This is a genomic window from Arsukibacterium ikkense (genome assembly GCF_000987775.1).
In the GTDB taxonomy this organism is placed as follows: Bacteria; Pseudomonadota; Gammaproteobacteria; order Enterobacterales; family Alteromonadaceae; genus Alishewanella; species Alishewanella ikkense.
Map to the genome: position 1 here is coordinate 57,672 of NZ_LAHO01000015.1, position 57,053 is coordinate 114,724.

General features: G+C 50.3%; 56 protein-coding genes (2 of these 56 cut by a window edge). 42 read left to right on the forward strand and 14 right to left on the reverse strand.

Going from position 1 to position 57,053, the window contains the following annotated elements:
• Positions 1–516, forward strand: partial view of a DUF885 domain-containing protein gene (locus WG68_RS14805; RefSeq protein WP_046558492.1) — the 3' portion only. 1,218 nt of this gene lie to the left of the window's left edge; the window shows 516 of its 1,734 coding nt (coding positions 1,219–1,734); its start codon lies off the left edge, out of view; the stop codon is at positions 514–516.
• A 155-nt stretch (positions 517–671) separates the two neighbouring features.
• On the opposite strand, the gene WG68_RS14810 is transcribed toward WG68_RS14805, so the two are convergent.
• Positions 672–902, reverse strand: a complete 231-nt coding sequence (locus tag WG68_RS14810; RefSeq protein WP_046558493.1) for a hypothetical protein — start codon at positions 900–902, stop codon at positions 672–674.
• A gap of 49 nt (positions 903–951) precedes the next feature.
• The gene (locus WG68_RS14815; protein ID WP_046558494.1) at positions 952–1,410 is read right to left on the reverse strand and encodes an EVE domain-containing protein; all 459 of its coding nucleotides are present in this window, start codon (positions 1,408–1,410) and stop codon (positions 952–954) included.
• A gap of 64 nt (positions 1,411–1,474) precedes the next feature.
• Here WG68_RS14815 and tesB point away from each other — a divergent pair, with 64 nt between their 5' ends.
• The gene (tesB, locus tag WG68_RS14820; RefSeq protein ID WP_046558495.1) at positions 1,475–2,344 is read left to right on the forward strand and encodes an acyl-CoA thioesterase II; all 870 of its coding nucleotides are present in this window, start codon (positions 1,475–1,477) and stop codon (positions 2,342–2,344) included.
• Here the strand turns inward: tesB and plsB are convergent.
• Complete coding sequence (plsB, locus tag WG68_RS14825; protein WP_046558496.1) at positions 2,341–4,785, reverse strand: glycerol-3-phosphate 1-O-acyltransferase PlsB; 2,445 nt, start codon at positions 4,783–4,785, stop codon at positions 2,341–2,343. The genes tesB and plsB overlap by 4 nt on opposite strands.
• 139 nt (positions 4,786–4,924) lie before the next feature.
• Here plsB and lexA point away from each other — a divergent pair, with 139 nt between their 5' ends.
• The 5 genes from lexA to WG68_RS14850 all read left to right on the forward strand — a co-directional run bounded on the left by lexA (position 4,925) and on the right by WG68_RS14850 (position 10,077).
• Positions 4,925–5,545, forward strand: coding sequence for a transcriptional repressor LexA (gene lexA, locus WG68_RS14830; RefSeq protein WP_046558497.1), 621 nt, complete (start codon positions 4,925–4,927; stop codon positions 5,543–5,545).
• A gap of 397 nt (positions 5,546–5,942) precedes the next feature.
• Positions 5,943–7,013 carry a cytochrome c oxidase subunit II gene (gene coxB / locus WG68_RS14835; RefSeq protein WP_046558498.1) on the forward strand — a complete coding sequence of 357 codons (1,071 nt, stop codon included), beginning with the start codon at positions 5,943–5,945 and terminating at the stop codon, positions 7,011–7,013.
• A 2-nt stretch (positions 7,014–7,015) separates the two neighbouring features.
• On the forward strand, positions 7,016–8,626 hold the full coding sequence (ctaD, locus tag WG68_RS14840; RefSeq protein WP_046558499.1) for a cytochrome c oxidase subunit I: 1,611 nt from the start codon (positions 7,016–7,018) through the stop codon (positions 8,624–8,626).
• Between the two features lie 10 nt (positions 8,627–8,636).
• Positions 8,637–9,194 carry a cytochrome c oxidase assembly protein gene (locus WG68_RS14845; RefSeq protein WP_046558500.1) on the forward strand — a complete coding sequence of 186 codons (558 nt, stop codon included), beginning with the start codon at positions 8,637–8,639 and terminating at the stop codon, positions 9,192–9,194.
• A 1-nt stretch (position 9,195) separates the two neighbouring features.
• Positions 9,196–10,077 (forward strand): cytochrome c oxidase subunit 3, encoded by an 882-nt coding sequence (locus WG68_RS14850; RefSeq protein WP_046558501.1) that lies wholly within the window; start codon positions 9,196–9,198, stop codon positions 10,075–10,077.
• A gap of 9 nt (positions 10,078–10,086) precedes the next feature.
• Here WG68_RS14850 and WG68_RS14855 read toward each other — a convergent pair whose 3' ends face one another.
• Positions 10,087–10,323, reverse strand: a complete 237-nt coding sequence (locus tag WG68_RS14855) for a DUF2909 domain-containing protein (protein ID WP_268753178.1) — start codon at positions 10,321–10,323, stop codon at positions 10,087–10,089.
• On the opposite strand from WG68_RS14855, the gene WG68_RS14860 reads away from it, so the two are divergent.
• From WG68_RS14860 to WG68_RS14880, 5 genes are read left to right on the forward strand one after another with little or no spacing between them, the layout of a single operon-like run.
• The gene (locus tag WG68_RS14860; RefSeq protein WP_046558503.1) at positions 10,323–11,048 is read left to right on the forward strand and encodes an SURF1 family protein; all 726 of its coding nucleotides are present in this window, start codon (positions 10,323–10,325) and stop codon (positions 11,046–11,048) included. The two genes, WG68_RS14855 and WG68_RS14860, sit on opposite strands and share 1 nt — an antisense overlap.
• The gene (locus tag WG68_RS14865; protein ID WP_046558504.1) at positions 11,041–11,556 is read left to right on the forward strand and encodes a hypothetical protein; all 516 of its coding nucleotides are present in this window, start codon (positions 11,041–11,043) and stop codon (positions 11,554–11,556) included. Before WG68_RS14860 ends, WG68_RS14865 begins: the two co-directional genes overlap by 8 nt.
• Positions 11,553–12,548: a COX15/CtaA family protein gene (locus WG68_RS14870; RefSeq protein WP_046558505.1), complete on the forward strand. Its 996-nt coding sequence runs from the start codon at positions 11,553–11,555 to the stop codon at positions 12,546–12,548. The genes WG68_RS14865 and WG68_RS14870 overlap by 4 nt, the downstream gene beginning before the upstream one ends.
• Positions 12,549–13,460: a heme o synthase gene (gene cyoE, locus WG68_RS14875; protein WP_046558506.1), complete on the forward strand. Its 912-nt coding sequence runs from the start codon at positions 12,549–12,551 to the stop codon at positions 13,458–13,460. It abuts the gene before it with no gap.
• A complete protein-coding gene (locus WG68_RS14880) occupies positions 13,450–14,091 on the forward strand; it encodes an SCO family protein (protein ID WP_046558507.1) in 642 nt (213 codons plus the stop codon). Before cyoE ends, WG68_RS14880 begins: the two co-directional genes overlap by 11 nt.
• On the opposite strand, the gene WG68_RS14885 is transcribed toward WG68_RS14880, so the two are convergent.
• Both WG68_RS14885 and nfuA read right to left on the reverse strand, forming a co-directional pair.
• Positions 14,088–15,098, reverse strand: a complete 1,011-nt coding sequence (locus tag WG68_RS14885) for a polysaccharide deacetylase family protein (protein WP_046558571.1) — start codon at positions 15,096–15,098, stop codon at positions 14,088–14,090. The two genes, WG68_RS14880 and WG68_RS14885, sit on opposite strands and share 4 nt — an antisense overlap.
• 55 nt (positions 15,099–15,153) lie before the next feature.
• The gene (gene nfuA / locus WG68_RS14890) at positions 15,154–15,732 is read right to left on the reverse strand and encodes a Fe-S biogenesis protein NfuA (RefSeq protein WP_046558508.1); all 579 of its coding nucleotides are present in this window, start codon (positions 15,730–15,732) and stop codon (positions 15,154–15,156) included.
• A gap of 128 nt (positions 15,733–15,860) precedes the next feature.
• Between nfuA and WG68_RS14895 the strand changes: the two genes are divergently transcribed.
• Positions 15,861–18,401, forward strand: coding sequence for a M14 family zinc carboxypeptidase (locus WG68_RS14895; protein WP_046558572.1), 2,541 nt, complete (start codon positions 15,861–15,863; stop codon positions 18,399–18,401).
• Here WG68_RS14895 and WG68_RS14900 read toward each other — a convergent pair.
• The gene (locus WG68_RS14900; protein ID WP_046558573.1) at positions 18,389–19,114 is read right to left on the reverse strand and encodes a ComF family protein; all 726 of its coding nucleotides are present in this window, start codon (positions 19,112–19,114) and stop codon (positions 18,389–18,391) included. The genes WG68_RS14895 and WG68_RS14900 overlap by 13 nt on opposite strands.
• 31 nt (positions 19,115–19,145) lie before the next feature.
• Between WG68_RS14900 and bioH the strand changes: the two genes are divergently transcribed.
• From bioH to WG68_RS14915, 3 genes are all read left to right on the forward strand, one after another.
• Positions 19,146–19,922 carry a pimeloyl-ACP methyl ester esterase BioH gene (gene bioH, locus WG68_RS14905; RefSeq protein WP_046558509.1) on the forward strand — a complete coding sequence of 259 codons (777 nt, stop codon included), beginning with the start codon at positions 19,146–19,148 and terminating at the stop codon, positions 19,920–19,922.
• Positions 19,923–19,983: 61 nt separating this feature from the next.
• Positions 19,984–20,286 (forward strand): excinuclease ATPase subunit, encoded by a 303-nt coding sequence (locus WG68_RS14910; protein WP_235357749.1) that lies wholly within the window; start codon positions 19,984–19,986, stop codon positions 20,284–20,286.
• Between the two features lie 5 nt (positions 20,287–20,291).
• A complete protein-coding gene (locus WG68_RS14915) occupies positions 20,292–21,191 on the forward strand; it encodes a putative metalloprotease CJM1_0395 family protein (RefSeq protein ID WP_046558511.1) in 900 nt (299 codons plus the stop codon).
• A gap of 13 nt (positions 21,192–21,204) precedes the next feature.
• Here WG68_RS14915 and WG68_RS14920 read toward each other — a convergent pair whose 3' ends face one another.
• Positions 21,205–23,517 carry a Tex family protein gene (locus tag WG68_RS14920; RefSeq protein ID WP_046558512.1) on the reverse strand — a complete coding sequence of 771 codons (2,313 nt, stop codon included), beginning with the start codon at positions 23,515–23,517 and terminating at the stop codon, positions 21,205–21,207.
• 73 nt (positions 23,518–23,590) lie between these two features.
• Here WG68_RS14920 and greB point away from each other — a divergent pair, with 73 nt between their 5' ends.
• The 5 genes from greB to WG68_RS14950 all read left to right on the forward strand — a co-directional run bounded on the left by greB (position 23,591) and on the right by WG68_RS14950 (position 30,558).
• Entirely contained in the window at positions 23,591–24,097 is a 507-nt protein-coding gene (greB, locus tag WG68_RS14925) for a transcription elongation factor GreB (protein ID WP_200897611.1), read from the forward strand.
• Between the two features lie 61 nt (positions 24,098–24,158).
• Complete coding sequence (locus WG68_RS14930; protein ID WP_046558513.1) at positions 24,159–24,368, forward strand: hypothetical protein; 210 nt, start codon at positions 24,159–24,161, stop codon at positions 24,366–24,368.
• Positions 24,369–24,456: 88 nt separating this feature from the next.
• Positions 24,457–25,182, forward strand: coding sequence for an osmolarity response regulator transcription factor OmpR (gene ompR, locus WG68_RS14935; RefSeq protein ID WP_046558514.1), 726 nt, complete (start codon positions 24,457–24,459; stop codon positions 25,180–25,182).
• Positions 25,182–26,489 (forward strand): two-component system sensor histidine kinase EnvZ, encoded by a 1,308-nt coding sequence (envZ, locus tag WG68_RS14940; RefSeq protein ID WP_046558515.1) that lies wholly within the window; start codon positions 25,182–25,184, stop codon positions 26,487–26,489. Before ompR ends, envZ begins: the two co-directional genes overlap by 1 nt.
• A gap of 355 nt (positions 26,490–26,844) precedes the next feature.
• The gene (locus tag WG68_RS14950) at positions 26,845–30,558 is read left to right on the forward strand and encodes a S8 family serine peptidase (RefSeq protein WP_046558517.1); all 3,714 of its coding nucleotides are present in this window, start codon (positions 26,845–26,847) and stop codon (positions 30,556–30,558) included.
• A gap of 64 nt (positions 30,559–30,622) precedes the next feature.
• Here the strand turns inward: WG68_RS14950 and hslO are convergent, their stop codons facing one another.
• Positions 30,623–31,468, reverse strand: a complete 846-nt coding sequence (gene hslO, locus WG68_RS14955; protein ID WP_046558518.1) for an Hsp33 family molecular chaperone HslO — start codon at positions 31,466–31,468, stop codon at positions 30,623–30,625.
• 10 nt (positions 31,469–31,478) lie between these two features.
• Positions 31,479–31,889, reverse strand: coding sequence for a ribosome-associated heat shock protein Hsp15 (hslR, locus tag WG68_RS14960; protein ID WP_046558519.1), 411 nt, complete (start codon positions 31,887–31,889; stop codon positions 31,479–31,481).
• 168 nt (positions 31,890–32,057) lie between these two features.
• On the opposite strand from hslR, the gene gspC reads away from it, so the two are divergent.
• From gspC to WG68_RS15020, 12 genes are read left to right on the forward strand one after another with little or no spacing between them, the layout of a single operon-like run.
• Entirely contained in the window at positions 32,058–32,993 is a 936-nt protein-coding gene (gene gspC, locus WG68_RS14965) for a type II secretion system protein GspC (RefSeq protein ID WP_235357750.1), read from the forward strand.
• A 30-nt stretch (positions 32,994–33,023) separates the two neighbouring features.
• Positions 33,024–35,141 (forward strand): type II secretion system secretin GspD, encoded by a 2,118-nt coding sequence (gene gspD / locus WG68_RS14970; protein ID WP_052749125.1) that lies wholly within the window; start codon positions 33,024–33,026, stop codon positions 35,139–35,141.
• Complete coding sequence (gene gspE / locus WG68_RS14975) at positions 35,141–36,652, forward strand: type II secretion system ATPase GspE (protein WP_046558521.1); 1,512 nt, start codon at positions 35,141–35,143, stop codon at positions 36,650–36,652. Before gspD ends, gspE begins: the two co-directional genes overlap by 1 nt.
• Positions 36,652–37,872, forward strand: a complete 1,221-nt coding sequence (gene gspF, locus WG68_RS14980) for a type II secretion system inner membrane protein GspF (RefSeq protein WP_046558522.1) — start codon at positions 36,652–36,654, stop codon at positions 37,870–37,872. Before gspE ends, gspF begins: the two co-directional genes overlap by 1 nt.
• Position 37,873: 1 nt before the next feature.
• Positions 37,874–38,317 carry a type II secretion system major pseudopilin GspG gene (gene gspG, locus WG68_RS14985; RefSeq protein ID WP_046558523.1) on the forward strand — a complete coding sequence of 148 codons (444 nt, stop codon included), beginning with the start codon at positions 37,874–37,876 and terminating at the stop codon, positions 38,315–38,317.
• The gene (gspH, locus tag WG68_RS14990; RefSeq protein WP_046558524.1) at positions 38,317–38,901 is read left to right on the forward strand and encodes a type II secretion system minor pseudopilin GspH; all 585 of its coding nucleotides are present in this window, start codon (positions 38,317–38,319) and stop codon (positions 38,899–38,901) included. Before gspG ends, gspH begins: the two co-directional genes overlap by 1 nt.
• Positions 38,901–39,269: a type II secretion system minor pseudopilin GspI gene (gene gspI / locus WG68_RS14995; protein ID WP_046558525.1), complete on the forward strand. Its 369-nt coding sequence runs from the start codon at positions 38,901–38,903 to the stop codon at positions 39,267–39,269. The genes gspH and gspI overlap by 1 nt, the downstream gene beginning before the upstream one ends.
• The gene (gene gspJ, locus WG68_RS15000; RefSeq protein ID WP_046558526.1) at positions 39,262–39,984 is read left to right on the forward strand and encodes a type II secretion system minor pseudopilin GspJ; all 723 of its coding nucleotides are present in this window, start codon (positions 39,262–39,264) and stop codon (positions 39,982–39,984) included. Before gspI ends, gspJ begins: the two co-directional genes overlap by 8 nt.
• The gene (gene gspK, locus WG68_RS15005; protein WP_046558527.1) at positions 39,984–40,970 is read left to right on the forward strand and encodes a type II secretion system minor pseudopilin GspK; all 987 of its coding nucleotides are present in this window, start codon (positions 39,984–39,986) and stop codon (positions 40,968–40,970) included. The genes gspJ and gspK overlap by 1 nt, the downstream gene beginning before the upstream one ends.
• Positions 40,967–42,157: a type II secretion system protein GspL gene (gspL, locus tag WG68_RS15010; protein WP_046558528.1), complete on the forward strand. Its 1,191-nt coding sequence runs from the start codon at positions 40,967–40,969 to the stop codon at positions 42,155–42,157. Before gspK ends, gspL begins: the two co-directional genes overlap by 4 nt.
• Positions 42,154–42,624, forward strand: coding sequence for a type II secretion system protein GspM (gene gspM / locus WG68_RS15015; RefSeq protein ID WP_046558529.1), 471 nt, complete (start codon positions 42,154–42,156; stop codon positions 42,622–42,624). Before gspL ends, gspM begins: the two co-directional genes overlap by 4 nt.
• Before the next feature lies 1 nt (position 42,625).
• Positions 42,626–43,369 (forward strand): type II secretion system protein N, encoded by a 744-nt coding sequence (locus tag WG68_RS15020; protein ID WP_046558530.1) that lies wholly within the window; start codon positions 42,626–42,628, stop codon positions 43,367–43,369.
• Positions 43,370–43,387: 18 nt separating this feature from the next.
• Here the strand turns inward: WG68_RS15020 and yrfG are convergent, their stop codons facing one another.
• A complete protein-coding gene (gene yrfG, locus WG68_RS15025; protein WP_046558531.1) occupies positions 43,388–44,077 on the reverse strand; it encodes a GMP/IMP nucleotidase in 690 nt (229 codons plus the stop codon).
• Between the two features lie 59 nt (positions 44,078–44,136).
• On the opposite strand from yrfG, the gene nudE reads away from it, so the two are divergent.
• The 6 genes from nudE to WG68_RS15055 all read left to right on the forward strand — a co-directional run bounded on the left by nudE (position 44,137) and on the right by WG68_RS15055 (position 51,541).
• Positions 44,137–44,724 carry an ADP compounds hydrolase NudE gene (gene nudE / locus WG68_RS15030; RefSeq protein ID WP_046558532.1) on the forward strand — a complete coding sequence of 196 codons (588 nt, stop codon included), beginning with the start codon at positions 44,137–44,139 and terminating at the stop codon, positions 44,722–44,724.
• The gene (cysQ, locus tag WG68_RS15035; protein WP_046558533.1) at positions 44,702–45,532 is read left to right on the forward strand and encodes a 3'(2'),5'-bisphosphate nucleotidase CysQ; all 831 of its coding nucleotides are present in this window, start codon (positions 44,702–44,704) and stop codon (positions 45,530–45,532) included. The genes nudE and cysQ overlap by 23 nt, the downstream gene beginning before the upstream one ends.
• A 213-nt stretch (positions 45,533–45,745) precedes the next feature.
• Complete coding sequence (pckA, locus tag WG68_RS15040; protein ID WP_046558534.1) at positions 45,746–47,344, forward strand: phosphoenolpyruvate carboxykinase (ATP); 1,599 nt, start codon at positions 45,746–45,748, stop codon at positions 47,342–47,344.
• A 153-nt stretch (positions 47,345–47,497) separates the two neighbouring features.
• A complete protein-coding gene (locus WG68_RS15045) occupies positions 47,498–48,511 on the forward strand; it encodes a flotillin domain-containing protein (protein ID WP_083981911.1) in 1,014 nt (337 codons plus the stop codon).
• 157 nt (positions 48,512–48,668) lie between these two features.
• A complete protein-coding gene (locus tag WG68_RS15050; protein WP_046558535.1) occupies positions 48,669–50,288 on the forward strand; it encodes a methyl-accepting chemotaxis protein in 1,620 nt (539 codons plus the stop codon).
• A gap of 113 nt (positions 50,289–50,401) precedes the next feature.
• Complete coding sequence (locus WG68_RS15055) at positions 50,402–51,541, forward strand: Kelch repeat-containing protein (RefSeq protein WP_046558536.1); 1,140 nt, start codon at positions 50,402–50,404, stop codon at positions 51,539–51,541.
• 54 nt (positions 51,542–51,595) lie between these two features.
• On the opposite strand, the gene WG68_RS15060 is transcribed toward WG68_RS15055, so the two are convergent.
• Complete coding sequence (locus tag WG68_RS15060; RefSeq protein WP_046558537.1) at positions 51,596–53,449, reverse strand: choice-of-anchor I family protein; 1,854 nt, start codon at positions 53,447–53,449, stop codon at positions 51,596–51,598.
• Between the two features lie 193 nt (positions 53,450–53,642).
• Between WG68_RS15060 and WG68_RS19220 the strand changes: the two genes are divergently transcribed.
• Positions 53,643–54,410, forward strand: a complete 768-nt coding sequence (locus WG68_RS19220; protein ID WP_052749126.1) for a M15 family metallopeptidase — start codon at positions 53,643–53,645, stop codon at positions 54,408–54,410.
• A 25-nt stretch (positions 54,411–54,435) separates the two neighbouring features.
• Here the strand turns inward: WG68_RS19220 and WG68_RS15070 are convergent, their stop codons facing one another.
• Entirely contained in the window at positions 54,436–54,675 is a 240-nt protein-coding gene (locus tag WG68_RS15070) for a YheU family protein (RefSeq protein WP_046558538.1), read from the reverse strand.
• Complete coding sequence (locus WG68_RS15075; RefSeq protein ID WP_046558539.1) at positions 54,672–55,673, reverse strand: hydrolase; 1,002 nt, start codon at positions 55,671–55,673, stop codon at positions 54,672–54,674. Before WG68_RS15075 ends, WG68_RS15070 begins: the two co-directional genes overlap by 4 nt.
• A gap of 52 nt (positions 55,674–55,725) precedes the next feature.
• On the opposite strand from WG68_RS15075, the gene WG68_RS15080 reads away from it, so the two are divergent.
• Both WG68_RS15080 and WG68_RS15085 read left to right on the forward strand, forming a co-directional pair.
• Positions 55,726–56,229 carry a hypothetical protein gene (locus tag WG68_RS15080; RefSeq protein WP_046558540.1) on the forward strand — a complete coding sequence of 168 codons (504 nt, stop codon included), beginning with the start codon at positions 55,726–55,728 and terminating at the stop codon, positions 56,227–56,229.
• Positions 56,229–57,053, forward strand: the 5' portion of a protein-coding gene (locus WG68_RS15085; RefSeq protein WP_046558541.1) for a GMC family oxidoreductase. It continues 726 nt past the right edge of the window; 825 of the gene's 1,551 nt are visible here — the first part of the coding sequence; the start codon lies at positions 56,229–56,231; its stop codon lies off the right edge, out of view. The genes WG68_RS15080 and WG68_RS15085 overlap by 1 nt, the downstream gene beginning before the upstream one ends.

Here is a 57,053-nt window from a genome sequence, read left to right on the forward strand (position 1 = left end):
GTGCCGGGCCACCATTTGCAAATCTCTTTAGCGCGTGAACAAGCCAGCCTGCCGGATTACCGCCGCAGCTTTTACACCTCGGCTTTTGGTGAAGGCTGGGGCTTGTATGCCGAGTATTTGGGCCTGGAAATGGGTTTTTACGATGACCCTTACGCCAATTTTGGCCGGCTAACTTATGAAATGTGGCGGGCCGCCCGCTTAGTGGTAGATACCGGTATGCATAGCATGGGTTGGAGCAGGCAGCAGGCTATTGATTTTCTGGCCGACAATACGGCGTTGTCGATGCACAATGTCACCACCGAGATTGATCGTTATATCAGCTGGCCGGCGCAGGCGTTATCCTACAAGCTGGGGGAGTTAACCATCAGACGGCTGCGCTCTGAAGCTGAGCAACAGCTGGGCGTCAAGTTTGATATTCGCCATTTTCATGATGTGGTGTTAAGCAACGGCAGCGTGCCGCTGGCGGTGCTGGAGCAGCAAGTTAACCGCTATATTGCTACAGAATTGAAAAACTAAATTGCAAAATTAAATAAAAAAAGCCGGCGAGTGCCGGCTATTTGTTATCTGCTATCTGCTATCTGCTATCTGCTATCTGCTATCTGCTATCTGCTATCTGCTACGGTGCAGTGTTCAGTGCGCTGCCCTGGTTTGCCGGCAGCCTGAACGCAGCCTCAATGTCTGAGTATCACGTTGGGCTCGGTATCTATCTGCCCTTCGTTATCTATGGCTGCCATTTTATTACCTGCGATCAACACGGCCATTTTCTGCTCATGTTGCTGCCTTACAAACCATAATTCATAGCCGAATCGCTGCAACTCTGCGACAGAAAATTTCTGCGCTAAATTCAGTTCTTCCCAGAAATAATGCATATCCTTATCCGTCTGGCGCCGCTCTTGAATCATACTTGGCTCCAACTACAGGGATCTTGTGTTGTGGATTCTGTCAGGCCGGTTAAGTTAACGCCAAAATGGTTTGCCACTCTGCGCGGGTAACAGGCATTACAGAAAGTCTGTTGCCTTTGCGAATTAAGGGCAACTCTATCAGAGTAGCTAAGCTTTTCAGTTTGTCCAGTCGGATCAGTTGCGGCAATTTGCGTACAAAAGTTAAATCAACGGCAACCCAGCGTGGGTTATCTGCGCTGGCCTTGGGATCAAAATAGCTGCTAGTTACATCAAACTGGCTGGGATCAGGGTAGGCGGCTCTGGTTACCTGAGCAATACCGGCAATACCAATATCTTTGCAACTTGAGTGGTAAATAAATACCTGGTCACCCACTGCCAGTTGATCACGCAGAAAATTACGAGCCTGATAATTGCGCACCCCTTCCCACACTATCGGTGTGCTGGCTGCCCGGACAAAATCATCCATACTGCATTCGGCCGGTTCAGTTTTAAATAACCAGTAGTTCATCTTTGCCAGGCTCCTTGCTTTGCGGCAGTATATGGACAGCAAAGTGTAGCAAAAGGACCGGTAAATGAGTCAGGTATTAGATAATTTGTTGTCGTTGTTAAAATTGGAAACCATCGAGCTGGGGCTATACCGCGGGCAAAGTCAGGATTTGGGGTTTAAAGCGGTATTCGGTGGTCAGGTAATGGGCCAGGCGTTATCCGCAGCCAAGGAAACACTGACCGAGGAGCGTAAGGTGCATTCTTTTCACTCCTATTTTTTACGGCCTGGTGATGCCAGTAAGCCGATAGTGTATGAAGTGGATACCATTCGGGATGGTAAGAGTTTCAGTACCCGGCGGGTCAGCGCTATTCAGTATGGTAAACCTATTTTCTATATGACAGCGTCGTTTCAGACCGAAGAGCAGGGCTTTAGCCATTATGACCCCATGCCTGATGTGCCAGGGCCGGAAGCGCTGGTATCTGATCTGGCGTTTTATCAGCAACATGCCGCCTTAATTCCGGAAAGTTTACGCAGTAAGTTTATTTGTGAAAAACCGATAGAAATGCGACCAGTAGATTTTCAGAACCCTTTTCAGCCGCAAATCAGTGCACCTAAGCGCTATGTCTGGTTCAAAGCCAACGGCAATATGCCCGACGATGTGCGGGTGCATAAGTATTTGCTGGCATATGCTTCAGACTTTAACTTTTTACCGACAGCTTTGCAGCCGCACGGCGCATCTTTTATGGCTGCCAATATGCAAGTGGCGACCATTGATCATGCCATGTGGTTTCATCAGGACTTTCGTTTTGACGACTGGTTGCTATATGCAGTAGACAGCCCAAGAGCCAGCGGTGGCCGCGGCCTGGTGCGCGGCCAGTTTTTCAATCGCGCTGGTGAACTGGTGGCGTCCACGATGCAGGAGGGGGTTATCCGCCAATACGCCAGCGCCCGTTAAGGCGCTGGGTGTTGAGGCATTATTCGTTGTAAGCTTTGCAGAATATCGTTGCGTAATAAGGTGTTGACCATGTCAGCCAGCTGTTCCAGCCTGGCTGTGCTGCACACCTGATTGCTGGCATTAGTATGGCTGATACCGGCTTCTTTCAGCGCATTCACCAATGTGCTAAACAGCCCTTTGTCGTAATATTCAGGGGCCACTATGCCATGCAGGCTCAGTAGTCGTTGCGCTAACTGATGGGCGCTAACTTCAAGATCTGTCCGACTCACCGGCTGCTGGCGTCTGATTAGATTTAACACGATAGCATAACGCTGTAGCGTGTCCTGAGCATTATGAGCCAACAGGCTTAACATAAAATACTGCTGGCTTTGCTGCGCCGGCGCGCAATAATTATCGCCATCGCGGACAAGCAAACCCTGCTCAGTCAGATATTGTAATAAGGCCTGGCAGTAGGTTTGAACTGAGCTGACATAAAGAAACAACTCTGCTTTTAACAATGGATATAAGCACTCTGCATAACGAAGTAGTTGTTGGCTGTTGATACTGCGCTGGTGTAAAACTGCGGTGGCCAGCAACGATGGCAGCATAAATAAATGCAGAATATTGTTCCGGTAATAACTGGCTAACACCCCATGCTCTGCATTCAGGCTGATTAGCTCGCCAAAATCATCGGTGTTGCTTTGTACTTTCTGCAGACTTAATGCATGCTTAATCAGACTTTCCGCATCACCTTCCGGCAAGCTGACATGCTGATGATACGGCACCTGTGTTTGCAAGCTAAGATAAAAATTGAGTTGCTGGGTTAGTTCTTCCCGGGTCATGGTGTGCTTGTCAGTCGCCAGTAGGCTCAGGGCGATCAAATTCGTGGCATTGAGCGCCGCGGCCTGATTAATATGTTGCATAACCTGATTAGCCAGTTTAGCGACCACTGGATTAAGCCAGTTCGGCTTTTGTACTTCCAACGGGTGAATGGTACTTTTCCAGTCACTGACCTGCTGGTTCAGGTACTGGTTTAATGGAATGGGTTCGCCAAAGTTCACATAACCATAACCGTAATCACGCAAATTACGGATGGCCTTGAGCACGCCGCCGATAGATTCTTTCTTTTTGCCGGAGCCCTGCAGTTCATTGATATAGGTACTGACTTCCATCACATGTTCATAGCCCAGATACACCGGTACCAATGTTACCGGACGGTCAATGCCGCGTAGCATAGATTGCACCGTCATCGCCAGCATGCCGGTTTTGGGTTGCAGTAAGCGGCCGGTGCGGCTACGGCCACCTTCCGAGTAATACTTAACCGCATAACCTTTGCTAAACAGTTGGCTCAGGTATTCACGAAACACCGCTGAATAGAGTTTGTTACCGCTAAAACTGCGCCTGATAAAGAATGCGCCGCCACGGCGAAAGATAGTACCGGCGGGCCAGAAATTTAAATTAATACCTGCGGCAATATGCGGTGGAACCAGACCCTGCTGGTAGATCACGTAACTTAGTAGTAAATAGTCCATGTGACTGCGATGGCAAGGAACATACACTATTTCATGGCCCTTTTGTGCCAGGTCGCGCAACATGTCGGCATTGTTTATTTTTATGCCGCTATACAGTTTTTTCCATAACCAGCTAAGCACCCTGTCGCCTACCCGCAGGGTTGACTCCCGGTAGTCTGCGGCAATTTCCTGCAACAACTTTCGTGCCTCTAATCGGGCGGCTTTCAGTGAAATCTGCTTGGCTTTGGCTTCTTCTTCAATAGCGCGTTTTAATGCTGGTGAGGCCAGCAATGCATTGAACAACTGGCTGCGGTTAACCAGTTTCGGCCCGGTCGCTGCCAGCTTTTGCCGATAAAAATGAAAGCGCGACATGCGTAACAACTTATGCGCGGTTTCGGTGGCATCGCCAAACTGAGCGGCCATTTGTGCCAACGATACGGCACGACTGAGCCGAACCAGAGTATGGCGGCCAGATACCAGTATGATAATCAGTTTAGCCAGCCAGTGCGGCGCATTAGCCTCGCCGAGCAGCCACTTAATGCTGTTTTCCTTGCCGGGTGCCCGGCCCCATAAAATAGCTGCGGGTACCAGCTGAGCATTGATGTGCGGATGGGCCAGATGCACTTGCAGTAAGGCCTGACCTTGCGCCAGCGCGCGGGTTTTAGCGCGACCACCAATCACACTGTGCGGCTTTTCCAGAAAAAGGGTGCGGGGAAATTGTTGCCCGGCCAGGGTTACCGGTTGCAGCGGATCAGGTAACGCCAGCTTTATGCAGACCCGGCGCAGCGTCGCCAGATCGCTGGCTGATTCGGTGTGGCAGACATACAATATCGGCCGGTTCACATCCAGCGCCAGCTCATTGACCGCATGGTCAGGTACAATTTTAAACTTAACTAAAATCCGCAGCGGCCACTTTAATAAGGTGGTAAGCAACGACAAGCCAGAAAACATAATGATACCGACATTAAATCACAAGCTTACAAGAATATCATGGAAGCGTTGGCAGGCAAATTTGTCGTAGCGACAAAACTTGGCATTTGCTGAAAGCCTGTATATACTCACAGTACTAACTGTATAGGTAGCCAGCACTATGAGACCACTAACGCCGCGTCAGGCAGAAATTTTACAGCTTATTAAAGATTATCAGAGCGAAACCGGTATGCCACCAACCCGGGCTGAAATAGCCAGCCAGCTTGGTTTTAAGTCGGCTAATGCGGCAGAGGAGCATTTGAAGGCCCTGGCAAAGAAAGGGGTGCTTACCATGATGCCGGGCACCTCGCGAGGCATTCGTTTGCTGGACGATGACAATGAGCCGGAACAATTAGGTTTACCGCTAATTGGTAAAGTGGCAGCTGGCCAGCCCATTCTGGCGGCAGAACATGTGCAGAACCATTACAAAATAGATGCTCATTTATTTAAGCCACATGCTGATTTTCTGTTGAAAGTGCAAGGTATGAGCATGCAGGATATTGGTATTCTGGACGGTGATTTACTGGCCGTGCATAAAACCAGCCAGGCCCAGCCCGGCCAGGTGATTGTTGCCAGGGTTGATGATGACGTGACGGTTAAGCGATTTCAGCGTGATGGCCATCAGGTGTTGCTGTTACCGGAAAATAAAGATTTTGATGTGATCAAAGTAGACCTGAGGCAGCAGCAATTTGCGGTGGAAGGTTTAGCTGTTGGGGTGATTAGAAACGGCAGTTGGCTGTAAAAAGTCGTTAGCTCAATAAGTTAATTGTTAATAAGGCGCTGGTATGACCTGTTGGTTTTGCCGGCGCTTTTGCTATTTAGGGGTTTACACTGACGCTGATTTGGATGATTCTTAGGCAAGGGTTGCTGCAAAAATAACAGTTGCCAGTTTCGGTTGCTGCAGCGGCAATACAAAAATAAAAAAACTATAACAATAATAAACTAAAGAAACGTCATACATAGGTTCGGGGGCTAACGGTATTCACCGTTTTTTCTATCGGTATTCGCCGTGTATTACTGTGTAAAGTTTCTGCAGTTTGCTTTGCAAATGACAGAGGAGAAGTACAGTGGCGAAGACGCGTAGTATACGTTGGTCGCTGCCGACCTTGCTTTTAGCCGCTTCGGCTAATGCAGCAGCTATGCCTTTAAATATGACTAAAGGTGTAACAGAGATCAGTCGGGAGGTTTATAACCTGCATATGACGATTTTCTGGATTTGCTGTGTTATCGGAGCAGTGGTGTTCGGGATAATGTTTGTATCTATCCTGTTACATCGAAAAGCACGCGGCGTGCAACCAGCGCAATTTCACGAAAGCACCAAAGTTGAAATTCTGTGGACCGCCATCCCGGTGGTTATTCTTATTGGCATGGCCATACCTGCTACCAAAACCCTGATAGCGATGGAGGATACCTCTGCGGCTGATGTAACTGTTCAGGTTACGGGTTCGCAGTGGAAGTGGCACTACAAATACCTTGGCAGCGATCTGGAATACTTCTCAGTACTGGCAACGCCTCGCGAGCAAATCAATAACCGCTTTCCTAAGGGCGAAAATTACCTGTTAGAAGTTGACAGGCCTCTGGTGATCCCGACCGGCCAGAAAGTCCGCTTTCTAATGACCTCTGACGATGTTATCCACTCCTGGTGGGTGCCAGCATTTGCTATTAAGAAAGATGCTAACCCAGGCTTTATTAACGAAGCCTGGACCCGGGTAGACCATCCTGGCGTGTATCGTGGGCAATGTGCTGAGCTTTGTGGCCAGGACCATGCTTTTATGCCCATTGTTGTTATTGCTAAAACGCCGGAAGATTATGCTGCCTGGAAAGCCACTGAAGAAAACCGGCTTGCTGAAGAGAAAGCAGCAGAGCAAGAGTTACTGGCCATGAATATGGAAATGAGCGACTTGATGGCCAATGGCGAGCGCACCTACATTGCCTATTGCGCCGCTTGTCACCAACCCAACGGCGCGGGTTTACCCGGCATTTTCCCGGCACTGGCTGGTAGTAACCTGATCCTTAACGATCGGCGGGCTCATATCGATATCATTTTAAATGGTAAAGCCGGTACGTCGATGCAGGCTTTTGGCCGGCAGTTAAGTTTAAAAGAATTAGCGTCTGTCGTGACATACACCCGCAATGCCTGGGGTAATGATACTGGTGATGCCGTGCAGGCTGCCGATGTGTACCGTGTGCAGCAGGGTGAGGGAGAATAAGAATGTCTGTAGTAATTACTGAACCACGCGATCATGACGATCAGCATGATCACGACCACGAGCATCATGACCATAAACCCCGTGGCATAAAACGCTGGCTATACACCACTAACCACAAAGATATCGGTACCATGTATCTGATATTTGCCCTGGTGATGTTCTTTATTGGCGGCGCCATGGCCATGGTTATCCGGCTTGAACTGTTCCAGCCAGGTATGCAATTTGTTGAACCACACTTTTTTAATCAGATGACCACCGTCCATGGCTTAATCATGGTATTTGGTGCGGTAATGCCCGCCTTTACCGGTTTAGCCAACTGGATGATCCCGATGATGATTGGCGCGCCTGATATGGCATTGCCACGGATGAACAACTGGAGCTTCTGGATCCTGCCGTTTGCTTTTCTGATTTTATTATTATCGCTGTTTATGCCAGGTGGCGGCCCAAGTTTTGGTTGGACCTTCTATGCCCCGCTATCGACAACCTATAGTAGTGACAGCACAGCCTTATTTGTGTTCTCAGTGCATATCATGGGTATTTCGTCGATTATGGGCGCAATAAACGTAATTGTTACCATCTGGAATATGCGTGCCCCGGGCATGACCTGGATGAAAATGCCACTGTTCGTCTGGACCTGGTTTATTACCGCGTTTTTGCTGATTATGGTAATGCCGGTGCTAGCGGGTGTGGTGACCATGGTATTAACCGACAAGTACTTTGGTACCAGCTTCTTTGATGCTGCAGGTGGTGGCGATCCGGTGCTGTTTCAGCACATTTTCTGGTTCTTTGGTCACCCTGAAGTGTACATCATGATCCTGCCTGCATTTGGTATTGTCTCGGCCATTATTCCAACCTTTGCCCGCAAGCGCTTATTTGGCTATGCCTCGATGGTGTATGCCACTGCCAGTATCGCGATACTGTCGTTCCTGGTATGGGCGCACCATATGTTTACCACCGGCATGCCAGTGTTTGCCACGCTGTTCTTTATGTACGCCACGATGCTGATTGCGGTGCCAACCGGGGTTAAGGTGTTTAACTGGGTGGCTACTATGTGGCGGGGCGCCATGACATTTGAAGTGCCGATGATGTTTGCGCTGGCCTTTATTGTGTTGTTTACCATTGGTGGTTTCTCCGGCCTCATGCTGGCGATTACCCCGGCAGATTTCCAGTACCATGACACTTACTTTGTAGTGGCGCATTTCCACTATGTTTTAGTGACTGGAGCAGTATTCTCGATTGTGGCGGCCGTATATTACTGGTTACCTAAGTGGACCGGCAATATGTACGACGAGAGCCTGGGGCAATGGCACTTCTGGTGTTCGTTAATTTCGGTGAATCTGTTGTTCTTCCCCATGCACTTTGTTGGCCTGGCAGGTATGCCGCGCCGGATCCCTGATTATGCGCTGCAGTTCGCCGATTTTAACGCCTTTATCAGTATCGGTGGCTTTTTGTTCGGCTTATCGCAATTGATTTTTGTCTGGGTATTAATTAAGTGTGCCCGTGGCGGTGTGAAAGCAACGGATCAGGTGTGGGAAGGGGCTGAAGGTTTGGAATGGGAAGTGCCGTCACCGGCGCCGTATCACACCTTTGAAACCCCACCAGTTATTAAGTGAGGAGCCTACCATGGCGCAAAACAAACCGCTAATTGGCAAACTGGTTCTGGTAACCGTGGCTATGTTTGGCTTTGGTTTCGCCCTGGTGCCTTTATATGATGTCTTTTGTGATATTACTGGCATCAATGGTAAAACTGCGGCAGTAGCAGCGACAGCTGACAATGCTGTGATTGATACCAGCCGCCAGATCACCATTGAATTTTTGGCCAGACCAAATAAAGACATGCCCTGGGTGTTTAAGCCTGAAGTGTTCCAAATGACCGTGCACCCCGGTGAAATTCATATTATGAATTATCTGGCAGAAAACCCAACGGGTCGCATGATTGTAGGTCAGGCGGTGCCATCAGTATCGCCGGGGCAGGCTGCTTTATACTTTCATAAAATAGAATGTTTTTGCTTTACTCAGCAACAGCTGGCGGCCGGCAAAAATATGCTAATGCCATTACAGTTTTATGTGGACCCGGCTCTGCCGGCGCACTTCAACACTATCACCCTGAATTACACTTTGTACGACGTGACTCAGGCATGGGATGCGCAGCAACCGCCACAAGATAATATTGGGGAATAAGATGACAACAAAAACCTACGAAAAATATTATGTTCCCGCTCAAAGCCCATGGCCGTTTGTTGGCGCTGTCGCGCTATTTTTCATCGCTTTTGGTGCCGGACATTATGTTATAGATATTTCTAAACAGCAAAGCGGCTTTGGCGGTTATTTGCTGCTGCTGGGCTTAATTATTCTGGTGTTTATGCTGGTCGGCTGGTTCAGAAACGTTATAGATGAGTCGATGAGTGGTTTATACAGCGCACAAATGGACAGATCATTTCGTCAGGGCATGAGCTGGTTTATCGTGTCAGAAGTGATGTTTTTTATGGCATTTTTTGGCGCATTATTTTATGGCCGGGTTATTGCAATGCAGTGGCTGGGCGGTGCCAGTAACAATGCCATGACCTTTGAATTACTCTGGCCCAACTTCGAGCCGGTGTGGCCGTTAATTAAGACGCCAGGCGGTATTGAAACACAGGCGATGCCGTGGACCGGTTTGCCGCTGATTAACACCATTATTCTGGTTATTTCATCGTTTACCCTGCATTTCGCGCATACCGGCCTGGAGCAACAGAAACGGGGCCAACTGAAGTTAATGTTGGTATTAACGCTGTTACTGGGTGCTATATTCCTGAGCTTGCAGGTATATGAGTATATTCATGCTTACCGTGATCTGGGTTTGCAGTTAGATTCTGGTTTTTATGGTAATACCTTTTTCTTACTAACCGGCTTTCACGGTGTGCACGTTACGCTGGGTGCAATCATTCTGCTATTTGTGTTTTTCCGGGTATTAAAAGGTCATTTTACCCCGGAAAAACATTTTGCCTTTCAGGCGGCAGCCTGGTACTGGCACTTTGTTGATGTGGTCTGGGTTTGCTTATTCGTTATTGTGTATATTTTATAAGCAACGAGCTTAATATGGCCTGGGGTTGGGAGTTATCCAGCCCAGCGCCATGGCCAGCAAAATAAGTACCAGCACCAGTACCGAGTGCATCACCCTGCGACCAAGAAAACGCGACATTTGCTTTTGCTCCGGGTTATTGCGCAGCATAATGAACCCGGCGCGAAACAAGTTAAACACAATAAATAGTAGTAGCGCGATGATAATAAGTTTCAGCAACATCCTTTTCGATCTCCGGTTGGCGTGCAATGCGGGTTAAATTGTTTGGCCGTTATTTCGGCATTCACAAAGTGTGGTTGCTAATTACTCTGACGGTTTTTGCTATTTTAATCAAGCTGGGGTATTGGCAGCTGCAGCGTGCCGCTGAAAAAACCATTCAGATCAGTCAGCTTGAACAGTTGCAGCAGCAAGGTGCTATTAACTGGCATCAGTTGGCCGTGCTGTCTGCAACCGAAGCTGACGGTGTGCTTTTTGCCGGCGAGGGCCGCTGGCTGGAGCCCTATGTCTGGTTGCTGGATAACCAGATTGTCGATGGCAAAGTCGGTTACGATGTGGTTATTCCTGTACAGTTTACTGAAAAAAGCAGGTTATTACTGGTCAACCTGGGTTGGGTTGCCGCTGGCAGTAACAGAGCGGTGTTGCCGGAATTGGTCATTCCAGCACAGTTGCAATTAAATGGCCTGATTCGCAGTAAAGTGGGTGGGTTTCGGCTTGGGCCTAATACCGAGGGTGAAGGCTGGCCACAACGCATCCAGCAGCCTGAACTTAAACAAATGCTGGCTCAGTTACCCCGGCCTGCTTTTGAACTGCTGTTATATCAACAGGGTAGCAGTCCGTTCTTACCGCACTACCAGGCAGTGGTCATGCCACCTGAAAAACATCATGGTTACGCCTTTCAATGGTTTATGCTGGCAGTCGCCGTTATCGCAGTGGCCCTTGCCGCTGCCCGGCGCAGCGGGAGAGAAAATGAATAAAAATAAATTTTTGCTGTTGTTTATCCTATGTTGTGTGTTGCCGCTGGCAGCGGCAAAAGTGGTTTTGGAGCTGGGCTGGTTTAATCCCGGCTCATCCAGTAAAGGCCACTGGCTGGAACAGGAGATTTTTTTACTGGACAATATCAGCGGCCAGAAGAAGCACTGGCGCATAGTGTTGCTGGCTGATGCGACGTGCGACCAACAGTGTAACAACGCCCTGCATACCGTAAAGCAGCTATATATTGGTTTGGGGCGCAAGCAAGAACAAGTACAGCCAGTGGTAGTTGGTCGCTTGAAGGAGCCAGAGGCTTACCCGATGTTTATTCAACAACAGGCACTGGCGGTTGATGTGAGTTCATTGCAGCAACAGATTTTATTGGTTGATCAGAAAGGCCTTGTATTGCTCAGTTATGCCATGCCAGAACAAGAAGAGCAGATGGCAGAGACTGCCCGCAATATCCGTTATGACTTATTAAAATTATTGAATTATGACAGGACCAGTGTATGAGCAAACACAAATGGCTGGTATCGATTACCTTGCTGCTAACTATGGTAGTTATTCTATATGGCGCTTTTACCCGTTTAACCGATGCGGGTCTAGGTTGTCCGGATTGGCCAGGCTGTTATGGTTTCTTAAAAGTGCCGCAGAAACCGGCTAGTATTGAAATGGCCGCTCAGGCATTTCCGGAGCGACCGCTAGAGCCACAGAAAGCCTGGAATGAGATGATCCACCGTTATCTGGCCGGTACACTCGGTCTATTGATAGCCGCGATATTTATTTCCAGCATTGCCACTAAACGCCGGCAACCCCGTGTTTTGCCAACAGCGCTATTGGTGCTGGTTATATTTCAGGCTGCGTTGGGTGCCTGGACGGTAACCATGAGCCTGCTGCCGATCGTGGTGCTGGCTCACCTGTTGGGGGGCTTTACGCTGTATTGTTTATTGGCGTTGTATTGGCTGCAGCTGTCACCGCAGTGGCGGGTGGCAGAACCTAAACTGATAAAGCTGAAACCACTGGCAGTTGTTGCTGCTGTTGTGGTGCTGCTGCAGATTGGCCTCGGAGGCTGGACAGCGGCTAACTATGCTGCTTTGGCGTGTATTGAGTTACCCATTTGTGAAGCCGGCTGGGTAAGCAGGTTAGCATTAGATGAGGCCTTTGATTTGCATCTGGGCTATAGTAATTATGAGTATGGCGTAATGTCAGCGGAGGCTCGTCAGACCGTGCATGTGTTTCACCGCTTCGGGGCTTATATCACGTTGGCAGTGGTCAGCTGGTTTGCTGTTGCGCTTTATCGACAAGCCGGGACCAAGTTAATGCAACGCTTTGCTGTAGCACTTGGCCTGGTGTTATTGTTGCAGTTTGTGTTAGGCCTGCTTAATGTGTTGTTGCATCTGCCTCTGGCCAATGCTGTGGCACACAATTTTGTAGGCGCAAACTTATTAATGATCATGGTGGCTGTGCTTTATCAGCTATACCGACCGGCTAGCAAGGAGGCATAAATGGCAGCAATTATGGCATCACGACACCTTATGTCGCGCTGGCGCGATTATCTGGAACTAACCAAACCTAAAGTGGTGGCGCTGTTAGTACTGACAGCCTGGGTAGGTATGATGCTGGCATCACCAGGTTTACCTGATTTGGCCATAGTGCTATTGGCAACGGTGGGTATTGGTTTGTTATCGGGGGCGGCAGCGGCGCTTAATCATGTGGTAGATCAACGGATAGACGCTCAGATGGCCCGCACGCATAGCCGGCCTGTTGCCAAAGGCCGGGTAAGTTCGCAGCAAGCTATTGCATTTGCCTGCGCGCTGGCATCGACCGGTTTCGTTTTATTGTATTTCGGGGTTAACCCGCTAACGGCATGGCTTACGTTGTTAAGCCTGTTTGGCTATGCGGTGGTGTATACGATGTTTTTAAAACGGGCAACGCCGCAAAATATTGTGATTGGTGGTTTGGCCGGGGCAATGCCACCGCTGCTGGGCTGGACGGCGATTACCGGTGACATTCATGGCTATGCGTTGTTGTTAGTGATGATCATTTTTGCCTGGACGCCACCGCACTTCTGGGCGCTGGCGATCCATCGCCGTGACGACTACGCCAAAGTGAATATGCCGATGCTGCCAGTGACGCATGGTATTGAGTACACCAAAAGCGCTATTTTGCTATACACCGTGGTGTTATGTCTGGTGTGTTTGCTGCCTTACATAGTCGGCATGACCGGCGCGGTGTATTTGCTGGGTAGTACTCTACTCAATTTGCGCTTTCTGCAATACGCCTGGAAACTTAAGTTTCATGCCGACAGTAAAACGGCCATGGCAACCTTTAAGTTTTCCATTGTTCATCTGATGCTGTTGTTTTTAGTGTTGTTAGTGGATCATTACTTTAAGGTGTCGCCATTTTATGTTTCGTAATGTCATTGTGTTAGTGCTGTCGGCTGCAGCAGTCGTCGCCGGTGTCATGTTGTATTTACTGTGGCAACATCAACCCTTACCACAACATGCCCTGGTGTATCCGCAGCCACGTAATCTGGCTGATTTTGAGCTGATAGATCAGGACAATATGCCGCGCAGCCGAGCCGATTTAATGGATAAGTGGACCCTGGCATTTGTTGGTTATACCTATTGCCCGGATATTTGCCCGCTAACGTTGGCTAAGCTGGCTGGGGTGCACGCCGAGCTGGCGGCGAAAGTCGGGCAGCCGTTGCAAATTTGGTTTGTTTCAGTTGACCCGCAGCGCGACACGCCAGAGCAGTTGAAGCAGTATGTTGATTATTTCAGGCAGCCGGCGTTAATCGGTCTAACCGCCGGCCATGACCAGCTTTTTCCGTTTGTGCGTCAGTTGGGATTAATGTATGCGATGAGCAGTACGGCTGAGCAAGATTATCTGGTCGATCACAGTGCCTCGGTGGTGTTGATTAATCCGCTTGGCCAGGTAGCGGCTATGTTTAAGCCTGAGATGGCACCCGGCGAAGTGCCGCTGGTAAGCGGTGAGCAATTGCTTGCCGACTTCCCATTAGTGCTCAATCAGTTGCAACGCCGTTAATTTAGCCACTGCTGGGAGTACCAGTAGAAATAACCTCTTTTACTCAGTGACGGCGCTGTGCAGTTATAGCGGCTGCGGCCGCGGTTTACCGGTTTGCTGGCGGTGACTTCAAAGGTTTGCTCATCCAACCATTTTGGTTCCAGTGTTTCGGTGCCCGCATAGCAGCGCAGTTGACTGGGCAAAAAATCAGCCACCTCCAGTTTCAGTCTTAAGGTGGGTGGGTTAGCTGTTATCTGCTGATCCGCGGCTAAATAGTCTGTGATATTAAAGGCCAGGGTACGTAATTTCTGAGCCAGATTAGCCAGGTCGGCGTACTGACCGGCTGCCGGATAACGGGGGATCCGCGTTAAGCGGGTTGCCGGGCCAATAGCTCCCGATTGCTGCCCTATACCAATAAAACCCAGCTCGGCCACTAACGCTTCCAGCTCATTATTAAACTCGCCATAGGGATAGGCCAGCCATTGGTGGTTTTGGCCTGTCTCTTCTTTAATACGCCGCTCGGCATCTAAGATATTCTGCTGTATCCGCACTCGCCATTGTGCCGCAGTCTCACCTGGTTCCCGCTTGGTCATATGCTCATGATTCATGGCATGGTTAGCAACCAACACGCCATCGGCAGCCATTTTTCTGACCTGCTCCCAGCTAAGTACCGGGCCCACCCGGTTATCAATGCTGCCAGGGCTGATAAAAATGGTGTAGGGGTAGCCAAACTCCATCAGGATAGGGTGGGCGGTGGTGTAGTTGTTTGCAAAACTGTCATCAAAGGTAAGCACCACCGCATTGTCGGCGATGGCTTTGCCAGTTTGCAACTGGTCTATCAGAACATCCAGACCGATAACCTGAAAGTGGTTATCTTTTAAATACTGCAGGTGCTGGCGCAGCTCATCCGCGCTAACGCTGCTAACCCTGGGAGTATCGTCAGCAACGTGGTGATAAATTAACATTACAGCAGCCTGCGCTGGCAGCATTAAGTTAAATAGCAGGCAAATAACGCAAAATAAACGCATAAAAAACCCCGGAAAATGAATAACCAGGGTTGTTATACCATAACCAGCCATCGGCTTAGTAGTAGGAGTGCTCACCACGCTGGTGCTCGGTAATGTCGCGCACACCATTTAATTCGCCACTAAAACGGGCCAGCAACTCCTTTTCGATGCCTTCTTTCAGGGTTAAATCGACCTGGGAACAACCGTTACAACCACCGCCGAATTGCAGCACGGCCACACCATCGTCGGTTAATTCCATTACCGACACCCGGCCGCCATGGTTGGCCAGTTGCGGATTAATTTCAGCGTCGATCACATACTGCACCCGCTCCATTAAGGGGGCATTGTCATTCACCTTGCGTACCTTGGCATTCGGCGCTTTTAAGGTAAGCTGTGAACCCATTTGATCGGTAACAAAATCAATTTCTGCATCCACTAAAAACGGTTTACTCTCGGCATCGACAATAGCATTAAAGCCAGTAAACTCAACTTGGATATCGGTCTCTTCAACTGCATCCGGCGGACAATAAGATACCCCACACTCCGCCTGAGCCGTGCCTGGGTTGACCACAAATACCCGGATACTGGTACCGGCAGCTTGTTTTTCCAGCAGCTTTGCAAAATGGGCTTGCGCCTGGTCTGAAATAGAAATCATCTTAGTACCTGACTAAATTACTAGGTTAATGTGTATCATACTCTGAGTCGATTGCTGATGCCAGCCCTGCTTGAGTTTTGCTGCGCTTTCTGGCTAACTGGGCGCGCAAAATTTTTAAGGAAACAGGCATGAAACTGAGTGTAGTGGTTTTTTTCGCACTCTGGGCCCTAACGGCGCAGGCGCAGTATTTTAATGAGCCGGTAGACACTACGCTACCATCACCACAACAAACTTTGGGCCACGCAGTGGGAGACTGGCACGCCCGGCATGATCAAATTCAGCGCTACTTTGAGCTATTGGCCAGCCGCTCTGACCACGCTATGCTGGAAGTGATTGGCTACACTCATGAACAGCGGCCTTTACTGCAACTGGTGATTTCTTCACCTGATAATTTACGTCGGCTGGATGATATTCGCCAGCAACATCTGGCACAGGCAAAAGAAGAAAAGGCTATCGCCAGTGATGCACCGGTAGTGATTTGGCTGGGTTACGGTGTGCACGGCAACGAGCCCAGCGCTGCGAACGCCTCGTTGGTGCTGGCGCATTACTTAACCGCAGTGAAAACCGAAGAAGTTACTGCCTGGCTGGATAAAGCAATTATTCTGATCCAGCCCAGTTTAAATCCGGATGGCCATGACCGTTTTGCGCTATGGGCCAATATGCACAAAGGTATTAAGCCGGTAGCCGACCCGCAGCATCGCGAACATATTGAACCCTGGCCAAATGGCCGGCCTAATCATTATTGGTTTGATTTAAATCGTGACTGGTTATTGCTGCAGCATCCGGAAAGCCAGGCACGCATAGCTCAGTTTCAGCAGTGGTTGCCGAACGTGGTGGGAGATTTCCACGAAATGGGCACCAACAGCAGCTATTTTTTCCAGCCGGGTATTCCCAGTCGCAATTATCCGTTAACCCCCAAACAAAATTTTGAACTGACCGCGGCTATAGCAGAGTTTCATGCCGCTGCGTTTGATGCCCGTGAACAACTGTATTATACCGAAGAAAGTTTTGACGACTTTTACGTTGGTAAAGGCTCTACCTATCCCGATGTAAACGGCAGTATAGGTATTTTGTTTGAACAAGCCAGCAGCAGAGGGCATTTGCAGGAATCGATCAATGGCTTGCTGAGTTTTCGCGATACTATCCATAACCAGTTTACTGCCTCGTTGTCGACTATTCGTGGTGCGGTGGCGAAGCGAACAGACTTACTGCAATATCAGCAGCAGTTTTATCAAAACGCCTTAAGCAAGGCCAGAGCTGACAAGGTAAAGGGTTATATGTTGTTGGATGACGGCGATAAAAGCCGTTTGCATGCGCTGCTGGACCTGTTACAACGTCATCATATTGCAGTGTACCCACTGAATCGTGACTGGCAGGACGACGATACCAGGTATCTGGCTGGAAAAAGTTATTTTGTGCCATTGCAGCAAGCTCAGTATCTGCTGATCAAAGCCGCATTTTCCACTGAAAAGAATTTTAAAGATAATACCTTTTATGATGTATCTAGCTGGACCTTACCCTACGCATATAATATCGAGTTTAAAGCCGTAAGCCGGGAGCCGGGTAGGGCGCTTGCCAGCGGGCAGTGGCAGTTTGTAGCCTCGCCAAAGCAGCCATTGCCAGCCGGTGCCTATGCTTACGCATTTAATTGGCAAGATCAGCAAGCTCCTTTGTTGCTGCAGGCACTGCTGACAGAAGAACTCGTCGTGCGTTCGGCGTTGCGTAGTTTTAGTGGCCAAACCCATGACGGTACCGTGCAGTTTCAGCCCGGTGCCATGATGATCGCTGCTGGTTTGCAGCAGCACAGTGACTGGTTTGCCCGTTTGCAGCGGTTACAACAGCAATATCCTATTCAGATACATGCTATTCGTACTGGCCTGACCCCGGAGGGTAGTGACCTGGGCAGCCATAATTTTGCGGTGATTAACAAGCCAGAAGTGTTGCTTATTGCCGGGCCTGGCATTAATTCTACCGAAGCCGGCGAAGTCTGGTACAACCTGGAGCGGTTGGCCGGTATCTCTCCGAGCATGGTGGAACCAGAACGGTTACGCCGAATAAACTTAAGTCGCTATACCCACATTATTTTACCTGATGGTAATTATCGGCAATGGCAGGATGGCGACATCGCTCAGTTGAAACAATGGGCCGAGCAGGGCGGTGTGTTATGGGGCCACAAAGGTGGGGCGGCCTGGTTGGCTAAAGTCGGATTGCTGCAAGCCGGCGTCTGGCAGAGCAGTGATATGCAGCAGCTGATCCCGCAACAAAATTTAAATTATGCTGACCGGGAAGCATTGTCGGCCAGACAGCGCATTGCCGGCGCTATTTTCAGTGCGGAGCTGGATTTAAGCCATCCATTAACCTTTGGTATTCCCCGCGCCAGCATGCCTTTGTTTAAGAACAGTACCCTGTTGTTGCAGCCAAGCAACGCGCCCTTTATCAATGTTGGTTTGTATAGTAAAGACCCACATCTGGCCGGCTTCACTGCCAGTGAGTATGTGCCGAAAATAGCCCAGGGCGCGGCACTGCTGGCGCATAATCTGGGTCGGGGGCGGGTGGTTGGTATGACAGACAACCCGGTGTTTCGCGGTTACTTTTTTGGATCAAGCCGCATACTGGTCAATGCGATGTATCTGGGAAACAGCTTCAATACACCGCTTCAGGCGGAATAATCCGCTGGTGTCGTTACCGCCAGGGTCCAGACACTGATAGTGCTAACCCCAGCCCGGCGCAACAGCTGGCTCAGGGCATTAGCCGTGGCGCCGGTGGTAATAACATCGTCAATCAACGCGATATGCTGAGGCAGGGGCGCGTGTGGCATTTTTAACTGAAAAGAACGGCGTAAGTTGTGCAGTCGCTGACGCCGGCTCAATCCCCGCTGACTAGGGCTGGCTCGTTTACTAAACAAGCTTAATACAGGCAACTGCAGCTGCCGGGCCAAGGCTTCAGCTAATGACTGCGCCTGGTTAAAGCCGCGTTGGCGCTGTTTTCGCCAGTGCAGAGGCACATATGTTATGGCTTGCGGCATTGGCATGCCATTCGCCTGACAATGCAACAACAACAACACCAGCTGTTGTTGTAGTAATTGCCCGGCGGCCAAATCGGTGTGGTATTTCCATCTGGGTATCCAATGCTGATAAGGTTGTTGATACACCGCCAGCGCTACTAACCTGTCAAATTTAGCACCGGCTAAGCCGCGTGCTATCGCCGGTAACAACAGTAAATTGTAATGACATAGCTGATAAGGCAACACGGGCAACGCTTGCCGGCAATACATGCAAAGCTGGCTGCCAGGCTGGGATAACGGTAAACTGCACCACATGCAGCTGCCTGGCAGCAAATAGTGCCAGCTTTGGCGCAAGACATTACCGATAAAGTTAAGCATTATTTTAATACCTTGGATACATAAAAATAGCATGGCAGAGATTAGCAATACTGACAAACCCGTTTTGGTATTACTGCATGGCTGGGGCGTTAATCAGGGCGTTTGGCATACCTTGCTGCCAGATATCGCAACTGGTCGCCGGGTACTCACGTTGGATATTCCCGGCTTTGGTCTGGCCCGGGACACGTTACAGCCTTACAATTTTGATACTGTGGTCGCCCGGTTAGCAGAGCAAATCCCTGACAATAGTCTGGTTTGCGGTTGGTCATTGGGTGGCTTACTGGCAATCGCGCTGGCCGAACGTTATCCTGCCAGGGTAGCGCAGTTGGCTTTGGTTGCAGCCACACCCTGTTTTTTACAACAAGCTGGCTGGCCAGGCATGAAAGCTTTGGTTATGCAGCAGTTTGCCGAGTCGTTACAGCGTAACTTAGCGCAAACCATCAGCCGGTTTCTGGCTATTCAAGCCATGGGTTCGCTTAGCGCTAAAAGTGACGCAGCAGCACTAAAGCAGGCCATTGCCGACTATCCACAGGCCAGTGTTGAAGCACTCAGCGCCGGGCTGAGCTTTCTCAGCAGCCAGGACTTACGCCAAAGTTTTGCCAGGTTAACGCAGCCGGTAGTCGGCTGTTTTGGCGCGTTGGATTCTTTAGTGCCGGCAGCCGTACTCCCGGCATTACAACAATTGCAACCTAAGGCTAAGTTCAACGTGCTGGCAAAAGCGTCACATGCGCCTTTTATTTCTCACCGGCCAGACTTTCTGGCCTGGCTGCTTGGCTGGCTGGCAGCAACCGACCAGGCTTCTGCCTAATCGCCTTTCTTTTTTAGTGATTATGGTTAATAATTAACCATTGGGTTGATGTGAGGAGGCAATGATGGAGATTCAATCAGCATTTAATGCCGGTTTGCAAGGATTTCAACGTGCTTCAGCCGGTGTGACTGAGGCGACGCTTGATATTAACCGGCAGACCAGCAGTAACCAACAGCAAGCATCTGACACTGAGTTGCGCCAGGCTCAAGCGCCAGAGCAGGTTCAGCCAAGCCAGCGGCAGGTGCCATCGGTAGAGCAGAGCTTAGTGCAGTTAACCAGCGAGTCGCGTAATGCAGAAGCCAATGTGCGGTCTATTCAGGCTGCCGATGAAGCACTGGGTACTATTATTGATGTCCGGGTGTAAGTCTTATGCAAATTACCTCGTATTATCCTAACGTCAGCATTAACACGGCAAACCCGTCGACCGAGTTAGCCCGCCGTGATATGCAACGGCGCGAACTGGTAGAGCCAGTGCGTGAGTTGGATAAAGGTAAAGCAGAACGCGCGGTAGCCACTGAAGAAAAAGGCCGTGGCAGCAGTTCAGCGCCAGGCACGGGCAACTATGACGTTAATGGCAAAACAACCGAAACTCAGCAGGCTGTTGAGGGGCGTTCAGAGCAATCAGGCCAGAATAACCCTGAGCAGCAACAAGCCGACGAGCAGCAAAAGCAGCAACAACAGGCTGAGCAGCAAGAGTTAAGAGAGCTGCAGGCGCGTGACCGTGAAGTGCGTAACCATGAGCAAGCCCATGCCAGCGTGGGTGGCCGCTATGCTGCATCGCCCAGTTACACCTATCAGCAAGGACCGGATGGCCGACAGTACGCCATCGGTGGTGAAGTACAAATTGATATAGCACCGGTGTCAGGCGATCCACAGGCCACTATCCAAAAGATGCAGCAGGTTAAAGCAGCTGCATTGGCACCGGCTGAACCCTCTTCTGCTGATCGCCGCATTGCTGCCGAAGCCAGCCAGCGCCAGATGCAGGCGCAAGTAGAACTGGTTGCAGAAAAAACCGCACCAGCAGAGGCAAAGGTTACGAAAACGGCTGGACAGGTTAACGCCTTGCAATCCAGTGAGCCCAGTACTGCCATCGATAACTCCCAAATCCGCTACGATACCGAGAGTATTGCTGCTACCAGCCCGGCAGCGGGTTTAGTTTTCCCCGAGTTTGATACCCTGGCCCAGATGCAGCGACGCAGCCAGGTCATTAGCCAGTTTTATCAACTGGCTACCGAGCCCGCACAACGGCCGCTGCGCCAACAAGCCTAAAGCGTCAACTCCGTTACTTCTTAAATTTAGCCAGCGCGTCAGCAAAAGCATTACCCATAGCGGCATTGGCAGGCTCTGGTTTTGTTGCTTTAGCTGCTGGCCGGCTGGCTTTAGCGTTTTGCTGAGTTGCTGCTGGTTTGTCCTGCGCCTTCAGTGGTGGCTGTTCGTCCAGACGCATGGTAAGGGCGATCCGCTTGCGGTTAATATCGACTTCTAACACCTTCACTTTGACGATATCACCTGCTTTCACCACCTGGTGCGGATCACTGACAAACTTGTCGGTTAATGATGAAATATGTACCAAACCATCCTGATGCACACCGATGTCCACAAAGGCACCAAAGTTGGTAACGTTGGTAACCACGCCTTCCAGCAGCATACCTGTTTTCAAGTCTTGTAAGGTTTCTACACCATCTTTAAAGCTGGCAGTTTTAAATTCGGGTCTTGGGTCGCGCCCGGGTTTATCCAACTCTTTTAAAATATCGCTGATGGTAGGTAAACCAAAATGCTCATCAACGAAGGCCGCCGGGTCAATACTGTTTAAAAAACTGCTGTTGCCTATCACAGCAGTGACCGGTTGTTTGGCGCTAGTCAGGATCTTTTCCACCAAGGGGTAGGCTTCCGGATGCACGGCTGAGGCGTCTAACGGGTTTTTACCATTGTTAATTCGTAAGAAGCCGGCAGCTTGCTCATAAGCCTTGGGGCCAAGGCGCGGTACTTTTAGCAGCTCTTTACGTTCGTTAAAACGGCCATTTTCATCGCGATATTGCACAATGTTCTGCGCCAGGGTTTTATTTAAACCGGCTACCCGTGCCAGCAAGGCTGCAGAGGCGGTGTTCAAATCTACACCCACTGCAGTAACGCAGTCTTCTACGACGGCGTCCAGCGAGCGTGTTAGCAGGCTTTGATTCACATCATGCTGATACTGGCCTACACCTATGGCTTTAGGTTCAATTTTCACCAGCTCGGCTAACGGGTCTTGTAAGCGCCGACCAATAGATACGGCGCCGCGCAATGATACATCCAGGTTAGGAAATTCCTGCGCGGCCAGCTCTGACGCCGAATAGATTGAAGCGCCGGCTTCGGAAACCATCACTTTACTCAGGCTGTCGTTATTGACGGCTTTAATTACCTCGCCGGCCAGCTTATCGGTTTCACGCGATGCAGTACCATTACCGATGGCAATCAGTTCAACCTTATGTTGCTGGCATAACTGGCTGAGGGTGCGTACTGATTTATCCCACAGGTTTTGCGGCGCATGCGGGAATATTGTTGTGTGGGTAAGCAATTTGCCGGTTTCATCAATAATGGTGCATTTAACGCCGGTTCGCAGACCCGGGTCCAGCGCCAGGGTGCGGCGCATGCCAGCGGGGGCGGCCATCAGTAAATCAGCCATATTGCGGGCAAACACTTTAATAGCTTCCAGCTCAGCTCGTTCACGCAGCTCGCTTAATAAATCATTTTCAAGATGCAAATGCAGTTTTACTTTCCAGGTCCATTGCACCACGGTACGCAAAAAACCATCAGCCGGCCGCTGTAGCTGACGGATATTAAAATGCTCTGCCACCATTTGTTCACACAACGCATGGGCGGTTGCTTCATCACTGTCTGGCAGCAGCTGCAGCTGTAACACACCTTCATTGCGGCCTCTGAACATGGCCAGCGCCCGGTGCGACGGGATATTTTTCCATAATTCGGTATGGCTGAAGTAGTCACGAAACTTAGCGCCTTCTTGCTCCTTACCACTAACGACGGTGCTTTTTAATACCGCATCACGGCTAAGCTTCGCCCGTAACCGGGCCAGCAGAGTAGCATCTTCAGCAAAGCGCTCCATTAAAATAAACTTAACCCCGTCCAGTACTGCTTTAGTGTCAGCAAAGCCGGCATCGGCATTCAGATAGCCGGCAGCTTGTTGCTCGGGGTCCAGCTCTGGGTTGGCGAAAATCGCCTCGGCCAGCGGCGCCAAGCCAGCTTCAATCGCCATCTGGCCTTTAGTGCGTCGCTTTGCCTTATAGGGCAGATATAAATCTTCCAGCCGGGTTTTATTATCAGCAGCCAGAATGTCACGCTCCAGCTCCGGGCTAAGCTTACCTTGTTCGCCAATGGTTTTTAAAATAACCTGACGTCGCTCTTCCAGCTCACGCAGGTAATTCAGTCGTTGATCAAGTAAACGTAATTGGGTATCGTCCAGCGCACCGGTTACTTCTTTACGGTAGCGGGCAATAAAAGGCACAGTTGCGCCTTCGTCTAATAGAGCGATGGCAGCAGCAACCTGTTCAGGTCTGGCAGAGATCTCGCTGGCAATTTGTTTAACAATCATTGACATAATTATAGAATCCTTCGACTTCGCGGCCCTGTGGCAGGCAAAGTATGATACGAAATATGAAAAGCAGGGTGAATTGTCTACTTTCAGCGTGAAAAAATCCAATCTGATTACACGCCAGGGCTACGATACCCTGGAGCGGGAATTGCGTTATTTGTGGAAAGAAGAACGGCCGCGGGTAACCCAACAGGTGTCTGATGCTGCGGCAATGGGCGATCGGTCAGAAAATGCCGAGTATATTTACGGTAAAAAGCGCTTGCGGGAAATTGATCGCAGGGTGCGTTTTCTAACCAAGCGGCTGGAGCAGCTGCAGGTGGTTTACCCTTCTGTTAAGCAACACGGTAAGGTGTTTTTTGGCGCCTGGGTGCAACTGGAAGATGAGTCGGGCGAGTTGCGGCGCTATCAGCTGGTTGGCCCGGATGAATTTGATTTACGGCAACATAAGCTCAGTATTGATTCGCCATTAGCCCGGGCGCTGCTGGGTAAAATGCTGGACGATGAGGTGAAGGTGATGACGCCCACCGGAGAACACTGGTACAGCATCACGGCGATTAGTTACGAGGCTTTGACGACGGACACTTAATGGCCGGTTAAAAAATGTACTATACTTAAAATGGATTTTAGCTTTATGGGAGGGTCTTAAGATGAAATCCCGTCGCCAGCTATACCTGTTAGTTCCTGCTATTACGTTGTTTACTGCCTGCAGTACTGCACCGCACTATGCTATGCAGCCCGATTATGATTACATTCAAAAAGTAGAAGCATCCAGTAAATACAGCACGCATGCTGCGAGGATTTATTGGGTTAATCCGCCAGTGAAACGTGAGCTGCTTGCGGAGCAACCGCAAGACTGAAAAGTTTTGTAACACAGTTTAACCGCCATAGTAGTAACAATGGCGGTTTTTTCGTTTATAGTGAGGAAAAACAACGGAAGCTTGTGTGATGACCAGCCAGGAAACTCTGAAAATTATTGTAGTGGACGATGATATACGTTTGCGCGCTTTACTTGAGCGTTATCTGGTAGAGCAGGGCTATCAGGTACGCAGTGTCGGCAACTATGAGCAAATGCAACGGCTGATGGAGCGGGAACATTTCCATCTGGTGGTACTGGATCTGATGCTGCCGGGCGAAGATGGTTTGTCTATTTGCCGCAAGCTACGCCAGCAAAATAATGAAGTACCCATAATTATGTTAACCGCCAAGGGGGATGAAGTGGATCGGATCATTGGCCTGGAAATGGGTGCTGATGACTATTTGCCAAAACCTTTTAATCCCCGCGAGTTGTTGGCGCGGATCCGTGCCGTGTTGCGCCGTAAAAGTAAAGATTTGCCGGGCGCGCCATCGCAGGAAGAAACCGTTATCAGTTTTGGCCCCTTTACCTTTAATCTGGCAACCCGCGAGATGCGCAAGGGCGAGCAGCCCCTGCCGTTAACCAGTGGTGAGTATGCGGTTTTAAAAGTGCTGGTCAGCCACCCGCGCGAGCCGTTATCACGTGACAAGCTGATGAATCAGGCGCGCGGCCGTGATTACTCTGCCATGGAGCGCAGCATAGACGTGCAGGTATCGCGCTTACGCCGGATGCTGGAAGATGATGCCGCTAACCCGCGTTATATTCAAACTGTCTGGGGGCTGGGCTACGTTTTTGTGCCCGACGGCAGCCCTGTCTGATGCGTTTGCTACCTCGTAGCGCCTTTGGCCAAACGGTTTTTTTGATTGGTTTTTTGTTACTGATTAATCAACTGGTGTCCTATGTGTCGGTGGCGCTGTATTTTATTAAACCGACAACCCAGCAGATTAACCATCTTATTGCCAAGCAAATTAAAGTAGTGTTTCTTGATGCTGGCCAAGACACACCCGTGTTGTCTGCGGAGTTAACCCGCCGGTTTAGCGAAGCGACGGGCATTGCCGTATACAGCCAGGCAGAGGCCATGCAACACGGCCTGGCGAACGCCCGGTATTATGGTTATTTTTCTGAGCAAATGTCAGCTGAGCTCGGTGGCAAAGCAGTAGTGCATATCGAGCAGGGCGATGCTTTTGCGTTCTGGGTGCAGCCGCCACAAGCGCCACAATACTGGGTTAAAGTGCCGTTATCGGGTCTGGATGAAACCGATTTCTCACCGCTTACTTTCTACCTGCTACTGATTGGCATCTTAAGTGTGGGTGGTGCCTGGGTGTTTGCCCGCCATTTAAACCGGCCGTTAAAGTCGTTGCAGCAAGCGGCATTGCAAGTGGGCCGCGGCGATATTCCACCACCGTTAAACGCGGATAAAGGCTCAACTGAGATTATTGCCGTCATTCGGGCGTTCAATTATATGGCCGAAGGTATTAAACGGCTGGAGCAGGATCGGGCTTTGTTAATGGCTGGGGTATCACATGATTTACGCACGCCGCTTACCCGTATTCGGCTGGCCTCTGAAATGATGGCTGAGCAGGATAGTTGGATCCGCGATGGCATTATTAATGATATCGAAGATATGAATGCCATCATCGATCAGTTTATTGATTTCTTGCGGCACCATAAGCAAGAAAGCCTGCAAAGCGTTAATTTAAATGAGCTGATAGATGAGCTGGTGTTGGCCGAACAAGTTCAGCAACGGCATTTTATCACTGAACTAGACCCCAATCTGCCAGCCATTATGCTGCGTAAAATTGCGATTAAGCGGGTACTGAATAATTTGCTGGAAAATGCCTTACGCTACAGTGATGGTGATATTGAAATCAGCACAGGCTATGAAAAAAGGCGCAAGCAGGTGTATCTGGAAGTGCGGGACCATGGCCCTGGCATCCCTGAACATAAAATGGAGGCAATGTTTGCGCCCTTTACCCAGGGCGATGAAGCCCGCGGTAGTGGCGGCTCTGGTTTAGGCCTGGCGATCATTAAAAAAATCGTCGATATGCACCAGGGCAGCGTCAGTTTATTTAATCATGCTCACGGTGGGTTGGTAGTGCGGGTTTATTTGCCTTTAAAGTCGTGAGTTAAGCCATGCTGGGTTATCGCGCTTATCGTTTTTGAGCAGAGTCTCAGGATGAATGCCTCACTGCCGTCAACCATCGTTAACAGTTTTGATATTTTTATGCTTATTTTTATAGTCTTATGTCGCATTTTCTTACAATTCATAAATTACATCTGATTACATCTGTGTTAAAACCGTAATGTTGACCAATAAAGTGGTAGTCGCTTTATTGGTTATTTCGTTTAACGCTAGCTGAGAATTCAGAAGCGGTTTTACTGTGCTGGCTGTGTAATGCCTCAAAGTTAACAGTCGCCTGCCAGTGCCATAATAAATAATAAGTACAAATGCAGTACAATAGGAGTGCACCTTGGGAACCATGAATAAAGCTTTATTAGCAACCGCAGTTAGTCTTGCCATTTCGGGCACGGCTAACGCAAGTTTTGAGCAATACCGTGCTGGCTTTGGCCAAAGTGTCCATGAAGTTATTGGTAACGTTACTGTTAGCTTGAACGAACAGGAACAAGCTCCGAGCGCTTGGTTTGTCGCTCTAAAAGCACCTGCTGCAAGTGCTGCATTATTAGAATCAGGCTTTGATCAGCAGCGCGCGCAACAATATGTTGTGCAGGCAGAACAGGTGCAGCAACAAGTTACAGCAGTATTAATGCAGCTGGACACCGATGCGCAAATTTTGACGACAACTAAAAATCTGGCAGCGGGTCTGGTAGTGAACGCCTCTGCTCAGGCATTGAATGCGTTACAGCAAAACCCCTTAGTAGCATCAGTGATGCCATTGTACGACAGCGAGTTGCATGTTGCTGATAGTGCTGCCTATATCAAAGCAGTACAGACTGTGCAATCTGGCAAGGCAACCGGTGAAGGCGTACGGGTAGCGATATTGGATACCGGTATTGATTACACACACGCTGCTTTAGGTGGCGAAGGCACTGCAGAAGCCTATAGTGCAGCCCGAGCCAATACTGGCGCGGTAAGCTGGCCACAAGGCAGCGTAATTGGTGGCTTTAACTTTATAACTAATACACCTAACCCGATCGATCCTGCGAATGAGGGGCACGGTACTTCTGTTGCACATTCGGTCAATGGTGTTGCTCCAGATGTCAAATTTTACGGCTATAAAGTGTGCGCACCAGCACCTATTTTTTGTACAGGCTTAGCGCAAGTGCAGGCACTGGAAGCATCAATGGATCCAAATGGCGACGGCAATCTGGCTGACCGGGTTGATATCGTCAATATGTCATTGGGTGGCCAGTTTGGCTCTACTCAAACGCAGTCAGGCACTCAGTTTTTAATTCAGCGTGCTGCTGAGTTGGGTGTCAATATGGTGATTTCTGCTGGTAACGATGGCAATGTACCTTTTCGTGTTGGTGGTCCAAGTACTACTCCTAATGCACTATCCGTTGGTGCCATGACTCACCCTGCTGCGATGGTAGGGGCCTTTAGTAGCGCAGAGATTGAAGGTGAAGTTGTAGCGATGGTCGCGGCTGGTTTTAACCCGTCGTTTGATTTCTCCTTCAATTCAGCGGACACGCCGTTAGTGTTGGTGCCAGGTGCCTACACAGCTTGTGATGCTTTAGCAGAAGATGCTGACTTGACGGGTAAAGCCGTTTTGGTATCACGCGGTGTTTGTGCGTTCTCTGAAAAAGTACTGAACGCTCAGGCTCGCGGTGCTGCCTTTGTTATTATAGCCAATAGCAACCCAGGAGAAGCGCCGATAGTGGCTGGTGGTGATGGTGCAGGTGTCACTATTCCAACAGTAATGATTACCAAAGAAGTAGGTGATGCTATTCAAGCTATGCTGCTGGATGATATGCCAGTAAGTTATGCTATTACTTCTGAAGGCAAATCAGGTGCAGGCGCGATAGCAGGCTTTACTTCACGTGGCCCTTCAATGGATGGGTTATTAAAGCCAGAAATTACTGCACCAGGCTCCTCAATTGTTGTGGCTCGGGCTGGCACGGGTGTAGGGCTCGCTCCAGTAAGCGGTACCTCGTTCTCTGGCCCTATTACGGCTGGGGCTGCGGCCCTGGTGCGTGGTGCTCTGCCAGAGCGCAATGCGTTTGAAGTAAAAGCCACCATGATGAACACTGCCAATATGACAGTTCATCGCCAGCCAATTGAAATAAATCCTGCTGCTGCGCTAGCTCCCATCAGTATGATTGGTGCCGGCTTGGTTGATGTTGAAAAAGCAGTAAACAGCCCGGTAGCGGCTTGGGTTTATAGTGCTGAGCATAATACCCGTCAGGCAGCATTGTCTTTTGGTTTGCAGACGCTGTCTGAAGCAACGAGCATGACTAAAACCGTTAGTTTGAAAAACTTTAGTGCTCAAGCCAAGACTTACTCACTGTCAATTGCTGATCGCTTCGCTGATAAAACAGCGACGGCAGCGCTGAGCTGGCAATATCCTACGTCAGTTACTGTCCAACCAGGTCAGACCGTACAGTTTGATGTCACCGTGACAGTTAACCCCGCAAATTTACCTGAGTTTACCCTATCAAATGGCCTGACCTGGCTTCCACTTATGGCCGCGCAGATGATGGATCAGTCGGAATATGACGGGGCCTTAATCTTTAATGATACCAGCACAGCTACCGATCATGATTTGCACCTGGTATATCACTTAATACCAAAGGCAGCCGGTAAACTGGCGTTAAGCAGCGAAATGGTTGATGGTCAGGTCGCTATGAGGCTGACTAACACTGGGGTCATTGATGTTGAGCCTTTTGCTTCCGCTTTGGTAGCGGCTTCACCGGTTAACACTGCCGTGCAACCAATACATGATATCCGTGCCATCACCATGGATGTAGAACAAGCACCTTGGTGTAGCACTGGTTTTGCGCTGTATCCTACCTTTCATCTGCAAGGTGGTTTAAACCACCTGCTGCAGGGTAACTATGCGCTGGACCTGGATATTAATAATGATGGGGCATTCGATTACAGCATGAATACCTTGTTAGTAACGCGTTTAGGTGCGGCTTACAATGCTTTTCCGGGTGTAATGGTCTCCTTTAATACCCTCTTTGGTACCACTTCTGGGGCTTTAGGTGATGTCTATCACTTTGCTGGCGGTAAGCAGGTGACATTAGAGTCGTGTTTTGAGAGTGTTGGCTTAACGGCGGCGGATATTAACCGCACCATTACTGCGCGTTTTCGTACCGATAGTAACAGCTTCTCATTAAACGCTAACTTTATCGCCGACCAGCTTACTGCGACTGTACGCCTGGAGGCTTCGCCGGAAATCACGCTGGTTAATGAGTTGATGACGCCCGCTGCTGGCGTGGATAACATTGTAGAGGAGCTGGTGCCAGGTCAATCTGCTTTTGTTATGCGTAGCGAAGGTGATAACCGCAGCTTTGTTATGATGTCAGGTCAGGCTGAAGCTGTGGCGATTGCTAACTACGCTGCGCCGGTTGCTCAGCCAGTGGTTGATGCGGGTCAGATGCTAAGTGTTAACGAAAACACGGCTAATGGTTCTGTTGTTGGCCAGTTATCAGCGACCGTTGATTTCCGCACTGCGATTACTGAATTTGTAACACTGGCAAGCTCTTCGGATGCAGTAGTAGTGCAGAATGATGGATCGGTAGTAGTAGCGAATTCAGCTGTACTGGATTATGAAGCGGGGATGTCCGAAATTCAGATGGAAGTCGCTGTACTGGATGCGAATGGTGGTGTGTCTGCGCCTGTTTCAGTGACAGTGATGATTAATAACGTACCAGATGAGCAGCCAGTCGTTTCAGCAAGCTTAACGACCAGTCAGCTGCGGGTTGGTAGTGCGGCTAACACGGTATTAGGCACGGTGTCAGTTAACGTTACTGAAGCCAACGCTACCCTGGCCAGCGTCAATACGAACAATCCGTTGTTTAAAGTGGAAAATGGTCAGCTGATGTTAGCCAGAATGCCAGTTAAGGTTGATGCTCGTGTTCATACGGTAGCGATTACCGCTACTGACAGTTCAGGTATGCAAGGTTCTGCTAACGTGCAGGTTACAGTGACGAAAGGTTCGGGTGGCAGCTTCGGCTTGTTTGGTCTGTTGTTACTACCTTTAGCATTGTTGCGCCGCCGGGTTAAAAACTAATCAGAGTAATATAACAACTTATCAGATTAGTAAATGATAAATGCCCCGCAACAGCGGGGCTTTTTTATAGCTGGTTGCTGATGTTTTGCAATTCAGCGGCATTGAATTGATATTGGGTATTACAGTATTCGCAGGTCATTTCCAGTTTGCCCTCGGCAATATGCTCTTGCAGGGCGTCTTTGCCGATACTGTAAAGCGCGGTTTCACACTTTTCCCGCGAACAACCACAAACAAAGCGGATATCCTGTGTCGGAAACATTTCAACCTGTTCCTGATGAAACAGCCGATACAGCATTTTCTCTGCTGGCAGGGTCAGTAATTCAGTTGCGGTAATAGTGTCGGCCAGGATCACTAATTCCGCAAAGTCGGCGGCAGCTTTTTCGGGTTCAACGGGTAATACTTGCAGCAGCAAACCAGCGGCACTATTTTTTTCGTTAATGTCAGTATAAATGTACAAGCGGGTGGGTAGCTGCTCTGATTGGGCAAAATACCCTTCCAGGGTGCTGGTCAGGCTATCACCGGTAAGTGGAATAATGCCCTGATAACGTTCGCCCTGGCGTGGCGTAATGGTGACAATCATATAACCTTCACCAATTAGCTCCCTGAAACTGTCACCGCTTAGCTCGGCTTGCAGCCGCACTACCGCACGGAAATTTTGTTGATTATCACCATTAACAGCAGCAAATTTAACCGGGCCTTCGCCTTGCAGCTGTACGGCAATTTCACCATCAAATTTCAGGGTGGCGGTGATTAAACTGGTGGCTACCACTAACTCTGCCAGCAACTGTTTTACCGGCAGTGGGTAATGATGATTTTGCAGCATGCTGTCCAGGCTGCTGGCGACATGCACCAGTTCGCCTCTGACGTGTTTTTGCTGAAACAAAAAACGATGTAGCTTATCCGGGTTCATAGTGTCTCTCTTACTGCTTGGATTTCAAAAGTAATAATTGGCGGCGCATTTTTTTATCCGGCTTAGTGTCCGGATGCGGCGCAAACAGGCTGTTAGTTTTACGTAGTTCAGCACGCGCCTGTCGTTGCTCGGCACTGGCTGCTGTTTCCTGATACAGAGCCTGAGCCAGTGGCGCCGCCAGACGTTTCTCTGACAACGCCAGTACCTCAACCACTTTTTCATCTACGCCTTGTGCCAGCTTGATAGTGGCGCCGATCTCAACCTGGCGGCTTGCTTTGCAGCGCTGGCCATTGTAGTGTACTTTTCCGCCTTCGATCATGCTTTTGGCCAGGGCGCGGGTTTTATAAAAGCGGCATGCCCACAACCATTTATCCAGGCGAACACTGTCGTTTAGCTGCGATGTGGCTTGCGGTGTCGTCATAATTAACCTGTATGCTGAACTGAATGTGCATTATAGTGCCAAACGACTAACGAAGCGTAGCCCCGGGCTTATTATTACTGTTAGTGATTTGTAAAAATAACCGTCAGCACTTGTTGGTAGGCCGACAACTGAGTAAGATGAAACCGAATTTATTATAAGAAAGCTGAAATGAACCTGTCCTTGTCGATGCAAGATTTTAACCGCTTTAGCCAGCGCCTGCCGGTCAGTACTTTACATAAGTTACTGAACCTGATGCTGGTGCTGCTATTTGCCTGGTTGCTGGCTCGGCTTAGTTGGCAAATTGCGCCCATACCTGAATTACCCAGCCCGACGCCCTTGCAACATACGGCAGGTACTGCAGCAAGCAGATCGGCGACCAATATAGAGCAATTACTGAGTTACTCATTGTTTGGTAAGCTATCCGTTGCGCCGGTGCAGGCTGCACCTGTGGTGACAGAAGCCCCGAAAACTCAGCTAAATGTCAAACTCACCGGCGTGGTAGCACAAGGCGATCCAAATCGGGGTAGCGCCATTATTGAAAGCCGCGGCACTGAGGGGACCTATGCTATTGACGATACAATAGAAGGTACCAACGCGGTGTTAAAGCAGGTGCTGATCGACCGGGTGCTGATCCAGCAGGCCGGCCGTTTTGAAACCTTAATGCTGGACGGCATTGAATACACCAGAATGGCCCAGGCGAATGCCGGTTTAGGGCGGGAAGATAACCCGGAACCTATGTACGAAAATGAGCTGGTGGCATCCCCGCAAGCCGAGGCGCCGATGCTGGATGAAAGCGATTTAGGGATTAACCGTGACGAGCTGCTGGCAGAGCCGATGAAGTTTTTTGATTATGTCCGGGTGTCACCACAGCATCGCAACGGCGCCCTGGTTGGCTACCGGCTGATGCCTGGCAAAGACCCTGCGCTGTTTAATCAGCTTGGCTTGCAGCAAAATGACCTGGCGGTGGAAATTAATGGTATTCCACTCAACGACATGCAGCAGGCGATGCGGGTGATTAATGAATTAAGGGATGCGCGGGAAGCCGCCATTAAAATTGAACGGGATGGCGAAATCAGAGATATTCTGTTTAGTCTGTCGCAATAAAATAATTAAATAACAATTGGTTAAATTCTCATGAGATCAGGCGGTTTTTTCAGAGGCTCAGTACGTTCATTAGCGGGTTTAGTGGCCGGTGCGGTTTTAAGTTTTGCGGTACTGGCCGATACGCCTGTGCAGTATTCACCCAACTTTAAAGGTACCGATATTAATGAGTTTATTAATATTGTGGGCATGAACCTGAAAAAAACCATCATTGTTGACCCGCAGGTGCGGGGGCGCATTAATGTGCGCAGCTATGAAATGCTGAATGAAGAGCAGTACTACCAGTTTTTTCTGAATGTGCTGGAAGTGTATAGCTTTGCCGTAGTTGAAATGGAAAGCGGTATTCTAAAGGTGGTGCGTAATAAAGATGCCAAAACCTCCAATATCCCGGTGGTAGGGGATGACAACCCCGGGGTGGGCGATGAAATGGTAACCCGGGTGGTGCAGGTACGTAACGTCTCGGTACGCGAGCTGGCGCCGTTGTTGCGTCAGTTCAGCAACCAGGCCGGCGGTGGCCATGTGGTGAACTACGACCCATCCAATGTCATTATGATGACCGGTCCGGCGGCTGTGGTAAACCGGATCGTCGATATCATTCAGCGGGTAGATAAGGCGGGCGACCAGGAGCTGGAAATTCTGAAGCTGGAATTTGCCTCAGCCGGTGAAATTGTCCGCATTCTGGAAAGTATTTATAAAAGCCAGGGGCGGGCTGAACAGCCTGATTTTCTGATCCCGAAAATTGTTGCCGATGAGCGAACCAACAGCGTTATTGTCAGTGGTGAATTACAAGCGCGGCAGCGGGTGATTGAATTAGCCCGGCGCTTGGATGCTGAACTGAAAACCAGCGGCAATACCCGGGTGTATTATTTAAAGTATGCCAAAGCCGACGAATTGGTGCCGGTTCTTAAAGGCGTCAGTGAATCTATCGTCGCTGAAGTGCAGGGCGGTGCAGGTGCGGCTGGCAGTCAGGGCGCCCGCCGGACCCAAAGTTCTGGCAGAGAGATCAGCATTGAAGCCCATGGCGACAGTAACTCGCTGGTGGTGACCGCCCAGCCCGATATGATGCGCTCGTTAGAAGATGTGATTCGCCAGCTGGATATTCGCCGCGCCCAGGTGCTGGTAGAGGCCATTATTGTTGAAGTATTTGAAGGTGATGGTACTGATTTTGGGGTGCAGTGGCTGAATAAAAACGGTGGTGGTACTAACTTTACAGGCGGAAATACCATTCCGATTATTGGGGCAGCTGGGGCCGCCCTGGCAGCAAGGCCAATCGCAAATCCGCCACGGGTGGAACAATCTACTATTCCTGGCGTACCCAGTGTTATCGTTCCAGTACCGGATACTGAAGGTGATTATTCTCTTGCTGGTCAACTGTTAGGCGGTTTAAACGGGGCCATGGTAGGTTTTGTCCGCGGCGACTGGGCCGCCATTTTGCAAGCGGTACGTACCAGCAGCAACTCTAATGTGTTAGCAACGCCGCATATTACCACTATGGATAATCAGGAAGCGTTCTTTCTGGTGGGCCAGGAAGTGCCGGTGATTACCGGTTCTACCACCGGCGCCAATAACACGAACCCGTTCCAGCAGGTGCAGCGCCAGGAAGTAGGTATAAAATTAAAAGTGACGCCGCAAATTAATGAAGGCAATGCGGTGCAGCTAACCATCGAGCAGGAAGTGTCCAGCATTGGTGGTGCTACTGCGGTCGATATCACCATTAATAAACGTGAAATCCGAACCACAGTGATGACAGATGATGGTGCCACTGTAGTACTGGGCGGCTTAATTGATGAAGATATCCAGGAAAGTGAATCTAAGGTGCCATTCTTGGGTGACATTCCTATTTTGGGCCATTTATTCAAGTCGACCAGCGTCACCAAACGTAAGCGTAACCTGATGGTGTTTATTAAAGCGACCATAGTGCGTGATGGCTCGGCGATTAGCGGCATCAGTAAGCAAAAATATAACTATATCCGCGCCGAACAGATGAAGCGCGATGATGAGGGCATTCGCTTGATGCCAATGACCAGACAGGCAGTACTGCCAGAGTGGGATGACTCGCTGACCCTGCCGCCTACTTTTGACCGCTTTATGCAAGAGCAGCAACAGCAGCCGGCAGTGGAGCCACAACCGGCGGCCGGGACGCGCGACTAATGGCAGAACTGGTAGCGGAAGAAGAGGTTAAGCCGGTTAGCAGCCGTATCCGGCTGCCGTTTGGTTTTGCCAAACGCCATGGTGTGTTGCTGCAGCAACAGCAAACTGGCTGGCTGTTGTATGTGCAACCGGCTACCCGGCCAGAAGCGCTGCTGGAAGTGCGCCGTCTGCTGGCTGAGGGCTTTACCGTAACCTCACTGTCGGCCACGGAGTTTGAAGCGCTGCTCGAAGCCAGTTATCAGCGTGATTCCTCGGAAGCGCAGCAGCTAATGGAAGACATCGGCAACGAAGTTAACCTGGCGTCCTTAGCCGATGATATCCAGGAAACTGAAGACTTACTGGAAAACGAAGACGACGCGCCCATTATTAAGCTGATTAATGCCATGTTGGGCGAGGCGATTAAATTAGGTGCGTCTGATATCCATATTGAAACCTTTGAAAAAGCCCTGATCATTCGCTTTCGGGTGGATGGCTTATTGCGTGAGGTACTGCGGCCCAACCGGCGCTTGTCCAGCTTACTGGTATCGCGCATTAAAGTAATGTCGAAAATGGACATTGCTGAGAAGCGGGTGCCGCAGGATGGCCGCATCAGCCTGCGGATTGCCGGGCGGGCGGTGGATGTGCGGGTCTCCACTATGCCATCAAGTCATGGTGAGCGGGTGGTGTTGCGTTTACTGGATAAAAATAACTCCCACTTAAACCTGGCCGATTTAGGCATGACCCTGGCGGTGCAGCAGGCTTTTTCGAAACTGATTTTAAAACCGCATGGCATTATTCTGGTGACCGGCCCAACCGGCTCCGGTAAAAGTACTACCTTGTATGCAGGCTTAACGGAAATTAATACCAAAGACCGCAACATCCTGACTGTCGAAGACCCGATAGAATATGAGCTGGAAGGGGTGGGGCAAACCCAGGTCAATACCAAGGTGAGTATGACCTTTGCCCGTGGGCTCAGGGCGATATTGCGCCAGGATCCAGATGTGGTGATGGTGGGTGAAATTCGCGATTTGGAAACCGCACAAATCGCAGTGCAAGCCAGTTTAACCGGCCACTTAGTATTATCGACGCTGCACACCAATACCGCTGCAGGGGCCATTACCCGGCTGGAAGATATGGGGGTAGAAGCGTTTTTACTGTCATCCAGTTTACTTGGTGTGTTGGCGCAGCGCTTGGTACGCACCTTGTGCAGCCACTGTAAAGAGTTACACGAGCCAGACAAAGAAGAGCGTAACTTACTGGGCATATCCAAAAAAGAAGGCCAGCAGATTTTCCGGGCCAAAGGCTGTGAGCATTGCAACTTTACTGGTTATCGTGGCCGGACCGGTATTCATGAGTTGCTGCAGGTAGATGAAACCATTCGTGAGATGATCCATAACGGCAAAGGCGAACAGTCGATTGAGAAATACGCCAGAGCGCATTGCCCCAGTATCCGGGTGGATGGCTTTAGTAAAGTATTAGCCGGCGAAACCACCCTGGAAGAGGTATTGCGGGTAACCCGTGAGGATGTGTAATGGCCGCATTTGAATATCAGGCGCTGGACTTACGCGGCAAAAAAAATAAAGGCGTGTTAGAGGCTGATAATGCCCGCCATGCCAGGCAGCTGTTGCGTGAGCAGAAACTGCAGCCACTTAGCGTTGAACTGGCATCAGAGCAGGAAAAGCTGGTGGCCTCGGGCCGTAAATGGCTGAGTAGGAAAATTTCTGCCACAGAGCTGGCGTTAATTACCCGTCAGCTGGCAACCCTGGTGGAAGCGGCATTACCGATAGAAAGTGCCTTACTGGCTGTCGCCGAGCAATGTGAAAAGCCGCGTTTACAAAATATGATGATGGGTGTGCGCTCCAAGGTAGTTGAGGGTTACACCCTGGCAGAGGGGCTGGCCGAATTTCCGCATGTGTTCGACCATTTATTTCGATCAATGGTGGCTGCGGGAGAAAAATCGGGCCATCTGGAGCAGGTGTTAAACCGGCTGGCTGATTACACCGAGCAGCGCCAGTATATGCGCAGCCAGATCTTACAGGCATTGCTTTACCCCATTATTTTAACCGGTTTTGCGGTGTTGGTGATCAGTATTTTATTAGCGGCGGTGGTGCCGAAAATTGTGGGTCAGTTTGAGCATATGGGCCAGTCGTTGCCTGGCAGTACGTTGTTTTTGATTGCGGCCAGTGATTTTATCCGTAACTACGGTATTTTACTGGTGGTGGCCATTATGCTGCTGGCGGTAATGTGGCAGCGGGCGCTGCGTAAACCTGAACTACAATATCGTTGGGACAGGTTTACGTTACGGCTGGGAATGTTTGGTAAAGTGAGCCGTGGCCTGAATACCGCCCGCTTTGCCCGCACCTTAAGTATTCTTAATGCCAGTAGTGTGCCGCTGTTAGAGGCAATGCGAATTAGTGCCGATGTGCTAAGCAACAGCTATATGAAAGAAGCCGTAGCCGAGGCTACAGGTCGGGTGCGGGAGGGTACGTCGCTACGCAATGCCCTGGAGCAAACCAAGATGTTTCCGCCAATGATGCTGCATATGATAGCCAGTGGCGAAAAAAGCGGCCAGCTCGATGGCATGCTTGAACGTGCCGCCAACGCTCAGGATAAAGAGTTCGAGTCGTTGGTCACAGTGTCGTTAAAAGTATTTGAACCCGTGCTGGTGTCGGTGATGGCGGGCATGGTGTTGTTTATTGTTATGGCAATATTACAACCAATTTTAGCGTTAAATAATATGGTAGGTGGATAACATGTTACGGCGAATTCAACAAGGCTTTACCTTACTAGAGGTAATGGTGGTTATTGTGATCCTCGGTATTATTGCCAGTATGGTGGTACCGAACTTAATGGGTAACCAGGAGCAGGCGGCCCGCCAGAAAGTGGTGGTGGACATTCAGCAGCTGGAAAGTGCGCTGGATATGTACCGGCTGCGTAATGGTTTTTACCCGACGACTGAGCAAGGTATGCAGGCGCTGGTGACGGCACCCACCACTCAACCGGTGCCTCGGTCTTTTCCGGATGGTGGCTTTATTCGCCGCTTACCCAAAGATCCGTGGAACGAAGACTATATTCTGGTTAGTCCGGGCCAGCTTGGCCGGATTGACGTGTACAGTAAGGGCCCCGATCGGGTTGCCGGTACCGATGATGATATTGGTAACTGGAACCTCGATGCGGCAGATCGTAGCAACAATTAATGCCCTTGTTAGCGCCAACCGGGCGACAGCCGGGTTTTACCTTGCTCGAAGTAATGCTGGTGATGCTGTTAATTGGCCTGCTGGCTACCACTGTGGTGCTTAATTTTAGCGGCGACTCGCCAGAGCAACAGTTAAAAAAAGAAAGCGAGCGCTTTCAGCAGGTGTTTCAGTTTATTGCTGAAACGGCCATGCTAAAACAGCAAGAGTGGGGCTTGGTACTGCAAGAGAACAGTTACAGTTTTGTCTATTATGACGGCGAAAAATGGTTGCTGGCGGATGAACCTAAAGCGGCTGAAGGTTACGAGCTGGCCGAAAATATTCGCTTGCAGTTAGAGCTGGAGGGGTTGCCAGGAGCTGAGCTTAGTTTATTAAGCCAGTTAAACTGGCAAGATGATGACGCACTGACTGAAACGAATAATGAACAACCACCGGTTTTGCCTCAGGTTTTTATTTTGTCGTCTGGTGAGATCAGCCCGTTTCGGCTGACGTTTCATATCGGTGACAGGCTGGATCGGCTGAGCCAGACCGTCGGCACCGATTTCACCATTCCGCTTAACCGCTCAGATGTGACGACAGCACGCTAATGCCCAGCCGCGGCTTTACCTTATTAGAACTGCTGGTTGCTATGGCTATTTTTGCGACTGCCGGCCTGGCTATTATGCAAGCCAGCTCTGGCCATATCAGGGCGTTAAGCCAGATCGAAGAACTGACCATTGCCAGCTATGTAGCTAATAACCAACTGCAACTGGCGCTGCTGGAGCCGAATTGGCCGCCGCGCGAGTTGTTACAGGGTGAAGTGGATATGGCTAACCGGCAATGGTTGTGGCGCCAACAGGCAAGCACAGTGCCTGACGCCGATTTGCGCCAGCTGGTGGTGACTGTCACCCTGGCAGAGCAGCCCGATGACGTACTGTACCAGCTAACCACTTTTATTGGTAAGCCCAGTGGATAAACAGCAAGGTTTTACCTTTATTGAAATGTTGCTGGCTACCGCGATATTTGCCATGGTTGGCCTCGCCTCTATTGCGGTATTAACCAGTGTCACTGACAGTGATGAGTTATCGCTCGAAGCAACAGAGCGGGTGCAACAACTGCAACGCACTATGCTGATGCTGGAGCGGGATTTGATGCAAATCAGTGCTCGTCATGTTCGGCTGGATGGTGAAGCGCCAGCTAAACACCGTTTGTATGGCGAGCGGTACCTGTTGAATAGTGATGATCATGGCCTTAGTTTCAGCCGCCAGGGCTGGCGTAATCCCGGCCATATTCTGCCTCGTGGCGAGGTGCAACTGGTCGCTTACCGGTTGGAGGAGGGCGAGCTGCAGCGCTTATTCACACTGTATCCTGATGCCGTAACCGGCAGCGAGCCTTTGGTGCAGGTATTGCTGCAAAATCTGACGGCTTTTACTGTTCACTATTTGCAAGGTGAAGATTGGCAGGAAAAGTGGCAAGACAGTGTTATGCCCAAAGCGGTAAAAGTGACCCTGACGCACGACTATCTTGGCGAGATTGAGCGGGTATTCGTGTTGCCCGAAGGGTTAGTGGTGCAGGGCGGCGCAGCCGGTGCAAATAATGGCGCAGGTGGTCGCCAGAACAATGAGCGGGAAAGTCCGGCGAACCCTGATAATCCGGCTCAGCCCAACGATCCACGACGAGGGCAACGCTAATGCGCCATCCACAGCGCGGTGCAGCGCTGATCACCGTATTAATGATTTTGGCCATAGTGGTGGTTATCGCCGTCAATATGACCGGGCGGCTGCAACTGCAACTGCAACGTCAGGAAAACCTGCAACAGCAACAGCAAGCGTTCTGGTATGCGATGGGCGCTGAGCAGTTTGCCCGGGTACTGCTTAGTCGCAGCCTGAGCGGCCAGGAAACGGTAAATTTAGAGCAAGACTGGGCGCAAAGTGGTGCCAGCTTTGTGGTGGCGGATGGCAATATTGCAGGTGAGATCACCGACTTACAAGCCTGCTTTAACTTAAATGCGCTGCAGCAGGCAGGCCAGCGAGGGCCGTCGGGGCGGATTGAGCAAACTCCTGCGCAGCGCAGTTTTAATCGTTTGCTGGAATTAGTGGCAACAGATTTGTCGATGCCTGCTGAATATTTAACGGCGCGTATTCACGATTGGCTGGATGAAGACAGTTTACTCAGTACAGCAGGCAGCGCTGAGCAAGATGACTATGCGGCGTTGCAGTTTCCTTATTACAGCGCCAACTCGTTAATGGTGTCAGTGAGTGAGTTAAGAATGATTCTGGATGTTACTCCGGCAGATATGCAGCTATTGCTGCCTTATATTTGTGTGGTGCCGGAGCAAAGCCAGTTGTTGCTGAATATTAATACCCTGACCGAGCAAACGGCAGTGCTGCTGGCAGCGGTTGTGCCGGAGCTAACCGAGGCCGATGCCCTCGATATTATCGCCGATCGGCCAGAGCAGGGTTTTAGCAGTGTTGATGAACTGTTCGCTTTACCGCAACTGGCTGGCAAAGAAATACCAGCTGACGTCAAAGCGTTATTAACGATAAAATCCAGTTACTTTCAGTTGCTCGCTACCACATCTTATCTGGAAAGTGGTTTCGTGCTAACGTCGATATTCAGAGTAGATAATGAGAATACAGTCAGGGTATTGGCCCGGCGATTTGGAGGCCAGGGGTGAGTGAGCAGTTAATTATCAGGTTGGGTAGTCACGCCGGACAAAGTATCAGCTGGCTGGTCTGGGCCAGCCATAGTGCCGAAGTGATTGCTTCAGGTGACATAGCTAATGCTCAGGAGCTGGGGCAATTGGCCGAGCGGCTGGGCAGCCGGCCGACGATTGCGTTGGTACCCGCATCGGATGTGGTGTTAAAGCAAATAAGCCTGCCAACCAGGCCCACCCGGCAAATTTTGCAAGCTCTGCCTTATATGCTGGAAGATGAACAGGCAGAGGATATCGACCTGCTGTGGCTGGCCCTTGGTGGCCTGGAGCTGCAAGAGGGCCAGTATTTGCAACAGGTAGCGGTAGTGCAGCGCGAGCGGATGGATAACTGGCTAAGCTGGTTGCGTGACGCAGGCTTTAATGTGGTGCGCATGCTGCCAGATGCGTTGTTGCTGCCTGCCAACGCCTTGCCTGCCTGCATTGAGCTGAACCAACAATGGTTAGTGAAGCAGGGCGCCTGGCAGGCAACCGCTATTGACAGCAGCTGGTGGCCACAGTATCTGGCATTAACGGCCATGCCTAATATTGCCAGCTATAGCCCCTGGCCTGCTGACATTATGCAGTCTCAGCAAAGTATGGAACCTGAGTTGCCGCTGGCCTTGCTGGCGCGGCAACTGCCGGAAGTCAGCTTTACCTTATTGCAGGGGCCCTATGCTCCCAAACGACAGCAAAACAAGTACTGGCAACAATGGCGCAGCAGTGCAGCGTTGGCCGCAAGCTGTGTGCTGGCCTATCTGTTGCTGCAGGGCGTGTCTGTCTGGCAGCTGGAGCGACAGTTAAAGCAGGTGCAACAACACAGTATGGCTGAGTATCAACAGGCTTTCCCCGGTGAAACTATTGTCAATTTGTCACGCCAGGTCAGCCAGAAACTAGCGAGTGTTGGGGGCGGCGGTGAGGCTGCTAATTTCTTAAGTTTGTTGGCTGTGCTGCAGCGTCAGCTAGCCGAGGTGGGCGATATTAACGTCGACAGCCTGCGTTTTGACGCCGCCCGCACCGAGCTGCGTTTTTCCGCCAATGCCGGTGGCTTTCAGAGTTTCGAGCGCTTAAAAACCGCGTTAGAAAAGGCAGGTTATATTGTGGAGCAAGGGGCACTCAGTAACGACGGTGCCCGGGTGCAGGGCACAGTCGTAATGCGGAGCAGAACATGAAACAGCAATGGCAGAATTGGTGGGCAGGTTTAGCCGCGCGCGAGCAACGGCTGGTTAGTGTAGCCGCAGTGGTACTGGGAATTGGCGCCCTTTATTGGTTTATCTGGCAGCCGTTGCATCAGAGTATCGTCACTAAAAAAGTTGCGCTGACTCAGGCCCAGTTGCAACTGGCGCAATTGCAGCAGGCTTTGCCACAGTTACGTCAGGCCAGCGCCAGCCAGACCAGAGTGGGTGGCAGCCTGGCGCAAATTGTCAGCAATAGCTCGCGCAGCTTCAACATTCGGGTTAGCCGGATGCAACCGCAAAACGATCAACTGCAGCTGGTACTGGAAGATGTTCCTTTTGAGCAGTTACTGCGTTGGCTGGCGCAGCTGCAAAGCACCAATGGTGTAAAATTGGTCAGCCTGGATGTGGCAAACACTGACAGTAGTGGCATAGTGCGGGTAAGACGGATGGTAATTGAATAATATGAAGTATTGGAAATTAGCCACAGTGGCACTGTTGGCGTATCTGTTATTTATGCTGTATTTACTGCCTGCTGCCTGGCTGATCCATTGGCTGGGTTTGCCAGCCGGCGTGCAGCTGGGGCCGGTACAGGGCACTTTATGGCGTGGCTCGGCTGCCGTAGCTCAGTATCAGAACATACAGCTGCAGCAACTGCGCTGGCGCTTTAACGGCTGGTCAATATTGTGGCTGGCGCCGGAGATTAAACTGACGGCCGGCAGTATTGGTGAACGTGACCAGCCTTATCTGACGGCAGATATAGCGTATGGTTTTAGTGGGCTGAATCTGCAACAGGCTGTAGTGCGCGTACCGGTGAGTCAGTTATTACCCTTGTTGCAGTTGCCCCTGCCGGTCGCCGCCAGCGGCGAGCTAATGGTAGAAGTACAGGATTTTCAGCAAGGACCACCCTGGTGCAGCAGTTTAACCGGCACTGCCAGCTGGCTGGATGCCCGTTTGCAGCCGCCTACTGGCACCTGGCTGGAGCTAAACAGTATAGTAGCTGATTTGCATTGTCAGCAGGGCAGCCCGGTTCTGATCACCGACGGCAACAACAGCCTGGGACTGGCCGTAACCGCTGCCATTGACAATAACCGGTTAACTGTTAATGGTACTTTAAAACCCGACAATAACCTGCCGCAGGAAGTACACCAGGCTATGCAGTTTGTTGGCCGGCCGGATGCAGAAGGCCGTTATACCATCAGCTTCTAGCAGCACTGCAGATTGTGGTTAATCTGTAGTGGCGCGCAGTTTAGAATGGGCCAGAATATCCGGAAGCAAAGGGGTGTAATCGGTAATTGCCGGGAAATTACTAATGGTTCTGGCTTGTTGCTGGCTGTCGGGGTTGGCTACCGCCAGCAAATGCTTGATGCCAAAGTTTTGTGCAGCTGTCAGAATGGGCAGGCTGTCGTCGACAAACAAGGTGGTGGCATTATTAAAACCCAGCCGTTGCTGCAGTTTTTGCCACAATGCCCAATTCTCTTTAGTTACCCCAAACTCGTGGGTAGAAATCAAATTGTCGATATACTTGGCTAAATCGGTGCGCTCAAGCTTTAGCGATAAACTGTCTGGGTGAGCGTTGGTGACCAGCACGATGTCGCGGCCCGTTTGTTTCAGCGCTGTTAAGAAAGCGGGTACGTCGGGGCGCATCTGAATTTTATGCATCACTTCGCGTTTTAACTCAGTAATCGGCAGTTGCAGCCGTTCACCCCAGTAATCCAGGCAATACCACTGTAACTTACCGTTGAGTTCAGCATATTCGCTTTGCAGCTGGGCTTTAGCATCGGCCACGCTAATACCGCTGATCTGGGCCCAGCGTAGCGGCAAATGCTCCAGCCAGAAGTGATTGTCAAAGTGTAAGTCGAGTAAGGTGCCATCCATGTCCAGCAATACGGTCTCAATTTCTGCCCACTGCAGCATAGGTTTTTCCCGTCATTCGTTTTATAGTAACTACCGCAGAGTGTAACAGAGGGCAAGTAATGACGCAGCGCCATTCAAGCAAACAGGTACCGGAAATTCTGGCGCAGGAAATCGTCGCCCAAAGCAGGTTGTTTAAAATTGAGCAATTGCAGTTACGCTTCAGCAACGGCGAAGAACGCACTTACGAGCGAATGAGGGGCTCTGGCCGTGGTGCGGTGATGATAATTGCCTGCCCTGATCCCGAACACTTTTATCTGATCCGCGAATACAGTGCCGGCACCCATGATTACCAACTGGGGTTCCCCAAAGGCCTGATTGACCCGGGGGAAGATGTGCTGACGGCGGCAAATCGCGAGTTAAAAGAAGAAATTGGCTTTGGTGCCAGCCGTTTTGTACCTTTAAAGTCGCTGGCGCTCGCACCAGGCTATTTTAATGCTACAATGCATATAGTTCTGGCATTCGATTTATATCCCGAGCAACAACAAGGGGATGAACCTGAACCGCTGGAACTTATCAGTTGGGCGCGCGGTAACAGTGACGTGTTATTACAACAAGTCGATTTTACCGAAGCTCGGAGCGTCGCCGCCCTGTTACTGGCACAGCAATACCTGGAAGCAAACCCGGATGTTTTTAAGCAAACTGCTTGAGAGTGTAAAACAGACCGCCCGCGAAGCCGGCCAGCATTTATGGCAGCTGTACCAAAGCGGCGACTTCGTTGCCGAACAAAAAGCCGATACCAGCCCGGTGACCAGTGCCGACCTTGCGGCTAACGCCCTGATTATCGCCCGCTTGTCGGATCTTACCCCTGATATTCCAATCATTTCTGAAGAAACCACCATTATGCCGTTAGCACAGCGCCAGCACTGGCCACGCTATTGGTTGATTGACCCGATGGACGGCACTCAGGAATTCGTTGCCAGAAGTGGTGATTTTGCGGTCAGCATCGCCCTGGTAGAGCATGGCTGGCCGGCGCTGGGGGTTATTTACTGGCCAAAAGAAGATATTCTTTACTATGCTACCCGCGGTCATGGCTCTTTTAAGCAGCAACGCAATTTAATTAACCGCATCCGGGTACATCAGCATCAGCAGGGTGACGTACTGCGTATTGCCGTCAGTCGGCGTCAGCCTTTACAGCCTATAGTGGCGTTACTGAGTGAACGGCAAAGCGTCGAGTATATTCCGCTGGGCAGTTGCTCATTAAAAAGTTGCCTGGTGGCCGAAGGCAAAGCCGATTGCTACTTACGGCTGGGGCCGACCGGCGAATGGGATACTGGTGCTGTGCATATTATTGTGGAGGAGGCTGGCGGTAAGATCCTCGATAGCCAATTTTCGCCGCTCAGTTATAATCAGCGTGAAACGCTGGCGAACCCCGATTTTATGGTAATAGGTCAGGCTGAATTACCCTGGCGCGAGCTGATCCAGGCCAAACCAACAACCAGGCCACTTTTGTCATAACCAGCCAGTTAATTTGCATAACTTTGCTATAGGCCAAGCAGAGCGCGGTTTCTGTGGTTTTAGCCTTATTCTCAACTATCTTTTTTCTGCTGAAAACGCTAAGATGTCAGGGTATTTTTTGCGCAAAAAGCAGGCTTTTGCGCAAAAAATAACACAAATAATAAGTCCGCTAGAGACTGCACCCTTACCTACAGTACCCTTAGGAGTTACATCATGTCCGATCTGGATCTGGGCCAATACGGCATTACAGATGTCACGGAAATCGTTTATAACCCATCGTACGATTTGCTGTTTGCGGAAGAAACCCGCAGCGATCTGCAAGGTTATGAACAAGGCAAACTGACCAAGCTGGGCGCGGTTTCGGTAGATACCGGTATCTTTACCGGCCGCTCCCCGAAAGATAAATACATAGTACGAGACGACACCACCCGCGATACGGTCTGGTGGTCGGATCAAGGTAAAAACGACAACAAGCCGATCAGTACAGCAGTGTGGGCTGATTTAAAGACACTGGTCACTAAACAGCTATCGGGAAAGCGCCTGTTTGTGGTCGACACGTATTGCGGTGCCAACGCTGATACCCGTTTAGCTGTGCGCTTTATTACCGAAGTGGCCTGGCAGGCACATTTCGTTAAAAATATGTTTATCCGGCCGACGGATGAAGAGCTGACAAGCTATAAGCCAGACTTTATTGTAATGAATGGCGCCAAGTGCACTAACCCGAACTGGCAGCAGCAGGGCTTAAACTCAGAAAACTTTGTAGCCTTTAACTTAACTGAACGAATTCAGTTAATTGGTGGTACCTGGTACGGCGGCGAAATGAAAAAAGGTATGTTCTCGATGATGAACTACTTTTTACCGCTTAAGGGCATCGCGTCTATGCACTGCTCGGCCAATGTGTGCCAGGACGGCAATGTCGCGGTGTTCTTTGGTTTATCCGGTACCGGTAAAACCACCTTATCAACTGATCCTAAGCGGCAGCTGATCGGCGATGACGAGCATGGCTGGGACGATGACGGCGTGTTTAACTTTGAAGGCGGTTGTTACGCTAAGACCATTAATTTATCCAAGGAAAACGAGCCGGATATTTATCACGCCATTCGCCGGGATGCCCTGTTAGAAAATGTCAGCGTAGCAGACGATGGCACTATCGATTTTAATGATGGTTCAAAAACTGAAAATACCCGGGTGTCTTACCCGATTTACCATATCGACAATATTGTAACGCCGGTATCCAAAGCAGGCCATGCCAAAAAAGTGATCTTTTTAACCGCTGATGCGTTTGGTGTGTTACCGCCGGTATCTAAGCTTACTGAAGAACAGGCCAAGTATCACTTTTTATCCGGCTTTACCGCCAAACTGGCTGGTACTGAGCGGGGCATAACTGAACCTACGCCTACGTTCTCCAGCTGTTTTGGTGCAGCGTTTTTAAGCCTGCACCCGACTAAGTATGCTGAAGTATTGGGCAAGCGGATGGCGGCATCTGGCGCTGAAGCCTACCTGGTAAATACCGGCTGGAATGGCACTGGTAAGCGTATTTCCATTAAAGCCACCCGGGCTATTATCGATGCTATTTTAGATGGCAGCATTGAAAACGCTGAGTTTGTGCAGCTACCGTTTTTTAACCTGGCTATACCAACGCACTTGCACGACGTGCAGGATGGTATTCTGGACCCGCGTGCTACTTACAACAACCCGGCAGACTGGGATGTAAAAGCAAAAGATCTGGCGAAACGCTTTATCGATAACTTTGCTAAGTTTACTGATAATGCCGAAGGCAAGGCGTTAGTTGCCGCTGGCCCGCAATTGTAACCAGACTATATTGTTAACAAAAGCCAACCTTCGGGTTGGTTTTTTGTTTTTAGAGCGAAAAAGTCGGAAAAAGGGGTCGGGAAAAAGGGGTCGGAGCTAATAAACGGTTCGTAGTCTACACTTGTTGCATAATAGTAACAATGGATTGTCAAGATGGCCCGTAAACCCCGCTTCTATCTCAAAGGTATTCCCTGTCACGTAGTGCAGCGAGGAAATAACCACCAAGCCTGCTTTTTCTGTGATGAAGATTTTGGCTTTTACATAAATAGCCTGCAGACGGCACTGCAGCGCTATAATGTGCAGTTGCATGCTTTTGTGTTAATGACCAACCATGTGCATTTGCTCCTGACGCCTGAAGATACAGAAGGTATTTCCCGCGTGATGCAAAGTGTTGGTCGAGACTATGTGCGTTATGTTAACAAGCACTACCGGCGCAGCGGTACGCTGTTTGAAGGGCGGCATAAAGCCAGCTTGATAGACAGTGAGCAATATTTACTGCAATGCCAGCGCTACATAGAGCTAAATCCGGTTCGGACAAAAATGGTGCAACATCCGGCGGAGTATCATTGGTCAAGCTATCAGTGTCATGGATTAGGCAACCCGATTAGCTGCCTGACACCCCATCCGTTGTACCTTGGATTGGGCGATAACAGTGAAAGCCGACACCAGGCTTACCAGGCACTGTTTTCAACGGAGCTCAGTGCGGTTGAACTTGATAACATCCGCCAGAGTTTAACGCATAATTATCCATTCGCAGAACTATTGCTGGCAGACGCCAAAGCACGCAGCTATGAGGTAGATGCAGAAGGTAAAAAGGCCATTAACGCTGCTGCGAATATGTTGTCGGTGGAGCAGATTGCGATGCAGATCCGTCTGGCGCTGATTGAGCAACTACCAGAAATCATCGCTCAAAGCGTTAAACCGATGGAACAAATCAGCGATATTAAGATCTTGCAGGTTAACGGTATGGGTACTCAGGGTAGCGGCAGCAGCGAAGGCGGAGCGGCAGACGCGGGTAACGGCTCACTGGCAGACCAGGTGGTAAATAGTGCGCTGCGTTATCGGGCTCAGGCGCCTATTCTTGATTCGTTATTATCAGAAATTGGCTTAAAAGCCGGTGATATTAATGGCATGACCGAGGCATTACAGGCGCCGCTGAAGCAATAACTATACTGAAGTAACGCCGCGACGTTTTCAGCGAGCGCTGGCTGTTCAGAGTAAAGCCGCTACCGTGTTGTAGCGGCTTTACATTGTAAAGTAAGACATTTTCCACCACTTAAGGTAAGGTAGTTGAGTATAACTCCAATTCTCACAGAGGTGACAGATGTTACGCTCGATAACAATTCAGAAAAGATTACTGGCAGCCTTTGGTACTTTGGCACTGCTATTGGCTATTTCTGGCTTATTTAGCTTGCAAAGCTTATCTAAGGTCAGATCTCAGGCAGATTTCGTAGAAACCACAGTTGTTTCAGGCCTGTCTGGCATAGGTAATCTCGGAACCAATATCAACCGGAACAGAGCGTTGACCTTGCAGTTATTACTTGCAATCGATATCACGCAGGAAGGCGAGACATTTAATGCCATTAATCGAATAAGGGCAGAAATTCTTAGTACTGAAAAACCCTATGAAGCGACAATTTTTGATCCACAGGAGCGGATTATCTTTGGGCAGTATGTTGCATCAAGACAAACGTATTTCGAATTGCAGGACCAAGCCTTAGATTTTCTGCGTAAAGAAGAGTTGGGAGCAGCACAGGATTTACTGGATCAAATGAATCCGGTGGCAACTGAGATAGCCCAGTCGCTCGCTCAACTGGAACAGATTAACCAGCAAGCCGCGCAGGAAGCCCGTGCAGAATCTATCGAAACCTATAATGCCGCCAAAATGGCTGTGATTAGCTTAATTGTGGTAGCGGTAGCAATTGCCGTGGCCGTTTCAGTCTTAATTTCCCGCAGTATCAGCCAGCCACTGGCGCGCTCAGTGGTATCGGCTCGCTTTATTGCTGATGGCGATCTTACCCAGCAGGTCAGTGTTGACGGCAATGATGAGCTGACCGAATTAGCGCAGGCATTGCAGCAAATGCAACAAAAACTGCGTGATGCTATTGGCCATATTGCCAGCTCGTCAAATCAGTTAGCCTCTGCTGCCGAAGAGTTGAACGTCGTAACCGATGAGTCGGCCAAAGCGTTAATGTTGCAAAACGATGAAGTGCAGCAGGCTGCGACAGCGATCACTGAAATGAGCTCGGCTGTTGATGAAGTAGCCGGCACCGCTCTGAAAACCTCTGAAGCCTCATCGCAATCGGCCAGCCTGGCCAGAGATGGTACCCAGAAAGTGGTGCAGACCAGCAGCGTGATTGAGAAAATGAATGCTGATGTACGGCAGAGTACCCGGGTAATCAATACCCTGGCGGAAAAGGTATCGTCAATTAATCAGGTGTTGGAAGTTATCCGTAACGTTGCCGATCAAACGAATTTGCTGGCATTAAATGCTGCCATTGAAGCTGCCCGTGCCGGTGAAGCCGGCCGTGGTTTTGCGGTAGTAGCCGATGAGGTACGCAGCCTGGCGTATCGAACCCAAACCTCGACCGGCGAAATAGAGCAGATGATCCAGCAGGTGCAAGCTTCTGCCAAAGAAGCCGTGGATGCCATGCAACTGATCAGCGGTAATGCAGAGAATGCGCAGAGTGTTGCGAAATCAGCAGCAGATGCACTAGAGCTGATTGCTGAGAATATTACGGCTATCAGTGATCAGAATCACGTAATAGCGGGGGCGGCGGAAGAGCAATCTAAAGTGGCGCGGGAAATTGACCGTAATATAGTGACCATCAGTGACTTAGCCTCACAAACGGCTGACGGTTCCAGCCAAACCAGCGCCAGTGCCAGTGAATTAACCCGCTTGGCGGTAGAGCTGAACGAGCTGGTCAGTAAGTTTAAGGTGTAGCGAGACTGGCACAAGAGAACAGGCCACAGTGGCGGCCTGTTGCTGTTCAGCGTTAAGTTAGCCTGCTGTGCTACTGTTACTAAACCCGTAGAGCTAATACAAAGCAAGAGTATATGAAATTTTCTGGTTATGTTTCGACATGCTGCAGTCTGGTATTGCTTGGCTTGTTATTTAGCATTTTCCAGTCCGTAGCCAATAACGATGCTGGCTGGTCTAACACTACTGCTCGCAGCTATCAGCAGGGTTGGCAGGCGCTGCCTGACACCACCCTGACTGATCATTGCCCGCCTAATGGCTTACATGGCTATAATTTCAGCGATTATTGTCACAACCTGGTATTTGCCTGGGGCGGTGCTGATTTGGATGAAAGCACAGGCCGGCTGTATCTTTGGGGCGGTGGCCACAATGACTACTATGGTAATGAGGTGTACCAGCTGGACGCCATGAGCGGCAGGTTGCAACGGCTGACTGAACCGGCGCAGCCGGCTGACCCGGCAACCCGGCCCAGATTAACTGAATTGCAGCCTTTCGACGGTAGCCAGCCAAATTCGCGCCATACCTATGATGGTATGGCCTTTATCAGCCAATCCGGATTGTTATGGGCATTTTCCGGTGCACTGGCTGGCAACACATCCGGGCCTGCAGCTAATGATACCTGGTTGTTTAGCCCCTCCAGCAATCGTTGGCTTAAAGATAAATCAACGGGAGATATCCCGGCAGGTGCTTTTGGTGTGGTTGCGGCTTACGACAGTCAAACCGGGCTGGTGTATATTCACAACCGATCGGCGTTATTCAGTTATGAATATCAGCAAACTGGAGGGGTTTACAAAAAGCTGAACGGCGCAGGAGGCCTTGGCCTTGGCGTCAATGCCGCCATTGATCCTGTTAACCGTAAAATGCTGATTATCGGTAATAAAACCCAAATACTTTACGATTTAACGGCTGAGTCTGGTTATCAACGCAGCCGGTTACCGTTAAAAGGCGACGCTGAGTTTATTCAGCAATTTCCAGCGCCCGGTTTAACATACAACAGCAAAGATGGCCATTTTTATGCGTGGCCCGGAGATGGCAAACTGTATAAATTTGATTTGGCTAATCTAAGTTGGCAGGGCATGGTAATCGAAGGCGACCCCGGGCCGCAGGTGCGACACGGTACCTTTGGCCGCTTTGCCTATATTAAAGCGCTGGATGGTTTTGTGTTGCTGAATAATCCGCGTCAGCCAGCTTATTTTCTAAAGCTGCCGGCGAACTAGCCTTCAAAAGTAACACAGGCCGCATCATCGCGGCCTGTGTTACTTGTTCAATGCTTAATAAGTTAAATTAATCTGGTAAATGGTTGTGGTGCCACTCACCTCGTTGCCAATCAGCAGTAAGGGTTTACCATTGGGTGAATCGTCGGCGCTGATAAAGGTAAAACCTTCTGGGCCCAAATCGCCAACTGTAGCCAGCACGTCAGCCGGGTTGTTTTGCCAGTCGTCGCGGGTGTTCAGATAGTCAATAAAGCTTGGCGCTGCCGGGTTGCTGATATCAAATACCATTACCCCGCCCATCCGCTCCAGGCCAACAAAGGCGAAGGTCTTGTTACCAAAACTGCCAACTGCAATGGCTTCCGGCTCAGGCCCTTTATTGTCGTTGCGGTTACCAAAGCTATTGCCGGCACTGTGATTAGCGTTAAAGTATTGGGCGCATAGAATAGTGCGCTCAGTACCCAGTTTGCATTCGTCGCTGGTCAGATACTGCTCGATAAAGTCACCTGAATCCCACACTAACTCACCATTGGCTGACCAGATAGCGAATGAACGACCACCAAACGCGTATACCTGATCGTACATCAGGCGGTCGCCATTTTCATCGGCCACACCATTGATGTTAAACATGACTGGATTGCCATTGGCATCTTTACGATAGCCATCCACCCAGCTGACTGTTAAGCGGCCTAACAAGTTGTCATCACGGCAGTCGCCGGGTTCGCCGGCTGCGGCACCACAATAGCCAAATACCTCTGGGTTTAATAGTGCGCCTGCAGCCAGACTAATTAACTGCGGCGGCATATCATCGCCGACCCGACGGTCAAAGCCATTTTTATGGAACAAGTGTTTAAAGCGAATTTCTTCAACAAAGCCCTGGCTGGCATCACCATCCCAGTATGCCTGGTTGGTTTCGCCCCAGGCGCGGGCATCACCTTCATTGGCAGTAACGATATAGGTAGCGCCGTCTACCGTATAACTGGCTATAGAATCTGGCTGGTACATGCCTACCACCCCGGGCCACAGCGCGATGTTAATCTCGTTTTGGGTATCACTGACTGCGATGCCATTGCCGGCTATACCATGATCTTTGAAGCCCAGCGGCAGAATATCGGTAATAGTCGCTGACGCGATATCCAGTACTGCCAGGGCGTTATTTTCCTGTAAGGCTATCCAGGCCGTGCTGTTATCTGCAGAAACCGTAATATATTCTGGCTCTAAATCCTGCGTCACGCCGGCATTGGGGCCAAATATCCTGACGCCCGCCGCCACTAACTCGGCTTTTTTACTGTTAAAAGCGCGAAAATCCGCCGTAGCAGCAAACAAGGTATCAGGCTTACTGACATCAATGACTGTTACTGAACCTTCAGGGTCAATTTGATAGTCGTCGCTGGGTTCACCTTCGTTAGCGACCAGAATAAAGCGGCCATCCGGGGTAAAGGTCAGCATATCGGGTTGAGCACCGACTTCGATGAAGTCACGCAGGGTTAAATCTGCTGCATTGTACACTGCAACAAAGCCACGCTCGGTTTTGGGCGAGCTTTCTATCGCCAGGGCGATCAGGCCATTGTGGGCTGCCACACTGTTAACAACAGCGTTTTCAGCAATATCAGTGGCGCTTAAGGTATCGAGATAAACCGGATTGGCAGGATCAATCAGATACAATACATCAACAGCACCGGCCAGGGCGTTAACCACAAAAGCACGTTTACTGTCGGCATCATAGGCGGTAATTTCTGCCGCACTGACCAAGTACTCCTCACTGCTGTAACGCCCTAATAAGCTCAGGCTGAGCGTGCTGGGCGTTAGCACGACCGGCTCAGGGATCTGTGGTTCTGACACGGGTTCATCAGACGAATTACAGGCAGTGAGTACTGCCATAGCAACAGCAGTTAACAGGTATTTGGCTTTCATCAGAACTTGCTTCCTAAAATTTCGAATAATCAGTAAGTTAGGCTAAATTAGTTTGATGGCGCTTTTATGTATATTTTGTGACGTTTTAATGACGCAGGGCCGGTGCTGGTGAAGCCTGCCGCGGCATTCGTAAAAGCTTCTATACTGAATGCCAATGGCGACAACCGTTGCCATTTCGTTCAGGAGGCGTTCTATGAGCAGAAACAGTGCGCTGGAGCCTCTGCATCCTGTGTTTCGTGAAAAAGCAGGTAGCTTGTTGCAGGAGTGTACCAAAGCAGACTTACCGTTCAGATTATTCGAGGGGTTTCGTTCACCCGAGCGACAACGCGAGCTATATCAGCAGGGGCGAACCATGCCGGGCGCTATTGTCACCCGCGCTAATGCGTGGCAATCCTACCATCAGTATGGCGTTGCTGCAGACTTTGTCCTTTTTATTAATGGCCGCTGGAGCTGGGCAGATAACGGTGAATTTAAAAATCACTGGAAAAAACTGCATCAGTTAGCCGCTAAGGTAGAGCTGGAGCCATTAAGTTGGGAGTTACCGCATCTACAGATGAAGGGCCAGCCCCTGGCAGCTTTAATGGCAGGGCATTACCCGCCGGGAGGGGACAGCGACTGGGCCGACAATTTACGCCAGGCGATCCGCAACTGGCAGGGACCGCCGCCGGCGCCACCTATGCCACCCTTGATATCAGAGCGGCCGGCAATCAGTACCGACAACCTGCCCTTAGTTGAAGAGCCTGTGCCGATCACCAGCCGGCAACACGCCATGGTTAACGCCCGCAGCGGGCTCAGGCTGCGCGCCGGCCCTGGAACTGACTTTGACGTCACTGGCAACCTGCATGCCGGGCAACGGCTGTGGCTGCTGCAAAGCAAAGGTGATTGGGTGCAGGTTGATTTGGCCGGCGATGGCCTGGCCGACGGCTATTGCCATAGTGCGTTTTTGCAATTACTAAGTTAAGGCACCACTACGCTGTATGGTGGTGTCAGTCCTGTTGCCCGGTAGCCTGTTGTATAAAAAGCTGTTTGGGCATCAGGTTTACGGTTTCGTGCAACTCTGAGTACACTAAGACCACCTCACCACTTTTCAGCTGGCGCCTGACAGCGGCAACTTTTTCACTCAGGGAAACTTCCTGCTCGCCATAATCAGTACCTTCGCGCAGCACATAGTATTCAATCAGGTTGTGTAGTGTATCGTGTTCAATATCGGTGTACGGAATAATCATAAATTCAACTGTTGGGTAATAAAGGCCGGAATACGCTGGTTCAGCCAGAATTGGGGTTTCAATATACTGCCATAAACAAAGCCAACATGGCCGCCGCCGCGGGTCAGTTCATAATGAATGTGGCCGCTTAACTCGTCGGCTCTGGGGATCACCTCATCGGATAAAAAGGGGTCATCTCTGGCATGAATAATCAGGGTGGGAACTTGAATATGGCGCAAAAACGCCATGCCACTGGCGCGTTGATAATAATCCTGTGCATTTTTAAAGCCATGAATAGGGGCAGTAAAGTGCTGGTCAAACTGCTCAATACTGGTAAAGCCCTGCACTTGTTCTGGTGTTAACGGCAGCGGAAAATCAGTAAATTGCTGTAGTTTTAACAAGGTACTGCGTTTTAACCGGCCCAGTAAATAGCGCTGATACAGTTTGCTGCTGCCGCTGTTAATCCGTTTGGCACAGGCAGACAGCGATAATGGCGGGCATACTGCAATTGCCGCGGCCAGTGGATTGTGGCCAGCTTGCTCGCCGCAGTATTTCAGCAACACATTGCCACCGAGCGAATAGCCAACAGCCACTAAGGGCCGGCCGGGATAGCGTCGTGTTACTTCAGCTATCACCAGAGCGGCATCGGCGGTATCGCCACTGTGATAGGCGCGTGGCAGTTTATTCGGCTTGCCATTACAGCCGCGAAAATGCAGCAGTACGGCTGACCAGCTCAGTGCCCGGCACTGCGCCAGCATTGCCTGTATATAGTGGCTGTTAATATCACCGGCCAGGCCATGCAGCAGAATCAGCAGCGGTGCCTCTGCCGTGGTCTGTTCCGGATGCAGCCAGTTTAGCTGCAGCTCATCACCATCGGGCAGGCTAAATATTTCGGCTGCAGTATTTAACTGCTGTTTCGGGCTTAAATACTTGGCAAAAATAGTTTGCAAATGGGCATGCCTCAACCACCAGGCGGGCTGGAACGGCGCGTGAACGACTGGTCTGAGCTGAGCTTGCAAATGTTCGAATCCTGATAAACAATGGTTTAACTTTTACTAATGGTGCAGCACTATGGATCGGCGGCAATTTATTTTATCCGGCATTGCCTTAGCAGCTGTTGCCAGTTTAGGTGGCACTCTGAGTCTGTATGGCTGGCGACAAAGCCTGAGTGCTGATGAGCACCATCGTGATTTGGTGCTGTCGGCAATCTTACCTGCGCTATTGTACGGGGCTTTACCCGAAGATGCGACCCTGGCAGCGGCTGAACTGGCGCGCACTAAAGCTGCAATTAATGATTTTTTGCCATTTCTGCCACTACGCCAGCAGCAAGAGTTGCACCAGTTATTTAACCTGCTAGCTAATCGCATTAGCCGCCTGGGCCTGACGGGGCATTTAACTCAGCTGGCCGGTTTATCCATCCCGCAGCGGTTGGCGCTGCTTAACAGCTGGCGTGACAGTTATCTTGGCGTGTTACAGCAAGCCTACCATGGCCTGCGCGAGCTGTTATATGGTGCTTACTATGGCCAGCCCGAACACTGGCAGCCATTGGCATATTCTGCTCCGAGGTTTCGCTAATGACTCACCACCTGGATGCCAGTCAGTTTACTCAGGATCAGCAGTTTGAAGCCGATATCGTGATTATTGGTTCAGGCGCCGGTGGCGGTATTGCCGCTGAGCAACTGGCCCAGGCCGGCTTTAGCGTATTGCTGTTAGAAGAGGGCGCCTACTACACCCGTGACGACTTTGTGATGGAAGAGCGCTGGGCTTACCCCAATTTGTATCAGGAAGGCGCTGCCCGCAAAACCCGCGATCAGGCGATTGGCATTTTACAAGGCCGCACGGTTGGCGGTTCCACCACTGTTAACTGGACCACTTCTATTCGCACCCCCAAGCTAACATTGGATTACTGGCAAAGCGAGTTTGATCTCAATTTTAGTGGCGCGAATGAATTAACGCCTTATTTTGAAAAAGCTGAACAGCGCTTAAATATCCAACCCTGGCCTGTGCCCCCAAATGGCAATAACAGTGTGCTGCAGCGTGGCTGTCAGGCATTGGGCTGGGAGCACACTATTATCAGCCGCAATGTTAATGGCTGCGCTAATTTAGGTTATTGCGGCATGGGCTGCCCGATTAATGGTAAGCAGTCGATGCTGGTTAGTACAATACCAGCAGCGCTGGCGCTGGGGGCGAGCTTAATCTCACGCATTTCGGTACGAAAATTCAGCTGGCAAGGCGGCAACATTACAGGTATTGAGGCGGTACCTGTTGATCAGCACTTTCAGCCACGCAACGATATCCGTATTGGTATTCGCGCTAAACACTATATTCTGGCAGCGGGCGCTATTGGCTCACCGGCCATTTTGCTACGCTCGAAAGTGCCAAACCCTTCTGGCCGGCTG

Excerpts from the sequence above, each read along its gene's own strand:
- WG68_RS14810 (WP_046558493.1), bottom strand. The coding sequence starts at position 902 with ATGATTCAAGAGCGGCGCCAGACGGATAAGGATATGCATTATTTCTGG.
- WG68_RS14815 (WP_046558494.1), bottom strand. The coding sequence starts at position 1,410 with ATGAACTACTGGTTATTTAAAACTGAACCGGCCGAATGCAGTATGGAT.
- tesB (WP_046558495.1), top strand. The coding sequence starts at position 1,475 with ATGAGTCAGGTATTAGATAATTTGTTGTCGTTGTTAAAATTGGAAACC.
- plsB (WP_046558496.1), bottom strand. The coding sequence starts at position 4,785 with ATGTTTTCTGGCTTGTCGTTGCTTACCACCTTATTAAAGTGGCCGCTG.
- lexA (WP_046558497.1), top strand. The coding sequence starts at position 4,925 with ATGAGACCACTAACGCCGCGTCAGGCAGAAATTTTACAGCTTATTAAA.
- coxB (WP_046558498.1), top strand. The coding sequence starts at position 5,943 with ATGCCTTTAAATATGACTAAAGGTGTAACAGAGATCAGTCGGGAGGTT.
- ctaD (WP_046558499.1), top strand. The coding sequence starts at position 7,016 with ATGTCTGTAGTAATTACTGAACCACGCGATCATGACGATCAGCATGAT.
- WG68_RS14845 (WP_046558500.1), top strand. The coding sequence starts at position 8,637 with ATGGCGCAAAACAAACCGCTAATTGGCAAACTGGTTCTGGTAACCGTG.
- WG68_RS14850 (WP_046558501.1), top strand. The coding sequence starts at position 9,196 with ATGACAACAAAAACCTACGAAAAATATTATGTTCCCGCTCAAAGCCCA.
- WG68_RS14860 (WP_046558503.1), top strand. The coding sequence starts at position 10,323 with ATGCGGGTTAAATTGTTTGGCCGTTATTTCGGCATTCACAAAGTGTGG.
- WG68_RS14865 (WP_046558504.1), top strand. The coding sequence starts at position 11,041 with ATGAATAAAAATAAATTTTTGCTGTTGTTTATCCTATGTTGTGTGTTG.
- WG68_RS14870 (WP_046558505.1), top strand. The coding sequence starts at position 11,553 with ATGAGCAAACACAAATGGCTGGTATCGATTACCTTGCTGCTAACTATG.
- cyoE (WP_046558506.1), top strand. The coding sequence starts at position 12,549 with ATGGCAGCAATTATGGCATCACGACACCTTATGTCGCGCTGGCGCGAT.
- WG68_RS14880 (WP_046558507.1), top strand. The coding sequence starts at position 13,450 with ATGTTTCGTAATGTCATTGTGTTAGTGCTGTCGGCTGCAGCAGTCGTC.
- WG68_RS14885 (WP_046558571.1), bottom strand. The coding sequence starts at position 15,098 with ATGCGTTTATTTTGCGTTATTTGCCTGCTATTTAACTTAATGCTGCCA.
- nfuA (WP_046558508.1), bottom strand. The coding sequence starts at position 15,732 with ATGATTTCTATTTCAGACCAGGCGCAAGCCCATTTTGCAAAGCTGCTG.
- WG68_RS14895 (WP_046558572.1), top strand. The coding sequence starts at position 15,861 with ATGAAACTGAGTGTAGTGGTTTTTTTCGCACTCTGGGCCCTAACGGCG.
- WG68_RS14900 (WP_046558573.1), bottom strand. The coding sequence starts at position 19,114 with ATGCTTAACTTTATCGGTAATGTCTTGCGCCAAAGCTGGCACTATTTG.
- bioH (WP_046558509.1), top strand. The coding sequence starts at position 19,146 with ATGGCAGAGATTAGCAATACTGACAAACCCGTTTTGGTATTACTGCAT.
- WG68_RS14910 (WP_235357749.1), top strand. The coding sequence starts at position 19,984 with ATGATGGAGATTCAATCAGCATTTAATGCCGGTTTGCAAGGATTTCAA.
- WG68_RS14915 (WP_046558511.1), top strand. The coding sequence starts at position 20,292 with ATGCAAATTACCTCGTATTATCCTAACGTCAGCATTAACACGGCAAAC.
- WG68_RS14920 (WP_046558512.1), bottom strand. The coding sequence starts at position 23,517 with ATGTCAATGATTGTTAAACAAATTGCCAGCGAGATCTCTGCCAGACCT.
- WG68_RS14930 (WP_046558513.1), top strand. The coding sequence starts at position 24,159 with ATGAAATCCCGTCGCCAGCTATACCTGTTAGTTCCTGCTATTACGTTG.
- ompR (WP_046558514.1), top strand. The coding sequence starts at position 24,457 with ATGACCAGCCAGGAAACTCTGAAAATTATTGTAGTGGACGATGATATA.
- envZ (WP_046558515.1), top strand. The coding sequence starts at position 25,182 with ATGCGTTTGCTACCTCGTAGCGCCTTTGGCCAAACGGTTTTTTTGATT.
- WG68_RS14950 (WP_046558517.1), top strand. The coding sequence starts at position 26,845 with ATGAATAAAGCTTTATTAGCAACCGCAGTTAGTCTTGCCATTTCGGGC.
- hslO (WP_046558518.1), bottom strand. The coding sequence starts at position 31,468 with ATGAACCCGGATAAGCTACATCGTTTTTTGTTTCAGCAAAAACACGTC.
- hslR (WP_046558519.1), bottom strand. The coding sequence starts at position 31,889 with ATGACGACACCGCAAGCCACATCGCAGCTAAACGACAGTGTTCGCCTG.
- gspC (WP_235357750.1), top strand. The coding sequence starts at position 32,058 with ATGAACCTGTCCTTGTCGATGCAAGATTTTAACCGCTTTAGCCAGCGC.
- gspD (WP_052749125.1), top strand. The coding sequence starts at position 33,024 with ATGAGATCAGGCGGTTTTTTCAGAGGCTCAGTACGTTCATTAGCGGGT.
- gspE (WP_046558521.1), top strand. The coding sequence starts at position 35,141 with ATGGCAGAACTGGTAGCGGAAGAAGAGGTTAAGCCGGTTAGCAGCCGT.
- gspF (WP_046558522.1), top strand. The coding sequence starts at position 36,652 with ATGGCCGCATTTGAATATCAGGCGCTGGACTTACGCGGCAAAAAAAAT.
- gspG (WP_046558523.1), top strand. The coding sequence starts at position 37,874 with ATGTTACGGCGAATTCAACAAGGCTTTACCTTACTAGAGGTAATGGTG.
- gspH (WP_046558524.1), top strand. The coding sequence starts at position 38,317 with ATGCCCTTGTTAGCGCCAACCGGGCGACAGCCGGGTTTTACCTTGCTC.
- gspI (WP_046558525.1), top strand. The coding sequence starts at position 38,901 with ATGCCCAGCCGCGGCTTTACCTTATTAGAACTGCTGGTTGCTATGGCT.
- gspK (WP_046558527.1), top strand. The coding sequence starts at position 39,984 with ATGCGCCATCCACAGCGCGGTGCAGCGCTGATCACCGTATTAATGATT.
- gspM (WP_046558529.1), top strand. The coding sequence starts at position 42,154 with ATGAAACAGCAATGGCAGAATTGGTGGGCAGGTTTAGCCGCGCGCGAG.
- WG68_RS15020 (WP_046558530.1), top strand. The coding sequence starts at position 42,626 with ATGAAGTATTGGAAATTAGCCACAGTGGCACTGTTGGCGTATCTGTTA.
- yrfG (WP_046558531.1), bottom strand. The coding sequence starts at position 44,077 with ATGCTGCAGTGGGCAGAAATTGAGACCGTATTGCTGGACATGGATGGC.
- nudE (WP_046558532.1), top strand. The coding sequence starts at position 44,137 with ATGACGCAGCGCCATTCAAGCAAACAGGTACCGGAAATTCTGGCGCAG.
- cysQ (WP_046558533.1), top strand. The coding sequence starts at position 44,702 with ATGTTTTTAAGCAAACTGCTTGAGAGTGTAAAACAGACCGCCCGCGAA.
- pckA (WP_046558534.1), top strand. The coding sequence starts at position 45,746 with ATGTCCGATCTGGATCTGGGCCAATACGGCATTACAGATGTCACGGAA.
- WG68_RS15045 (WP_083981911.1), top strand. The coding sequence starts at position 47,498 with ATGGCCCGTAAACCCCGCTTCTATCTCAAAGGTATTCCCTGTCACGTA.
- WG68_RS15050 (WP_046558535.1), top strand. The coding sequence starts at position 48,669 with ATGTTACGCTCGATAACAATTCAGAAAAGATTACTGGCAGCCTTTGGT.
- WG68_RS15055 (WP_046558536.1), top strand. The coding sequence starts at position 50,402 with ATGAAATTTTCTGGTTATGTTTCGACATGCTGCAGTCTGGTATTGCTT.
- WG68_RS15060 (WP_046558537.1), bottom strand. The coding sequence starts at position 53,449 with ATGAAAGCCAAATACCTGTTAACTGCTGTTGCTATGGCAGTACTCACT.
- WG68_RS19220 (WP_052749126.1), top strand. The coding sequence starts at position 53,643 with ATGAGCAGAAACAGTGCGCTGGAGCCTCTGCATCCTGTGTTTCGTGAA.
- WG68_RS15070 (WP_046558538.1), bottom strand. The coding sequence starts at position 54,675 with ATGATTATTCCGTACACCGATATTGAACACGATACACTACACAACCTG.
- WG68_RS15080 (WP_046558540.1), top strand. The coding sequence starts at position 55,726 with ATGGATCGGCGGCAATTTATTTTATCCGGCATTGCCTTAGCAGCTGTT.